The organism is Nonomuraea sp. NPDC005692, assembly GCF_040631115.1.
GTDB lineage: Bacteria > Actinomycetota > Actinomycetes > Streptosporangiales > Streptosporangiaceae > Nonomuraea.
Genome location: NZ_JBEXYU010000055.1, coordinates 3,022 through 48,882 on the forward strand (window position 1 = coordinate 3,022; position 45,861 = coordinate 48,882).

The window sequence follows — 45,861 nt, forward strand, 5'->3', positions numbered from 1 at the left end:
CGGACGACGGCACAGGGGACGACGGCACAGGGGACGACGGCACAGGGGACGACGGCACAGGGGACGACGGCACAGGGGACGACGGCACAGGGGACGACGGCACAGGGGACGACGGAGGCGGGAGTGTGCGGGAGGTGGGTGGGGCGGTTCGCTGAGGGGGTCGGTGCGGGAGTGACGGCGACGCGGGCCGCCTCGCCTTTGCGGCGGGGCTCGTGTCCGGGGGCTCGTGTCCGCGGGCGAACGCTTGGCCCAGGGGCATGATCAGGGGATGTACGGGTGGTTGAGGGCCGCGCTGCCCCAAGGCGGTGGTGTGGGGAGCGGACTGAGGGGCGGATGCTTGGCCCAGGGGCCGTGGCCAGGGGTGTGCGCGGGTGGTTGAGGGCCGTACTCCGCCAAGGCGGTGGCGTGAGGTGCGGCACTGAGGGACGGTGCTTGGCCCAGGGGTGTGTACGGGGGGTTGAGGGCCGTACTCCCCCAAGGCGGTGGTGTGGGGCTGAGAGTGGTGCGGCTGGTGGGGGCCGTTTGGGGGCTGGCTGTTTGTGGTCGGGGGTTATGTGGGGAGTAGACGGTAGTGGAGGCAGACGATTGTGGAGGTGTCGCTCACCTCGTGGCCCAAGGATGACCAGTAGCGCTGGTGGACTTCCCGCCAGTGCTGGATCGAGGTGAATCCTTCGCCTTCCGCCTCGGCGAACTCCCACGGCACCTCGGCGAACGGCACCAGCGCCACTGAGGTGATCTCGATGGTGGCGGCCTTCTCGCCGGCGTCGTCCACGAGGATCAGGTGTTCGCCGACGTGTTCGACCTCTTCGCCTTCCGCCTCGTAGTCGAGGGGCAGGAGTCCGGCGGTGGCGGTCTTCGCGCCCGAGAGGGTGAGGTCGGTCAGCAGGGTGCGCACCTTGCCGGGCGTGCCGAGGGCGAGGACTCTGCGTCCGTCGATGCGGGGCCACATACGCGCATCCTAGAAGACGGGGATGATCTCCTCCGGGTCGATGACGTTCACCTCGACGCCCTCCAGGTCCAGTTCCGGAATGGCGGGGAAGGCGATGCCCCAGCGTTCGACGATCGCGCGGACCTTCGCCATGGCCACGCGCCAGTTCTCCTTCTGTTCCTCGTACGAGAGCACGCCCAGGCCCGCTTCCCTGGCGTGGTCCATCAGGACGCGGTGGTTGTCGAGGAAGTACGGCGGGAGTTCCCAGAAACCTTCCGGAGGCTCCCAGAGAATCATGGAGAGGAACACGAAACCGGCTCGCAGCTGGCGGGTGATGAGGCTGCGGGTCTCGTCGGTGAGGCCCGGCCACTCGTTTTCCAGAATGGTCATGCAGATTTGCAGATGGCGGGACTCGTCGAGGCCGATGCGCTGGAACATCTCGCCGAAGACCGGATGCCGGGTGCCCGTGGCCATGCCCCTGAACAGCGTGGACGCGGCCATCTCGCCCATCATGAAACTCGTGAACAGGACCGGCAGCGAGTATCTACCGACGGCGCTGGTGTAGCCGTTCCAGTAGCGGCCGCCGTTGTGGTAGAGCCAGCCGATGTTGTTGTGGGCGGCCTTTTCGAGATCGTCTTCGGGGGTCCAGCTCAGGGGGCCGCCGGGCCAGAGCCGGGCGATGGTGCGCTGGCAGCACTCCTCATGGTTCATCTCGTCGCGGGTGATGGAGAAGAAGCACTTCCTGACCGGGTCTTCCTCGTGTTTCTCGAAAGCCTGGATGGTTGCGCGGGCGAACACGGCCGGTCCCGAGGCGTCGAAATTGGCGAGCACGGCGAACCAGTACATGATGCCCAGGCGCTGTTCGCGGGTGAAGTCGTCCGGGTTCAGGCCGTCCCATGGGAGGTCGGCCGGGTTCCAGAGTTTGCGCTTGGACTTCTCGTAGATGGCCGCGAGTTTCTCGGTCTCCACGCGCCATTCCATCGGATAGATGTTGGGCTGCGGGATCTCCGGCGCGGGCCAGAAGCCGCCTTCCGGGATCGTGAGGTCCGCCATGATCGTGACACCTCCCCTGCCATCCTGCGTGGCAGAGTCACGCCATGCAAGCTTCGCCGCGGCCCGGTGCGTACGTCGTCGTGCCAGGTCTCTTCCCTACGCGCGGGTGCGCTGCGTGACGGCGACGCAGGCCAGGACGGCGAGCGCGGCGGCCACGGTGGCCGGGCCGAAGCGTTCGCCCATCAGGACCCAGGCCCAGATGAGGGTCAGCAGCGGCTGCGCCAGCTGGGTCTGGCCGGCTCTGGCGATGCCGCCCCTGGCCAGGCCGGCGTACCAGGGGATGAAGCCGAGGAACATCGAGATCAGCGCCACGTAGGCGAAGCCGGCCAGGGCGGGGGCGGTAAGCGTGATGGGGGTGGTGAGGGTCAGGACCGCGGTGATCACGGCGGTCAGCGGGAGGGAGAGGACGAGGGTGTGGCTGATCACCTGCCAGCCGGGGGTCGTCCTGGTCAGGCGGCCGCCTTCGGTGTAGCCGAGCGCGGCTGACAGGAGGGCGCCGACCAGGAGCAGGTCCGGCCAGGCGGCGCCGGCCTGGCCTCGGGTGAGGGTGAAGGCGGTGATCGCGGCGGCGCCGGCGGCGCAGGCGGCCCAGAACAGGGGTCGGGGGCGTTCGCCCGCCCGTACGACGGCACAGGCGGCGGTGGCGGCGGGGAGCAGGGCGATGACCACGGCGGCGTGGGAGGTGCTGGCGCCCAGGTTGAGGGCGAGGCTGCTGAACACCGGGAAGCCGAAGACCACGCCCAGGGAGATCACGGCGTACGCGGGCCAGTGGCGGCGCGGCGGGAGGAGGGGCAGGCGGGCGGCTTTGAGGCAGACCAGGGCGATGACGCCGGCGACGGCGGCGCGGCCGATGGCGACGAGCCAGGGGTCGAAGCCGCGCATCGCGTAGACGGTGCCGGGGAAGCTGCCGGAGAAGGCCAGGACGCCCAGGAAGGCCAGCATCGTCCCTTGCCGGGCGCGGGCGGCGGCTCCGCCGGTCCCTTTGAGGGCGTCGCGAAGGGTGGCGGCGCCGTTCGAGGGGGCGACGTCGTTCGAAGTGGCGGGCCCGTTCGAAGTGGCGGGCCCATTCGAAGTGCCAGGTCCGTTCGAGGTGGCGGCGCCGTTCGAAATGGCACCGGTCGAGGTGGTGACGCCGGTCGAGGGGGGCGAAGAGAAGGCGGGAGAGGTGGCGGGCTCGATGACAGGGGCTGGTGAGGTGCTGGTCCTGGTGAAGGGGCTGGAAGAGGTGGCCGGGTTCTGAGGGGCGGCCGGCTTGTTGGGGGTGGCGGGAGAGCCAGCGGCGGACGAACCGGTGGCAGGAGGCGGGGTGGGGGCCGTCGCGGGGTGGGGGGTGGGAGGGGGTGCTACTGCGTTTTGGGCGGTAGCGCTATCCTTGTCCTTCATGACCAACGATAGCAGTATCGCCCAGATTGCTGCGATACTGCGCGAAGAGGCCACCCGTCTCGGGCCCGGCGCGCGGCTTCCGTCCAGCAGAGAGATCATGCGGCGGCACAACGTCAGCCCCGTGACGGTCTCGCGCGCCATCGGCCAGCTCGCCGCCGAGGGGCGGGTGGTGTCGCGTCCGGGGAGCGGCGCGTTCGTGGCGCCGCGGCCGGTCGTGCGCGGCCAGGACCCCCTGGACCTGTCCTGGCAGACGGTCGCCCTCGGCGACCGGGTCGTGGACGACGGGCCGGTGGCGGCGCTGCTCGCGCAGCCGCCCGAGGAGGTGGTGCCGCTGACCGGCGGCTACCTGAACCCGGGGCTGAGGCCGGACAGGCAGCTCGCGGCGGCCGCCGCGCGGGCGGTGCGCCGTCCGGACGTCTGGGCGACGCCGCCGTTGACCGGCCTGCACGAGCTGCGCGGCTGGTTCGCCCGCCAGGCCGGGGGCGATGTGACGGCGGCGGACGCGCTGATCGTCAGCGGCGGCCAGGCGGCGCTGACGCACGCGTTCAGGGCGCTGGCGGCCCCCGGTACGCCGGTGCTGGTCGAGACGCCCACCTATCCCGGAGCGCTGGCGGCGGCCAAGGCGGCCGGGTTGCGGGCGACGGCCGTGCCGATGGACCGTGACGGCGTACGGCCGGACCTGCTCGCCGAGGCGTTCGCCGTCACCGGCGCGCGGGTGTTCTTCTGCCAGCCCACCCTGCACAACCCCACCGGCGCGACGTTGCCCCTGGAGCGGCGCGCGCAGGTGCTGGAGGTGGCCAGGGCGGCAGGGGCGTTCGTGATCGAGGACGACTACGCCCGTTACCTGTCCCCCGCCGCTCCCCCGTCGCTGGCCTCCATGGACGCGCACGGCACGGTCGTCAACGTGGGCTCACTGACCAAGATCCTGTCGCCCAGCCTGCGGGTGGCCGCGGTCGTGGCCCGTGGGCCGGCTGCGCACCGGCTGCGGGCCAGCCAGCTCGTCGAGTCGTTCTTCGTGGCGCGGCCCTTGCAGGAGACGGCGCTGGAGTTCGTGGGCTCGGCGGCGTGGGGCAGGCATCTGAACACGGTGCACGCCGAGATCGCGACCAGGCGGGACGCGCTCGCGGCGGCGCTGGCTGCCCATGCCCCCGGCGCGGAGGTGCATCTGCTGCCGATCGGCGGTCTGCACCTGTGGCTGCGGCTGCCCGCGGAGGTGGACGAGAACGCCCTGGTCGAGACGGCCCGGCGGTACGGGACGCAGGTGAGCCCCGGGCGGATGTACTACCCGTCGGAGCCGCCGGGCCCGCGAATCAGGGTGACGCACATGGCCGCCGCCAACCTGACGGTCCTGACCGAGGGGGTGCGGCGGCTCGGACGGGCGCTGGACGCACAGGTCCGGTGATCAGATGCCCGGCCGCGATCGCTGCCGCAGGTCACCGTCATCTCGGGCGGCGGCCGTGGATCGACACGCGCGGATGGGTGGGCGGCGGGCGGAGGCCGGTGGGGGGAACGTGTCGGCGGGTGTTCATCGACGCGTCCGGGAATCGTTCGCGCTCATGGTGTTCGATGCGGGTATGCGGTGACAACACCAAGACACGCGCTTACCGGGCGGGGAAGCGGGGTTCGCGTCGTCTCCAAGGCTCAAACACCGATACGGTGTAACTCGTGCCTTGTGGCACGAACGGCAGGCGAAGGAGCGGGCCGAGATGGCAGACGTAGGCGTCCGGGCGGCCCGGCGCGAGGATGTTCTCCAGGTAGCGAATACTCAGATCCGCGCCTGGCGCTACGGATATCGGGAGTTCCTCCCGGAAGGCCCACTCGAGCAGATGACGGGGCCGGCGGCCGAGAAGATGTGGCTGCGTCAGTGGGACGAGGCGATCGTCGCCCCGCCCGGCCCCTCGCACCGGGTGCTGGTCGCGGTGGAGACCATCCTCGACACCGAGGGTTTCCCCGCGCTGGGCGCGGGCGGCAGCGCGGCGCTGACGACCCCGCGCGGCGGCGAGCGGGTGGTGGGGCTGGCCTCGCACGCCCCCGCCGAGGATCCCGACCTGGATCCCAGCAGGGTCGCCGAGATGCTGACGCTGCTGGTCGATCCCGACTTCGTGCGCCGCGGCCACGGCAGCCGCCTGCTCAACGCCACCGTCGACTACCTGCGTGAGGACGGCTTCCGCCAGATCGTCACCTGGGTGTTCGCCGACAACTACGCGGTGCTCGGTTTCCTGGAGTCGGCCGGCTGGGGCGAGGACATGGCCGAACGTGTCCTCGACATGGGCCGTCCGATCCGCATGGTCAGGCTCACCACGGATATCAGCTAGAGGTTTCGACAGCATGGCAACCCCCGGTCAGTGGATCGCGGGCGCGCGCCCGCGCACGCTTCCCAACGCCGTAGTCCCCGTCATGGTCGGCACGGGCGTGGCGATCGGCGACGGCGGATTCGTCTGGTGGCGCGCGGTCCTGGCGCTGCTCGTGGCGCTGTCCCTGCAGATCGGCGTCAACTACGCCAACGACTACAGCGACGGCATCCGCGGCACCGACGACCAGCGCGTCGGCCCGATGCGGCTCGTGGGCTCGCGGGCGGCCACGCCCCGGCAGGTCCTGACGGCGGCGCTGGGCTGTTTCGCGGTCGCGGCGGTGCTCGGGCTGGTGCTGGTGGTCGTGACGCGGGCGTGGTGGATCCTGCTGGTGGGGGTCGCGTGCATCGCGGCGGCCTGGTTCTACACCGGCGGCAAGCGGCCCTACGGCTACCGCGGGATGGGCGAGCTGGCGGTCTTCGTGTTCTTCGGCGTGGTCCCGGTGATGGGCACCGCGTACGTGCAGACCGAGCAGCTGAGCTGGACGGCGTTCCTGGCCTCGATCCCGGTGGGGTTGTTGTCGTGCTCGATGCTGGTGGTCAACAACCTGCGCGACGTCCAGACGGACGGCACGTCGGGCAAGCGCACGCTGGCGGTGGTGCTCGGCGCCGAGCGCACCCGGGCGTTGTACGTGTTGTGCCAGGTGGTGCCGTTCGTGGTGGCGCTGGCGATGATCGCGGTTACGCCGTGGGCGGCGCTCGCGGCGCTGGCCGCGCCGCTCGCGGTCACGCCGATCAGGACCGTGCTGGGCAAGGCCGTCGGGCCGGCGCTGATCGCGGTCCTGCAGCAGACGGGCAAGCTGCAGATGGCGTACGGCCTGCTGTTCGCGGTCGGCTTGGCGATCACCTTGTAACCAGGTACGGCGGTCGGCTTGGCGATCACCTTGTAGCCGGGTACGGCAGTCCTTGGCGATCACTTTGTAGCCGGGGCACAACTGGCCCCCAGCACGCTCGTATGTCCGAATAAATCACCAGGTCACCCCCCTACGGTTCACTGTGTGCGCACACACCCAGCGACCCTCAGGAGGGGCCATGGAACAACGCGGGATCGAGCTGGTCTCGGCCGGCGAAAGGTACGGCCGCCCGCGTGACCTGCTTTTCCTCTGGTCCGGGACGACGATGGGCATCTTCACCCTCGTCTACGGCATCACGATCGTGGCGGCGTTCCAGCTCAGCTTCACGCAGGCGGTCATCGCGATCGTCATCGGCAACCTGCTGTCGTTCCCGCTGGTCGGCCTGACCAGCCTGCAGGGCCCGGCCACCGGCACCTCCACCATGGCGGTCTCCAGGGCCGCCTACGGGCCCAAGGGCGCCCGCGTGCTCAGCTTCTTCGGCTGGCTCAACATGGTGGGCTTCGAGGCCGGCGGCATGGTGCTCATCGCGTTCGCGGCGCTGTCGCTGCTGGAGCAGGCGGGGGTGAGCGACCAGGGGCTCGGGCTCAAGGTCGTGGTCATCCTGGTGGCCGCGGCCATCCAGCTCGTGCTGCCGCTGATCGGGCACGCCGCGGTGATGAAGGCGCAGAAGTACTTCACCTGGGTGTTCGTCGTGCTGTTCGGCCTGATGGCGATCCTGATCGCGCCCAAGGTGGAGCTCGGGGGCGGCGGCGGGTCGGCGGACTTCGCCACGTTCACGATGGCGATCGCGATGATCATGTCGGCGGGCGGGCTGTCGTGGGGGCCACTCGGCGGCGACTACTCCCGCTACCTGCCGGCGAACTCCTCCAGGAAGGCGGTCTTCGGGTACGCGGCCCTGGGCGGGTTCGTCCCGTACGTGCTGCTGATGGTGCTCGGGGCGGCCGTGGCGACCGTGGTCAAGGACAACACCGACCCGATCTCGGGGCTGCCGGGCGCGCTGCCGCAGTGGTTCGTGGTGCCATACCTGCTGCTGGCGATCGTGTCGCTGTTCGCGGTCAACACCACCGACCTGTACTCCTCGGGGCTGAACCTGCAGGCGGCCGGGATCAAGGTCAAGCGCTGGGTGGCGGTCGTCGGCGACCTCGTGCTCTGCGTGATCATCACGTTCGTGGCGGTCACCTCGAACAGCTTCAACACCATGCTCAACAACTTCCTCGCGCTGCTGATCATCTGGCTGGCGCCCTGGGCCGGGGTCTACATCACCGACTGGCTGCGCAGGCGGGGACGCTACGACGCCGAGGCGCTGTTCGACGAGCAGGCGCCCGGCCAGGTCCGGTGGCCGGCGATCATCGCGCAGGTCCTGGGCATGGTGGCGGCGGCCCTGTGGATCAACTCGGCCGTCTTCGTCGGGCCGCTGTCGGAGGCGACGGGCGGCAGCGACTTCAGCATCTTCGCGGGCTTCCTGGTGGCGGGCGCGGCCTACGCGCTGCTCGTCCCGCGGCCCGCCGTACGGACTGTGGAGGCATGATGGACCGCGACCTGCTGGACGTGGCGTACGGGCGACGGCCCGCGGACACGATCATCGCGGGCGGCACGCTCGTCAACGTGCTGACCGGCGAGCTGTACCCGGCCGAGATCGGCATCGTGGGCGGCCGGATCGCCGCCGTCGAGCCGGTGCTGGAGCGCGGCCCGGACACCGAGGTCATCGACGCCCGCGGCGGTTACCTGGTGCCCGGCCTGATCGACGGGCACCTGCACATCGAGTGCAGCAAGTTGTCGGTCACCAGCTTCGCCGACCTGGTGGTGCCGTTCGGCACGACGAGCGTGGTGTCGGGGCTGGACCAGATCCTCGTGGCCGAGGGTCTGCCGGGCGTACGGCGTTTCCTGGACGAGTCGGCGGCGACCGGCATGCGAATCTGGTGGGGTGCACCCGCCAAGGCGCCCTACACCGTGCCGGAGTCGACCGTCGGGCATCCGTTCGGTCCGGCTGAGCACAGGATCGCCCACGAGTGGCCGGAATGCGTGGGGATCTGGGAGACCGTCCAGGAGATGGTGGAACACTCCGATCCTGCCGTCATGGAGGCCCTCGACCTGGCTCGGGAACGGCGGCTGCCGGTGTTCGGCTGCGCGCCGCTGTCCGACCCGCGCCGGATCAGCGGGCTGGCGGCGGCCGGGGTGCGGCTCGACCACGAGTCGTACTCGCACGAGGAGATGCTGGAGAAGCTGCGCCGCGGCATGTACGGCATCATCCGCGAGTCGTCCGTCGCCCACTTCCTCGACGAGAACATCAAGGCCGTGGCCCTGGCCGGCTCCCGCAGGCTGGCGTTCTGCACCGACGACGTGCACGCCGCCGACGTGCTGGCGGGCGGCCACATGGACAAGCTCGTCCGGATGGCGGTCGCGGCGGGGGTCGACCCGGTGACGGCGATCCAGATGGCCACGGTGAACTGCGCGGAGATGTATCGCATCGACCACCTGGTGGGCAGCCTGTCCCCCGGCCGGTTCGCGGACGTGCTGATCGTCGACTCGCTGACGGACTTCCGGGTCCGCGAGGTGATCGCGAACGGCGTGCCCGCCGCCCGCGACGGCCGGATGGTCACGCCGACGCCCGCCCCCGAGCGCGGTCCGGTCCGGCCGTTCCCGATCGCCCCGGTCACCGCGGCCGACCTCGTGCTGCGCGCCGACGGCGACCAGGCGACCGTGCTGACCCTCGGGTTCACCGAGCAGGTCTTCGTGCGCAGGAGGCGCGACGTGACCCTGCCGGTGACCGACGGCGTCGTGGAGCCGTCCGTGGAGCAGGACGCGCTGCTCGTCACGGTCGTCGAGCGCTACGGCAAGACCGGCAACAAGCCGGTCGCCATGGTCAGCGGCATGGGCCTGCGGGCCGGCGCGATCGCCACCAGCGCGGCGCCCGACGACAACAACATCATCTGCGTGGGCGCCTCCCGCGAGGACATGGCGCTGGCCGTCAACACCGTCGCCGAGCAGGGCGGCGGCCAGGCCGTGGTGGTGGACGGCGAGGTGCGGGCGCTGCTGCCGCTGCCGGTCGGCGGCATCGTCTCCGACCTGCCCGCCGCCGAGATGGCGGTGCTGGAGGAGCGGCTCGACGACCTGGCCCGCGAGCTGGGCTGCACGCTGCCGGCGCCGCTGATGTACCTGTTCTTCCTGTCGATCACCGCGATCCCCGACTACGCCGTCACCGACCTCGGGCTGGTCGACTGCGTACGGCTCGAGGTCGTCGACCCCATCCTCACGGAGGTTTGATCATGAAGGACTTCATCGCCGGTCTCCCCAAGTGCGAGCTGCACCTGCACATCGAGGGCACGCTGGAGCCGGAGCTCAAGTTCGACCTGGCCCGGCGCAACGGCATCGCACTGCCCTACACGTCGGTCGAGGAGATGCGGGCCGCCTACTCCTTCGACGACCTCCCCTCCTTCCTCACGGTCTACTACGAGGGCATGCAGGTGCTGCGCACCGAGCCCGACTTCTACGACCTGGCCATGGCCTACCTGCGCAAGGCCGCCGAGCAGAACGTGCGCTACGCCGAGATCTTCTTCGACCCGCAGGCGCACACCTCGCGCGGGGTGCCGTTCGACGTGGTGATCCGCGGGCTGCGGCGGGCGCTGATCGACGCCGACCGGCAGCTCGGCGTGCGGGCCCAGCTCATCATGTGCTTCCTGCGCGACTTCCAGGCCGAGTACGCGATGGCGACGCTGCTGGAGTCGCTGCCGTACAAGGAGTGGATCGTCGGCATCGGCCTGGACTCCGACGAGAAGGGCAACCCGCCGGCCAAGTTCGCCGCCGTGTACGAGCGGGCCCGCCAGGAGGGCTACCTGCTGACCATGCACTGCGACGTCGACCAGGACAACTCGATCGAGCACATCCGGCAGGCGATCGAGGAGATCGGCGTCGACCGGATCGACCACGGCGTCAACATCCTGGAGGACCAGCGGCTGGTGGACCTGGTGCTGGCCCGCGGCATCGGCCTCACCTGCTGCCCGATCTCCAACGGGTACGTCACCGACTCCATGAAGGCCGAGGGCATCCGCAAGCTCATGGAGCTCGGCGTGCGGGTGACGATCAACTCCGACGACCCGGCGTACTTCAACGGGTACGTGGGCGAGAACCTGGTGGCGCTGCAGGAGGAGCTGCAGCTCACCCGCGAGGAGCTGGCCCGGCTGGAGCGCAACGCGTTCGAGATCACCTGGCTGCCGCGGCACCTGAAGGACGCCTACCTGGCCGAGGTCGACGCCTACCTCGCCTGAGGAATCCCGGGAATCCTCCGGCGGGGCCCGCTTAGAACCCCGCTGGAGGGGCAGGCTGTCTGGTCGCAGGCGTGAGCCGCAGCCGAGCGCGAGGGATTTGTTGAACAGGACCGCTGTTCCGGCCGGAATCGACGAGTTCGAACGGGCACTGGTGCGGAGTGTCGTCGTCGCCGCCCGCGCGATGCCCGACTCTCCGCTGGTCAGCGTGACGTTATGCACCGAACGCGGCATCCGTTCGGCGGCGTGCGCGCACGCCCGTGCCGGGATGCTCGACGGCCTGCAGTCGGCGGCCGGGCGGGGGCCGAGCTTCGACGCGATCGAGGCCGGGCGGGCGGTCACGGCGGCCGGTCTGGCGGCCTCCGACGCCCGCTGGGGTTCCTTCCGCCCGCAGCCGCACGGCATCCGCAGCCTGCACGCCGAGCCGCTGACCTCCCAGGGTCGGCTGCTGGGCACGCTCAACCTCTACTCGGCGGGCGCGGCCGGCTTCGCCGCGCCGACGCATGTCGCGGCGCAGGTGAGCGCCGCGACGATCGGCGTGCTGTTCGACGTGGCGATCGGCGTGGCCCGTACGCGGGAGGTGTCGGCGCAGCTGAAGGAGGCGCTCGGCACCCGTCCGGTCATCGACCAGGCGATCGGGATCGTCATGGCCCAGCGCCGCTGCACCGCGCACCAGGCGTTCGAGATCCTGCGCAACGTCTCCCAGGACCGCAACGTCAAGGTGCACCACGTCGCGGCGACGATCGTCCGGTCGGTGAGCGGCAGCCCGCCGCAGCGGCCGCGGTTCGAGGATCCGCCGCCCGACGACCACGGGCACCCGGCATAATCGCCCCATGCCCTCCTTTCTCGCCCACGACGGGACCGAGCTGGCCTATCACGTATCCGGGACGGGCGAGCCGCTGGTGTGCGTGCCCGGCGGCCCGGGCCGCGCCTCCCACTACCTGGGCGACCTCGGCGGCCTGCCCCGGCGGCTGATCCGGCTGGACGGCCGGGGCACCGGCGACTCGGCGATGCCGGCCGACCCCGGGACGTACCGGTGGGACCGGCTGGCCGAGGACGTCGAGGCGCTGCGGGAGCACCTCGGGCTGGACCGCATGGACCTGCTGGCGCACTCGGCGGGCGCGAACGTGGCCGTCCGGTACGCCGGGCTGCATCCGGCCCGCCTCAGATCGTTGTGCCTGGTCGCGCCCTCGCCGGTCGCCGTGGGGTGCACGCCGACCGAGGAGGACTGGCAGGCCGGTCTGGAGCTGCGCGCGCACGAGCCGTGGTACGCCGCCGCCCTGGCGGAGTTCCTGGCGGACGAGGGCGTGGAGCGCCACCGGTTCTTCTACGGCCCCTGGACCGAACGCGCCGCGGCCCATTCCGCCGGGGCCGAGGAGGAGTGCGGCGAGGCCGCGGCGGACGGCTTCTACGCGCCGTCCCCCGTGACGCCCGAGGAGGTCAGGGCCGGGCTGGCCGCCCTCGACGCGCCGGCGCTGCTGCTGACCGGCGACGTGGACGTCCACCCCTGCCGCCTTTACGCGCGGCCCTTCGCCGCCCTGTTCCGCGACGCCACGCTGGTGACACTGCCCGACGCCGGCCACTTCCCGTGGGTGGACGACCCGGCCGCGTTCGTCTCCGCGGTGACAGGCTTCCTGGACAAGGTGGCCTGACGCGCAGGGCATGATGGGGGTGGACGCCGGGACAGGAAGGACTCACCACGTGCGGCAGGAACTCGCGGTCACCAACGGGCAGGCCGCCGGGGTGCGCGGCGCGCTGGCGGGCAACCTGCGGCGCACGCGGCTGGCCCGGGGGTTCAGCGTCCGCGAGCTGGCCGAGCTGACCGGGGTGAGCAAGGCGCTGATCTCGCAGATCGAGCGCGGCGTGGCCAATCCGACGATCGAGGTGCTGACCCGGCTGGCGGGCGCGCTGGAGCTCACCTTCGCCGAGCTGACCCGTACCCGGCTCGCCGAGCCCGAGGTGCTGCGCAGGAGCGAGGGGCTGCCGGTGGCCGTGGGCGACACGACCGTGCGCGGCCTGTTCGCGGCGGCCGACCGGCGGCGGTTCGAGCTGGCCGAGGGCGAGCTGCCGCCGCTGACGCGCAGTGCCAGGAGCGCCCACGGGCACGGGTCCGTGGAGCACGCCTACGTGGTGTCCGGCGAGGTGACGGTCGAGAGCGACACGTGGTCGGTGCGGCTGGGCGAGGGCGACGCGGTGCGGTTCGGGGCCGAGGTCGACCACGTCTACTCGACCGGCGAGCGCGGCTGCCGGATGCTCACGCTGATCTCCTACGACTAGCCGGGCCAGCGGCTGCTTCCGTCGGGCACGCTGGCCAGCAGCTCGCGGGTGTAGGGGTGGGCGGGGGCGTCCAGCACCTGGTCCACGTCGCCGGTCTCGACGCATTCGCCGGCCCGCAGCACGTACAGGCGGTCGGCGAGCTGGCGGACGACGGCCAGGTCGTGGGTGATGAACAGCAGGCCCATGCCCAGGCGTTCCTTGAGCCCGGCGAGCAGGGTGAGCACCTGCGCCTGCACCGAGACGTCGAGGGCGGAGACGGGCTCGTCGCAGACCAGCAGGCGGGGCTCGCCGGCCACGGCCCGCGCGATGGCCACGCGCTGCCGCTCGCCGCCCGACAGGCCGGCCGGGCGCTTGCGGGCGAGTGCGGGGTCGAGGCCCACCAGGCGCAGCAGCGCGCCGACGTCCGTGGGGCGTCCCTCGGCGGCGAGCGCCTCCTTGAGCGTCGCCCCGACGGTACGCGCCGGGTTGAGCGTCGAGTACGGGTCCTGGAAGATCATCTGGGCCGTCCGGCGGGCCTGGCGCACCGCCTGGCGGGACATGCGGGTGTGGTCGGAGCAGTCGAGCCCGTCGAGGGTGACGACGCCCGCGTCGGGGCGTTCCAGGCCGGTGACGCAGCGGGCCAGCGTGGTCTTGCCCGACCCCGACTCGCCGACGACGGCCACGACCTCGCCCGGCGCCACGGTCAGGTCCACGCCGGCCAGGGCCGGCCGCGACGCGCCCGCGTACGTCTTCCGCAGGCCCGTCACCGCCAGCAGGGGCGCGGCGGCGGTACGCGGCGGCGACGGCACGCCCTGCGGGGGCGGCGGCGCCTCGGGCAGCGCGGCGGCCCGTACGCAGGCCGACAGGCGAACCTCCGCGCCCGGCACGGGCACCAGGGCGGGGACGCCCGCGCGGCACTCCTCCCCCGCGTGCGCGCACCGGTCGGCGAACCCGCAGCGCCCGGCCACCGCGTCGTGGGCCGGCACCGAGCCCGGCACGGACGGGATGACCGGCAGCCGCCGGTCGGCGGGCGGCTCGGCGGCCAGCAGCGCCCGCGTGTACGGATGCCGCTGCTCCTCACGCAGCTCGGCGGCGCGCCCGACCTCCATGACCCGGCCCGCGTACATGACCACGACCCGGTCGCACATCGAGAACGCCAGCCGCAGGTCGTGGGTGATGAGCAGGAACGTCATGTCCCGTTCGCGCTGGATACGGCGGATGAGGGCGAGGACCTCGCGCTGCGTGGTGGCGTCGAGGGCGGTGGTCGGCTCGTCGGCCAGCAGGATCCGCGGCGCGGCGGCCAGCGCGCAGGCCAGGCCCACCCGCTGCCGCATGCCGCCGGAGAGCTGGAAGGGGTAGCGGCCCGCCACCTCGCCCGGCAGGCCCACCTCGGCCAGCAGCCGCGGCACCTCGGTCCTGGGGTCGGCGCCCTCCGGCAGGCCGTCGGCGATCTGCTTGCCGGCCCTGCGCAGGGGGTTGAGCAGCGTGAACGGGTCCTGCATGAGCAGCGAGACCGTGCCGCCGCGCTGCCGCCGCCTGGCTCTGGGGTCGTCGTCGACCCGCCGCCCGTCGATCTCGACCCGGCCGGTGGACTCCAGCCCGGCGGGCAGCAGCCCGAGCAGCGCGCGGACGGTCAGCGACTTGCCCGAGCCGGACTCGCCCACGATGGCCACCGACTCGCCGGCGGCGACCTCGAAGGACACCTGCGACAGCAGCGTACGGCCGGTGTCCGGCTGCCGTACGGTCAGGTCGGCCACCCGCAGCATGGTCACCGGGCCCTCCGCTCGAAACGTTCGTGCAGCCAGTCGCCCACCAGGTTGAGCGCCGCGGCGGTGACGATCACGGCCAGACCGGGCGCGATGACCGCCCACGGGTTGGCCAGCAGCTGGGTGCGGTTGTCGGCCAGCGTGCGCCCCCAGTCGGGCGAGCCGGCCGGCACGCCCAGGCCGAGGAACGACAACGACGACAGGGAGACCAGGGCGAAGGCGAAGTTCAGGAAGGCCGAGGCCAGGCTGACGGGGACGATGTTCGGCCAGATGTGCCGGGTCATGATCCGCCAGGACGACAGGTTCTTGAGCAGGGCCGCCTCGACGTAGGGCCGGTGCCGCTGCTCCAGGACCGCGCCGCGCACCACGCGCGTGTCGGTGGGCGCGAACAGCACGACCAGCACGGCCACGGCCAGGCCGTAGCCGCCGCCGAGCACGCCCGCCACGACGATCGCGACCAGCAGCGCGGGCAGCGAGAACATCAGGTCGGCCCAGCGCATGACCAGGGTGTCCGTCCAGCCGCCGAAGTACCCGGCGGCCAGGCCGAGCAGGTTGCCGATCAGCATGGAGCCGGCGGCCACGGCGAACGCCCCCGGCACGGCGGTGCGGGCCCCCGCGACGAGCAGGCTCAGCACGTCGCGGCCCAGGTCGTCGGTGCCGAGCGGATGGCCGGGGCCGGGCATGGAGATGCCGGTCATCAGGTCCTGGGCGGTGGCGCCGGGGACCAGCCAGGGCGCGAACGCGGCGGCGGCCACGACGGCCACGAGCACGGCCAGGGCCAGCGGCACCGCGATCGGGAACCGGCGGATGAGGGCACGCCCGCGCGTACGGCCCGCGGTCACGACGCGCCCCCGCCGAGCCGCACGCGCGGGTCGGCCACCGAATAGGCGACGTCCACCAGCAGGTTGACGGCGGCGATCAGGAGGGTGAGCAGCAGCGCGAGCGCCTGCACCACGGGCACGTCCTTGAAGGTGACCGAGTCGACCAGCAGCGACCCGAGCCCCGGCAGCGCGAACGTGACCTCCACCAGCACGGTCCCGGCGAGCATGCCGGTGACGACGAGCCCGGCCGCGGTCAGGACGGGCACCAGCGAATTGCGCACGGCGTAGCCGAGCACGACGGGCGCGCTCAGGCCGCGGGCGCGGGCGAAGACCACGTAGTCCTGGTCGAGCTCGCGGACGAGCGCGGCCCTGCTGAAACGCAGCAGCATCCCGGCCGCCCCGGCCGCCAGCGCGACGGCGGGCAGCGTCAGGTGCCACAGCTCGCTCGCGAACCCCTCCCCCGTGCCGTAGACGGGGAACCAGCCGAGCCCCAGCGCGAACACCACGAGCAGCAGCAGGCCGACCGCGAACGGCGGCGCGCTCAGCCCCACCACCCCGGCGGTCACCACCAGGCGGTCGCTCGCCCGGCCCTTGCGCAGCGCGCCCAGCACGCCGAGCGGCAGCCCCGCCAGCGCGGCCAGGAGCGTGCCGTAACCGGTCAGGACGAGCGTGCGCGGCAGGCGTTCGCCGAGCATCGCGGCGACCGGCTGGCCGGTCCTGATCGAGGTGCCGAGGTCGCCGCCGAGCACGCCGCCGAGCCAGCGCAGGTACTGGACGGCGACGGGGTCGTCGAGGTGGTAGCGGGCCCGCAGGGCGGCGATCGTGTCGGCGGTGGCCGGACGGGTGCCGAGCAGAGTCTGCTGGATGTCACCCGGGGCCAGGTAGAGCAGGCCGAACACCCCCCCCGACAGCAGCAGCACGACGGCCGCGGTGCCCGCGGACCTGCGCAGCAGGAACCCGGCCCAGCCCATCACAACACCCCGCCCCCGGTCAGCCAGCCGATCACGCGCTCCGCCGCGTCCCTGCGGTGGGCGGGCTCGACCAGCTCGTGACCCTCCCGAGGGTAGAGGACCAGCTGAGTGCTCACGCCCGCCGCCGACCAGGCACGATAGAGCTGTTCCGCCTGGCCGGGAGGGGTGGTCCGGTCGCGCTCGCCGTGCAGGATCAGGGTCGGGGTGGCGGCCTTCGCGGCGTGGTGCACGGGTGAGCGGGCGGCCAGGCGTTCGCGTCCCTCGCTGGTGGCCGGGTCGGCGCCGGCGTGGTAGAGCGGGTCGAAGCCGCCCGCGAGGTTGCTGGCGGTGGAGAAGCTCAGCCAGTCACTCACGCCGGACATGACGACGGCGGCGCGGAAGCGGCTCGTGCGGGTGACGGCCCACGCGGTCAGGTAGCCGCCGTAGCTCAGGCCCATGACCGCGGTCCGGTCCGGGTCGGCGACGCCGGCGGCGACCAGGTGGTCCACGCCGGCCAGCACGTCGTCCAGGTCCGCCGCGCCGACCTGGCCGATGACCGCGCGGGCGTAGTCCTGGCCGCGGCCGCTGCTGCCCCTGGGGTTCGGCAGCAGGACGGCGGCGCCGGCGTGCGCGAGCGGCACGGCGAGCTGGTTGGACTCGGCGGGCGCGAACGAGCTGGACCACAACCAGGTGGGCCCGCCGTGCACCATGACGACCAGCGGCCTGGGGCCCTCTCCGGCGCCGGGGGTGGTGAGCAGCAGGCCGCTGACCGGCAGGCCGTCGCGGCCCGTCCAGGTGATCTCCTCCTGGTGCGCCGCCAGCCCGGCCAGCCCGGCGTTGAGCGCGGTGACCGGGCGCCAGTCGCCCTCCCGGAGGACGGCCACGGCGACCTCGGGCGGCAGCTCGGGGCTCTCCCAGCAGGCCGCGGCCACCGTGCCGGTGCGGTCCACGGACAGCGAGGGCTGGCCGTCGCGGCCGCCCAGCGTTCCCCGGGCCGTCCAGCGGCTCAGCACGCGGCCGTCGGCGGCGCTGAGCACCCCGCCGTGCACGCCGGTGCCCGACCAGCCGGTGAACCACAGGGTGTCGTCGTCCAGCCAGCCGAGGTCGGTGACGTCGTCCAGGTCGCCCAGGTACGCGACCTCCCCCGTGACCAGGTCGGCCCGCAGGACGCGGCCCGAGACGATCGACAGCCCCTCGACCACCACGGCGGCCCGCCCGCCCGGGGCCAGCCGGGGCCGGGCGAGCTGCCAGGACGTGCGGTGCAACGTGCGCACCTCGCCGTCCTCGACCAGGTCGAGCCGGGGCCGGTAGTACCCGGCGGGCGTCTCGTCCGGCGAGGTCACGGCCAGGGCCCGGCGCCCGCGCCAGTCGGCGTCCCACACGGTCAGGCCGGGCAGCGCGAGCTCGCGCGGGCGGTCGTCGCCGATCTCGAACCAGGCCAGGCGGCGCAGCCGCCCGCCCGGCGTCAGGACGAAGGGGTCGGACGGGTCGTGCACGCGCAGGCCCAGATGGCTGCCGTCGCGCTCGCTGCCGGGGTCGGCCAGCCGGACCAGGACGGTGCCGTCGTCGCCGGGGACCAGGTCCTCGATCTCGCCGTCCACGCGGGCCCGCCAGCCGTCGACGGCCAGCTCGGACGGCGACGGCGTGCGCAGCAGCCGCCCGTCGGGCAGCCAGCGGACCGGGCCGTGGCAGTCGCCCGCGGCCTCCATGGCGCCGTCGAGCGCGCCGTCGAGCGCGCCGTCGAGCGCGACGACGTACGCGACGCCGTCGATCACGCAGGCGACGCGGTCGCCGTCGGGGTGCAGCGACACCGACTCGGGATAGCGCATCCCGGCCAGCGCCTGGTGCACGTCGATGGGGTCGGTCGTCCCGGCCGCCCGGTGCCCGTGGGTGGCGTCGGTCATCAGCGTGCGGCCACCTTCGTCGCCCACGGGCCGACGAAGAAGTAGGGCCCGAAGCCCTCGGCGGCGACCGCCTTGCCGAACGCGGTGGCCGCCTCGCCCCACCACAGCGGCTGGTACGGCACGTCCGCGGCCGCCCTGACCAGCGCCTGGCCGAGCAGCTTGCCCCGGGCGGCGTCGTCGGTGCCCGCCTTGGCCTTGTCCAGCAGGCCGGTCACCTCGGCGTTGTCGTACTCGGCGATGTTGGTGCCGTTCTCGCCGGTGGCGCCGCCGTGCAGGAGCTGCTGGACGTACTCGGCGGGGTCGCCGGTGGTGGCGAAGTACCAGCCGAGGTAGACGCCGGAGCCGTGCTTGCCGAGGTCGGCGATCCACTGTTCGAGCGGCACCTCCTTGACCTCAAGCGTGATGCCGATGGTCTTGAGGTTCTCGGCCAGGGTGAGCGCCGCCCGGCCGAGCTGCGGGCCGCTGCTCGGGTACGTGAGCGTGTCGGCGAACCCCTGCGGCGTGGCCGACTTCGCCAGCTCGGCCTTGGCCTGGGCCAGGTCGAAGCCGTACTGGGGGATGGACGCGTACAGGGCGGCGACCCCGGCCTCGTCCAGCACGCCGCCCCACTGGGCCGGGTCCGGGATGGCGGTGGCGACCTTGCCGTGGCCGCGCAGCACGCTCCTGACGATGCCCTCCCGGTCCACGGCGTGCGCGACGGCCCGGCGCACGTGCACGTCGTCCCAGGGCTTCTCGGCCGTGTTGAAGGCCAGCGTGACCAGCGAACGGTCGGCGGCGGTCAGCACCTGCGCGCCCTGCACCGCCTTCCACTGGTCGATCTGCTCGGCGGGCACGTTGAGCGCGACGTCCACGTTGTCGCCGCGCATGGCCAGCAGCCGCGTGGACTCCTCGGCGATGAAGTCGATCCTGATCTGCCTGAAGGCCGGCTTGCCGCCCCGGTAGGCGTCGTTGCGCTCCAGCGTGACGTGCGAGTCGGGGGCGAACTCGGCCACCTTGTACGGCCCCGTCCCCAGCAGCTTGCCCTCCGGCGTGCCGATGCGCTCACCGGTGGCCTGGATGAACTTCGCGCTGGTCACCAGCAGCGTGCCGGGCGTGGGCACCCACGCGAACGCCGCGTCGGGGCTCTTGAGCTTGATCGTCACCTCGGCGTCGCCGGTGGCCTCGATCGTGTCCACGTTGGCGTAGGCGTAGGCGAAGGCGGTGGTCGAGCCCTTCTTGGCGTGCAGGTTCAGGCTGGCGACCACGTCGGCGGCGGTGAGCGGGCTGCCGTCGGAGAACGTCACGCCGCTGCGCAGCTTGTAGACGTAGGTGGTGGCGTCCTTCCTGGTCCAGGACTCGGCCAGGGACGGCTGGAGGCTGCCGTCCGGGCCGACGCCGACCAGGGACTCCTGCACGAGGAGGGCGACGACGTAGTTCATGATGCCCGCCTCCTTGGCCGCGTCCAGCGACCCGATGGAGGAGGGCAGCGCGACGCGCAGGACGTCGAGGCTCTTCTTGGCGCCCGTCCCGGCGGGCTCGGCCGGCCCGCATGCCGACAGCAGGCCGGGCAGCACGGCGAGTGCCCCCGCGAAGGCGGCGGACCGCAGGACGGAACGCCGGGAAACAGGCAGATCGGCCACCGGGGGACCCTACTTTCACACGACCGGTCAACCCGCCTAGCTGCAGTGTCTACCGGTAAACTCCAGTTGGCACACGAGAGTATTCGGCGCCTGCGCCACCAGTCAAACCCACCTAACGAATCGGAAATACATGATCACCGTGTACAGCGCTCCCTGGTGCGGTCACTGCCACCGGCTGAAGGCGCAGCTGTCCCGCGCCGGCATCCCGTACACCGAGATCGACGTGGACGAGACCCCCGGCGCCGTCGACCACATCGCCGAGCTCAACGGCGGCTCCTGGCTCATCCCCACGGTCGTCTTCCCGGACGGCTCCGCCCTGGTCAACCCCGGCGTGGAGGAGGTGCGGGCGCGCCTCGGCGCATCCTGAGGGCCGGCATCCTCAGCGCATCCTGAGGGCCAGCATGAAGTCGACCCGCTCGTCCCAGGAGTTGAGCGACCTGCCGGTCAGCTCCTCGATCCGGCGCAGCCGGTAGCGCAGCGTGTTGACGTGCACGTGCAGGCGCTCGGCCGTGGCCGCCCACGAGCCCGACTCCTCCAGGTACGCCTGCAACGTCTCCAGCAGATCCGTCTGGTTGGCCGCGTCGTACGACTCCAGCCGCCCCAGCAGCCGCGACCGGAACGCCCGGCGCAGCTCCCCCGGGATGGCGGCCAGCAGCGTGCGGTGGGAGCTGACGTCGTCGCCGGTGATCACGCTGACCCGGTCGCCGCTCAGGCCGGCCAGCGTGAGCGCGTGCCTGGCCTCCTCGATCAGGCTGCTCAGCGCCGCCGGGCCGGTCGTCACGCTGCTCATCCCGAGCGTGATGCGGCCCTGACCGAGCCCCGCCTCCAGGGTGCGCGCGCCCCTGAGCACGTGGGCCGTCAGCTCGTCGGCCGTGTTGCCCGCCAGCGGGACGAGCGCGACCGCCTCGGCGGGGCCGGTGGCCGTGACGATGCCGGGCGCCAGCGGCCGCAGCAGCTCGTCCAGCACGGGCACGGCGACCTCGTCGCCGCCGCCGTCGAGCCGCGCCGACAGGGCGACCGCCAGCAGGCCGTGCTCGGTCTCCACGTGCAGCGTGTGCAGCCGCGAGACCACGCCGGGCAGCGCCGCGTCGCCGGACTCCAGCAGCGTCAGCAGCTGGTCGAGCACCCGCCGCTCGATGCGCTGCGCCGCCTCCAGCCGCGAGCGCTCCAGCGCCACCAGCGCGGCCAGCTCGACGACCAGGTCCTCGTTCTCCCCCTGCACCTGCTCGCCCGCGTACGCCAGGAACCAGTTGGCGATGCGGTGCGGCGCCCCCTTGCTGACCGGGAACACCGACAGCGCCGTGCCGTCCTCCTGCGTCACCATCCCCGGCAGGAAACGCGCGGTCAGGAACGTGTGCGCCAGCCGCAGCCGGGCCGCGGCGGGAAGCGGCTGGGAGCCGACGACCACCCGGCCCGTGGGCGAGAGCACCCAGCAGGGCACGTCCAGCTCGCCCGCCACCGCCGTGACGAGCTTGGTGAGGCTGCCGCCGTCGACCAGGGTGCTGGCCAGCCGCCTGCGGGCGGCGTACGCGGGCCGCGGCGGCGTGCCCAGCTCGGCGATCAGGGCCCGCAGCACGTGCTCGGTGACCTGGCTGAACGGCACGTCCACCGGCAGGGTCAGCAGCGGCAGGCCGGCCTCGGCGCAGGCGTCGATCAGGTCGGCCGGCGGCACCTTGAGCGCGGTGCCGGCGACCAGCGCCGCCACGTCCCCGAGGTTCGCGACGAAGTCACGCGAGGAGGCCGGGCCGGTGTGCCAGGTCAGCTCGGTGAGCACCAGCTCGCCCGCCTTGACGAACATGGCCGGGTCGGGCAGGTCGGTCGTGGCGACACCGCGTACGCGCCGGTCGAGCAGGTCGTGCCCGGTCAGCACCTTCAGGGCGAGCTGGCCGGCCTGGAGGAGGTCCCTCAGCCGCATGGCCAGCCTTCCCGGCGCCAGGCCGCGTCCCAGAACATCCACTCGTAGCGGGCCGTGGTGAGCGCGCGGTCGAGCAGCCGCATCCGCTCCTCGCCGCCCGGCGCCAGCCCGTCGAGCAGGTCGAGCACCCCCGCCACGGTCTCCTGGTAGCCCTCGCCGCCGTAGGTGTCGATCCACCAGGCGTAGAGCGGGTCGGGAGAGGAACGGCCGAGCAGGGTCTCGCCGACCCGGGCGTAGATCCAGTAACAGGGCACGATCGCGCCCAGCGCCTCCGGGAACGTGCCCAGCGAGCACGTGCGCACCAGGTACGACGTGTAACCGACCGTCGTGGGCCCGGCGGGCGTCTTGCGCGCGTCGGCCTCGTCCAGCCCGAACGCCGCCAGCAGCTCGACCACGAGGCTGTGCTCGACCTCGACGGTCATGGCGGCGTCGCGGGCGAAACGCTGCACGCCGGACGGCTCCGGCGAACGCGCCGCACAGGCCGCCAGCGCCCTGGCGTAGTCGGGCAGGAAGTGCGCCTCCTGCACCACGTAGTGGCGGAACGCCTCGCGCGGCAGGGATCCGTCGGTCAGCCCCGACAGGAACGGGTGGGCCAGGATCTGGTCGTACACACCGCCGACGACCTGCCACAACTCATCACGAAACCGGCTCACCCGCCCAGGCTATCGGCGCATCACGACCCGCGGCGCCACCTCGATGCCCAGCTCGCGCTCGTGTTCCACCAGCGCGCGCAGCTCCGGACCCCACTCGGCCTCGGGCAGCACCGCGAAGCCGTGCCGCTCGTACCAGGGGGCGTTCCAGGGCACGTCGCGGAACGTCGTCAGCGTGACCGCCGGCGCCCCGACCGCCCGCGCGTGGTCGGCCACCGCCTCCACCAGCCGCCCGCCGATGCCCTGCCGCATGTGGTCGGGGTGCACCGCGAGCTGGTCGAGATGCAGGTTGCCGTCGACCCAGCCGATCATCGCGAACCCGGCCGGCGGGTCGCCCTCGACCAGCACCGAGGCCGCGTCCGTCACGTCCTCGACCATGGTCGTGCCCGCCGGGAAGACTATGCCGGCCTGCTCGAACAGCTTGTCGGCGGCCAGTTCCACGGAGATCAGCCCGGCAAGCTCGCCCGGGTCCGCCCATCGCACCATGACGACACGGTCTCATGTTTCGGGTGGACCACGCCGCTGGTATTAGTGTTGATGATCGTAGGCCCGGCTGTGCGGAGCCGGGACCCTCTCCTCACGACGTGCCCATGACCCCGGTCCGCTGCGGTCATGGGCACGTCGTGCAGCGGTCACAGGTCGAGCAGGGGCTCCAGGCCCACGGTGAGGCCGGGCAGCTCGCGCACCCGGCGCACGCCCAGCAGCACGCCCGGCGTGAACGCCGACCTGCTCATCGTGTCGTGCCGGATGGTGAGGATCTCGCCGTCGCCGCCGAGCAGCACCTCCTGGTGGGCGATCAGCCCGGACAGGCGCACCGCGTGCACGTGCACCCCGCCGACGTCGGCGCCGCGGGCGCCGTCGAGTGCGGTGCTGGTGGCGTCGGGCATCCCGCCGAGCCCGGCCTTGCCGCGCGCCTCGGCCACCAGCTCAGCGGTACGCCGGGCGGTGCCCGAAGGGGCGTCGGCCTTGTTCGGGTGGTGCAGCTCGATGATCTCGACGGACTCGAAGTGGCGGGCCGCCTGCTGCGCGAAGTGCATCATGAGCACGGCCGCGATGCCGAAGTTGGGGGCGATCAGGCAGTTGACGCCCGGCGACCGCTCCAGCCACCCGCGCACGGTCTCCAGCCGGCCGGCGTCGAAGCCCGTGGTGCCCACCACCGGGTGCACACCGTGGGCGATGGCCCATTCCAGGTTGCCCATGACCACGTCGGGATGGGTGAAGTCGACCACCACCTCGGCGCCTTCGAGCCCCTCGACGGGATCGTCCTTGTCGAGCGCGGCCACCAACTCCAGGTCGTCCGCAGCCTCGACCGCCTTGCACACCTCGACGCCCACGCGACCACGCGCGCCCAGCACACCAACCCTGATCACGCCCCCAACCCTATTACGCCCGCCACCCCCTCCCAAGCACCCCCCGAACCGAGAGGGGGAGAGCGGAACCCCGCTCTCCCCCTCGAAAAGAACCCCAGCCGGGGCGGACCGCTCAGGCGATGGCGTCCGAGAAGTCCTTGTCCCCGTACGGCCCGATGACGGCCAGCGTGAGCGGCCGGCTCAGGACGTCACGGGCGACCTCGCCGATCTCGTCGGGGGTGACCGCCTCGATCCGCGCCAGCACCTCGTCCACCGACATCAGCTCGTCGTAGACCAGCTCGTTCTTCCCGATCCGCGACATGCGCGACCCGGTGTCCTCCAGCCCGAGCACGAGCCCGCCGCGCATCTGCCCCTTGCCGCGCATGATCTCGTCGGCGGTGATGCCTTCGGCCACCACCCGGGACACCTCGTCGCGGCAGATCTTGAGCACGTCGTCGATCTTCGAGGGCAGGCAGCCCACGTAGATCCCGAACTGCCCGGTGTCGGCGTAGGCCGAGGTGTAGCTGTAGGCCGAGTAGGCCAGCCCGCGCTTCTCCCTGATCTCCTGGAAGAGCCGGGAGGACATGCCGCCGCCCAGCGCGGCGTTGAGCACGCCGAGCGCGAACCTGCGGTCGTCGGTGCGGGACATGCCGGTCGTGCCGAGCACCAGGTTGGCCTGCTCGGTCGGCCGGTCCAGCACCCTGACCCCGGAACGGGTCTCGGCGCCCGGCCCGCTGGTGCGCGGCGGGGCGAACTCGTAGGGGCCCTCCAGCGCGCCCGCCCGCTCGTACGCGCGGGCGACCAGCTCGACGACCTCCTCGTGCCGCACGTTCCCCGCCACCGACACCACCGTGGTACGCGGCCGGTAGTACCGGTGGTAGTACTCGGCGATGCGCTCGCGGCCCAGGGCGTTGATCGAGTCGACCGTGCCCAGGATGGGCCGGCCGATCGGCGAGTCACCGTAGAGCGCGGCGGCGAACTGCTCGTGCACCACGTCGGACGGGTCGTCGTCGTGCATGGCGATCTCTTCCAGGATCACCCCGCGCTCGGACTCGACGTCCTCCTCGGTGACCAGCGAGCTGGTCACCACGTCGGCGAGCACGTCGACCGCCACGGGCAGGTCCTCGTCGAGGACCCGCGCGTAGTAGCAGGTGTACTCCTTGGCGGTGAAGGCGTTGATCTCGCCGCCGATGCCCTCGATGGAGGCCGAGATCTCCATCGCGTCCCGCGTGGGCGTGCCCTTGAACAGCAGGTGTTCGAGGAAGTGGGTGGCCCCCATGTGCTCGGGGGCCTCGTCACGCGAGCCGATGCCGACCCACATGCCGACCGCGACGCTACGCACGGTCGGCATGGTCTCGGTCACCACACGGAGCCCGCCCGGCAGGACGGTGCGCCTGACGACCCCGGCTCCGTCCTTTCCGGGGTGCAGCGTGGTGGTCATCACGAGGCCTCCTGCTTCGGGGGTGCCGAGAACTGTGGTTGCCCGGTCACGAGTTGCGGTCGTCGCCCTCGTTGGGGCGGCTGGTGCGCACGCGGGTCCGGGTGCGGCGCGGCCGCTCCGGCTTGTCCTCGGCGGCGGCGGAGTCGGCCTCGGGCGCGGGAGCCTCGCCGTCCTCGTCGCCGGTCGCGGCCTTGGCCTCCTTCTCGGCGGCCTCCTTCTCGATGACCTCGACGGGCACGAGGGAGAGCTTGCCCCGGCCGTCGATCTCGGCGATCTCGACCTGGATCTTCTCGCCGACGCCCATGACGTCCTCGACGTTCTCGATGCGCTTGCCGCCGTGCAGCTTGCGGATCTGGGAGACGTGCAGCAGGCCGTCCTTGCCGGGCATGAGCGAGACGAACGCGCCGAAGGCCGCGATCTTGACGACCGTGCCCAGGTAACGCTCGCCGACCTCGGGCATGTGCGGGTTCGCGATGCTGTTGATCGCCGACCGGGCCGCCTCGGCGGAGGGCCCGTCGGTGGCGCCGATGTAGATCGTGCCGTCGTCCTCGATGGTGATCTCGGCGCCCGTGTCGTCCTGGATCTGGTTGATCATCTTGCCCTTCGGGCCGATGACCTCGCCGATCTTGTCGACCGGAACCTTGATCGTGATGATGCGCGGCGCGGTCGGGTTCATCTCCGCCGGGGAGTCGATCGCCTCCTGCATCACGTCGAGGATCGCCAGACGGGCGCCCTTGGCCTGCTTCAGCGCGGCGGCCAGCACGGAGGCGGGGATGCCGTCGAGCTTGGTGTCGAGCTGCAGGGCGGTGATGACGTCCTTGGTGCCGGCGACCTTGAAGTCCATGTCGCCCATGGCGTCCTCGGCGCCGAGGATGTCGGTCAGCGTGACGTAGCTGCCGCCCTCGCTGATCAGGCCCATCGCGATGCCGGCGACCATCTCCCTGAGCGGCACACCGGCGTCCAGCAGCGCCATCGTGGAGGCGCAGACCGAGCCCATCGAGGTCGAGCCGTTGGAGCCCAGGGCCTCGGAGACCTGGCGGATGGCGTACGGGAACTCCTCGCGCGAGGGCAGCACCGGGATGAGCGCCCGCTCGGCCAGCGCGCCGTGACCGATCTCACGGCGCTTGGGCGAGCCCACGCGGCCCGTCTCACCGGTGGAGTACGGCGGGAAGTTGTAGTTGTGCATGTAGCGCTTGGTCCGCTCGGGGTTGAGCGTGTCGATGTTCTGCTCCATGCGCAGCATGTTCAGCGTGGTGATGCCCAGGATCTGGGTCTCGCCGCGCTCGAACAGGGACGAGCCGTGCACCCGGGGCACCACGTGGACCTCGGCCGACAGGGCGCGGATGTCCTTGGTGCCACGGCCGTCGATGCGGACGCCGTCCTTGACGACCCGCTCGCGCATGAGCTTCTTCATCACCGAGCGGAACGCGGCGGAGATCTCCTTCTCGCGCCCCTCGAACTCGGGCAGCAGCCGCTCGCCGGCCAGCGCCTTGACCTTGTCGAGCTCGCTCTCGCGCTCCTGCTTGCCGGCGATGGTCAGCGCGGCGGCCAGCTCGGTCTTGATCGCGGCCTCGACCGCGTTGTAGACGTCGTCCTGGTAGTCGAGGAAGACCGGGTACTCGGTGGTCTCCTTGGCGGCGACCTGCGCGATGCGGGACTGCGCCTCGCACAGCACCTTGATGAACGGCTTGGCGGCCTCAAGGCCCTGCGCGACGGTCTCCTCGGTCGGCGCGACCGCGCCCTCGGCGACCAGCTTGAGCGTGTCCTTGGTGGACTCGGCCTCGACCATCATGATCGCGACGTCGCCGTCGTCGAGCACGCGGCCCGCCACGACCATGTCGAACGTGGCCCGCTCCAGCTCGGGGTGCGTCGGGAAGGCCACCCACTGGCCCTCGATCAGCGCGACCCGCACGCCGCCGATCGGGCCGGAGAACGGCAGCCCGGCGAGCTGCGTGGACAGCGAGGCGGCGTTGATGGCGACCACGTCGTAGAGGTGGTCGGGGTTGAGCGCCATGACCGTGGCGACGACCTGGATCTCGTTGCGCAGACCCTTGACGAACGACGGGCGCAGCGGCCGGTCGATCAGGCGGCAGGTCAGGATCGCGTCCTCGGACGGACGGCCCTCACGGCGGAAGAACGAGCCGGGGATGCGGCCCGCGGCGTACATGCGCTCCTCGACGTCGACCGTGAGCGGGAAGAAGTCGAAGTTCTCCTTGGGAGCCTTGGACGCGGTGGTGGCCGAGAGCACCATCGTGTCGTTGTCGAGATAGGCGACGGCGGAACCCGCCGCCTGGCGCGCGAGACGGCCGGTCTCGAACCGGACCGTGCGCGTGCCGAAAGAGCCGTTGTCAATGACGGCTTCAGCGGTGTGGACACCCTCCACGGGGGACCTCCTTGTGGTCGGTCACCCGCGCCCTCTTTTCTCACCGGCACCCTCGTGCCTATGAAAGGACCCGCTCGTCAGATTGCCGCCCATCCGTCGTGCCCGGCGGCACGGTGGCGGCGATCCATCAGCGCGTCTCCCCATAGAAGGTGCAGCGCCGGTCTTCGATCGAAGCGCCCGGTCGTTCTTACCGGAAGCCACTACCGAGGACCGGCCCGCAGGCGTCGCGGGTCGCATGGTGCTGAATCGGACGCGGGGGCTGTGTGTCTCGGATATTCAGTTGTACGCCGACGGCGCGGCGGCTCGCCGCCACGACGCGCCGGTCGTGTGTGCCCCTACCCACATGGGCGGAGCCATATGAGAAGGGAGCGGCGTCCTACGCCGCTCCCTTTCATGTTATCGGCGCAGACCGAGTCGCTCGATGAGCGAACGGTAACGCTGGATGTCGACCTTCTGCAGGTACTTCAGCAGACGACGCCGGCGACCGACGAGCAGAAGCAGGCCACGACGGCTGTGGTGGTCGTGCTTGTGCGTCTTCAGGTGCTCGGTGAGCTCGCTGATGCGCTTGCTGAGCAGCGCGATCTGCACCTCGGGCGAACCGGTGTCGCCTTCGGTCGTCGCGTACTCGCCGATGATGGTCTTCTTGGCAGCGGTGTCGAGGGACACGGCTCTCCTTCGATCTACGGACACGCGCGAATGAGATGAGAGTGCGAACGACCGTGCGTGCCTACAGTCGCCGCGTGAAGGCCGTCATGAGCAGCGCAGAGCGCCACCGTTACAGAGCCGACATGCAAGGTTACCATCGGAGTCAAGCGTTTCACGCCCGCGACTGCTGACGTCGCCGCCCGGTGTCACGACGTGATGTGGCGGGCGGCGTCGACGTCGGCGTGGATCTGGTCGATCAGCGCCTCGATCGACTCGAAACGGGTGTTGCCCCTCAGCCGGGCGGCGAACTCCACCGCCACGTGCACCCCGTAGAGCTCCAGGTCGTCGCGGTCGAGCGCGTACGCCTCCACTGTACGCGGCACGCCCTCGAACGTCGGGTTCGTCCCCACCGAGATCGCCGCCGGCCATCGCTCGCCCTCGTACGGCGCGGGCAGGTTGGCCACCGGGACGCACTCCAGCCACCCCGCGTAGACCCCGTCGGCCGGGATGGCCGTCTGCTGCGGCGTCTCGACGTTGGCCGTCGGGAAGCCGAGCTGCCGCCCCCGCTGGTAGCCGCGCACCACCACGCCCTCCACCCGATGCGGACGGCCCAGCTCGGCGGCGGCCCCCTCGACGTCACCGGCGACGATCAGCTCGCGGGCGGAGGTCGAGGAGACGCCGTCGAGCAGGGGCACCACCTCGACCTCGAAGTCGTACTTGTCGCCCAGCGTGCGCAGCGTCTCGACGTCGCCGACGGCGTGGTGCCCGAACGTGAAGTCCGCCCCGACCACGACCACCGCCGCTCCGAGGCGCTCGCTCAGCATGCCCTGGGCGAAGTCGTCGGGGCTCGTCCGGGACAGGTCGAGGGTGAACTCCACCACCTCGACGTCGTCGATGCCCAGCTCGGCCAGCAGCTCGGCGCGCCGCTTGAGCGTGGTCAGCCGCGCCCGCCGGGTGCCCGGCAGCACCACCTCGTCGGGATGCGGCTCGAACGTGACCGCCACGCTGCGCGCCCCCCGCTCGCGGGCCAGCTCGACCGTCCGCTCGATCACTTTGCGATGCCCGCGATGGACCCCGTCGTACACGCCGATGGTCACCACAGACCTTCTCGAACCCCGCACGCTAGGCCCCATTCGTTCGTGGCAGATCAATCCGAGACAAGCCTGCCATGCACCTCCCGCTCACCTCCAATCGAGGGGCGGAGCGCGGTATTCCCGCAAGTAGGATGAGCCATCATGCCTCGATACGCGCTCCTGATCCTGCCCGCCTTCAACCGGGTCTACGGTGAGAGCTCCCCACGCCTGACCAGGGGCGAGCTGGCCGTCTTCAGCGACCACGCCATCGAGAACACCGTGCTGAGCAGCGCGGAGACCACCATCGGCGGCGTCCCGTACATCACGTTCGAGACCGCCGAGCCGCTCTCCGAGCCCGACGTCGCGCTGCTGTCCAACCTCTCCTCCGTCTACGCGGTCTTCGGCGTCGAGGGCGACCTGCTGCGCCCGCTGGCCATGCGCCCCCTCGACCGGCTGAGCAGCGACCTGCTGACCATCCAGAAATACGCCGGCAAGACCAACGAACACTTCACCAAGCTGCTGCTCAACGTCACCGTGCTCGCCTCCGACCGGCCCATGTCCGGCAGGTTGTCGGTGTTCGACCCGATGTGCGGCCGCGGCACCACCCTCAACCAGGCCCTCATGTACGGCTACGACGCCTACGGCCTCGACGTCGACGTCAAGGACTTCGAGGCGTACACGACGTTCATCAAGACCTGGCTGCGCAACAAGCGGCTCAAGCACACCGCCGAGACCGTGCCGGTGCGGCGGGCGCGGGCGCTGGTGGGGCGGCGGCTCAACGTCACGTTCGGGCTGTCGAAGGAGGCCGTCAAGGCGGGCGACGTGCAGCAGCTCGCCGTGGTCAACGCCGACACGCTCAAGAGCCGCGAGTTCTTCAAGCCCCGCACGTTCGACGTCGTCGTGACCGACGCCCCCTACGGCGTCCAGCACGGCAGCAAGGGCGGCGGCGGCCTGTCCCGCAGCCCGCTCGAGCTGCTGAGGCAGGCCGTGCCGGTCTGGGCCGAGCTGTTGCGCCCCGGCGGCGCGATGGGCATCTCCTGGAACACCTACGGCGGCAAGAGCGCCGAGCTGGCCGCGATCCTCACCGGCGCCGGCCTGGAGGTCATGGACTACCCCGACTTCGAGCACTGGGTCGACCAGGCGATCGTCCGCGACATCCTGGTCGCCCGCAAACCCGCCTGACGACGGGCCCGCGGGCCGGCCGCGAACACGGCGGGCCCTGGCCGCGAACACGGCCGGCCCGGCGGCGGCGCTCAGCCCGCGAACACGGCCAGCGGCTTGGCGATCCGGCCCTGCTCCTCCACCAGCGCCAGCAGCTCGCCCTCCGGCCCGAACACGCCGATCGGCCCGGCTCCGAGCCCGACCGCGGGCAGCCGGCCGCCGTGGCCGATCACGCGCGCCTCCTCGGCGGTCACGTCCCGGCGCGGGAACGCCGCCGAGACCGCCTCGCCGATGGGCAGCACCACGCACTCCTCGGCGAGCTGGTCGATGCTCCGGGCCAGCGACAGGTCGTAGGGGCCGACCCGGGTCCGGCGCAGGCTCGTCAGGTGGCCGCCGACGCCGAGCGCGGCCCCCAGGTCGCGGGCCAGGGCCCGGATGTAGGTGCCGCTGGAGCAGGTGACGACCGCGTCGACGTCCATGACGTCGCCGGCGGCCCTGATGTCGAGCACGTCGAAGCCGTACACGGTCACGGGCCGGGCCGCGAGCGCGACCTCCTCGCCCGCGCGGGCCATCTTGTACGCCCGCTGCCCGTTGACCTTGATGGCGCTGACCTGCGGCGGCACCTGCATGATGGCGCCGGTGAGCGCCTCGACGCCCTTGTGCACCTCGGCCGCGCCCACCTCCGCCGCCGACGCCGTGGCCACGGTCTCGCCCTCGGCGTCGTCGGTGTTGGTGGACACGCCCAGCCGGATCGTGGCCTCGTAGACCTTCTCGGTCAGCGCCAGGTGCCCGAGCAGCCGGGTCGCCTTCTCCACCCCGATCACCAGCACGCCCGTGGCCATCGGGTCGAGCGTGCCGGCGTGCCCGACGCGGCGGGTGCCCGCGATGCGCCGCATCTTGGCCACCACGTCGTGCGAGGTCCACTCGCCCGGCTTGTCGACGATGATCAGACCGCTCTCGGCCATCCAGCCTTCCCCAGCTCTCGTCTGAACTTGGCCATGGTCTCCTCCACGCTGTCGTAGGAGGTGAACCCGGCCGCGTTGTGATGCCCGCCGCCGCCCAGCGCGGCGCACACGGCCGCCACGTCGACCCCGCCCTTGGACCTGGTCGACACCTGCCAGTCGCCGTGGTCGTCCTCCTTGAGCACGACCGCGACCTCGGCCTCGTCGGTGCGCCGGACGATGTCGATCATGCCCTCGATCTCCGAGTACGGCAGCCCGTACGCGGCCCGGTCGACCCGCGGCACGTACGTCCAGACCATCGAGCCCTCCAGCTGCACCCGGTCGAGCGCCCTGGCCAGCACCTTGAGGTAGCCGAACGGCGAACGGTCCCACAGCTCGCGGGCGATCTCGTCGGTGTGCAGGCCCGTGGCCACCAGCCGGGACGCCATCCGGTGCACGGCCGGCGTGGTCGAGGCGTAGCGGAAGGAGCCCGTGTCGGTCACCAGGCCGGTGTACAGGCAGGTGGCGATGTCCCGGTCGAGGCTGCCGCCGAGCCGGTAGATGAGCTGCTCGGCCAGCATGGCCGTGGCCGCCGCCTGCGGGTCGATGAGGCTGTGCGTGCCGAACCCGGCGTTGGACGGGTGGTGGTCGATCACGATGACCTCCTCCGCCCTGGCCGCGTTGGGGCTGAGCAGGCCCAGCCGCTCGAACGTGGAGGAGTCGAAGGTGATCATCAACGCCGGCGCCTCGGGGTAGTCGGCCGGCGGGCACAACATCTCCTGCCCCGGCAGGAACCGCAGGATCCGCGGGACCGCGAAGTACTGGTCACCGAAGGAGGCCACGACCCGCTTGCCGATCGAGCGCAGCACGTAACCGACGGCCAGCATCGAGCCGAGCGCGTCGCCGTCGGGCGACACGTGACAGGCCAGGGCGACCTCGTCGACCTGGCCGATGAGCTGGACCGCGCGCTCCCAGGAGGCCTCGGGGATCCCCGTGGCCTCCTGGGAGGGCTGCTCGGCTCGGGCGCGCACGTGCGACGTCACGCCTGGTCGTCCTCACCCTCATCGGGCTTCTTGTAGGGGTCGGCCTCGCCGGCGTAGGCCGCGCCCTCGGCCCGGCGCGCCACCTCGGCGTCCCGCGCTCTGGCGGCGTTGATCAGGTCGTCGAGCTGGCGGGCGCTGTCGGGCAGCGGGTCGTGCCGGAACGTCAGCGTCGGGGTGAAGCGCACGCCGGTCTGGCGGCCCACCTCGGCGCGGATGATGCCCTTGGCGCTCTCGAGGGCGGCCGCGCTGTCGGACCGCTCGGCGTCGGAGCCGAACACCGTGTAGAACACCGTCGCCTCACGCAGGTCAGCCGTGATCCGCGTGTCGGTCACGGTGACGAAGCCCAGGCGCGGGTCCTTGATCCGGCGCTCCAGCATCTCGGCGACGATCTGCTGGATGCGGTCGGCGAGCTTGCGCGCTCGTGCGGCATCCACCATGTTCGCTCCCCCTCACGCACGACCTGGCCGTGCTGTCGTTCAATCTTCGTCGTTGTAGAGGCGCTGTCTGGCTGACAGCAACTCGATTTCAGGGCGGAAGGCCACCATCCGCTCGCAGGCGTCCATCACCTCTTTGCAGTTACCCGCAGAGGCGGAGATCACCGCGACGCCCACCTCGCACCTGCGATGCAGGTCAAGGTGACCGGTCTCGGCCACCGCGATGGACGGGTAACGTCGCTGCAGCTCGGCGATCAGAGGCCGGACGACAGAGCGCTTCTGCTTCAGCGAACGCACGTCGCCGAGCAGGATGTCCAGGGTCAGAGCACCCACATACATCGTGTGAAACCACCGCTTGGCCTGGTGGGGTGGAAGCACGACCGGTCCACTGCGGTGGGAAGGGGGCCCGGACGTGCGAGAGGCGCCCGGCGGAGGTTCCGCCGGGCGCCCGGCCGCTGGTCAGGCCCGCGGCTTCTCCCGCATCTCGAACGTCTCGATCGTGTCGTCGATCCGGATGTCGTTGTAACCGACACCGATGCCGCACTCGAAGCCCTCACGGACCTCGGTCGCGTCATCCTTGAAGCGACGCAGGGACGAGACGGTCAGGTTGTCGGCGATGACGACGCCATCGCGGATCACCCTGGCCTTGCTGTTGCGGACGATCGTGCCGGAGCGGACCAGCGAACCGGCGACGTTGCCGATCTTCGGCACCTTGAAGACCTCGCGGACTTCGGCGGTGCCCATCTGGACCTCTTCGAACTCGGGCTTGAGCATGCCCTTGAGCGCCGCTTCGATCTCCTCGATCGCCTGGTAGATGACCGAGTAGTAGCGGATGTCGACGCCCTCGCGCTCGGCCAGGTCGCGCGCCCGAGGCTCCGGGCGGACGTTGAAGCCGATGATGACCGCGTTGTCGTCGGCGACGGCCAGGTTGACGTCGTACTCGGTGATGGCGCCGACCGCGCGGTGCAGGACACGGAGCCTGACCTCGTCGCCGACGTCGATCTTGAGCAGGGCGTCTTCCAGGGCCTCCACCGAACCGGACACGTCACCCTTGATGATGAGCTTGAGCTCGTCGACGCGACCCTTCTCGAGGTTGCTGAACAGCTCCTCGAGGGTGAGGCGGCGGCTCGACTTCGCCATGTCGGCGCTGCGCTTGCGCGCCGCGCGCTGCTGGGCGATCTGGCGGGCCATGCGGTCGTCGGTGACGACGATGAAGTTGTCACCGGCGCCGGGAACGGCCGTCAGACCCATCACCAGGACCGGACGCGACGGCGTGGCCTCTTCGACCGCGTCGCCGTTGTCGTCGAGCATCGCGCGGACGCGGCCGAAGGCCTCGCCACACACGATCGAGTCGCCCACGCGCAGCGTGCCGCGCTGGACCAGGACGGTCGCGACGGGGCCGCGGCCCTTGTCGAGGTGGGCCTCGATCGCGATGCCCTGGGCGTCCATCGTCGGGTTGGCCCGCAGGTCGAGCTCGGCGTCGGCGGTGAGCAGGATCGCCTCGAGGAGGTTGTCGATGCCCGTGCCGTTCTTCGCCGAGATGTCGACGAACAGGGTCGAGCCGCCGTACTCCTCGGCGACCAGGCCGTACTCGGTGAGCTGGGCGCGGACCTTGTTGGGGTCGGCACCCTCCTTGTCGACCTTGTTCACCGCGACCACGACCGGCACGTCGGCCGCCTGGGCGTGGTTGAGCGCCTCGATCGTCTGCGGCTTCACACCGTCGTCGGCCGCGACCACCAGCACCGCGATGTCGGTGGACTTGGCGCCTCGGGCACGCATGGCGGTGAACGCCTCGTGACCCGGGGTGTCGATGAAGGTGATCTTCCGGTCTTCGCCCTCGTGCACCGCGGGGACCTGGTAGGCACCGATGTGCTGGGTGATGCCACCGGCCTCGCGCGCCACCACGTTGGTCTTGCGGATGGCGTCGAGCAGCTTGGTCTTACCGTGGTCGACGTGACCCATGACGGTCACGACCGGCGGACGCGCGGCCAGGTCGGCCTCGTCGCCCTCGTCCTCGCCGAACTCGATGTCGAAGGCCTCGAGAAGCTCGCGGTCCTCCTCCTCCGGGCTGACGACCTGGATGTTGTAGTCGAGCTCGGCGCCGAGGAGCTGCAACGTCTCCTCGTTGACCGACTGGGTCGCGGTCACCATCTCGCCGAGGTGCAGCATGATCTGCACGAGCGAGGCGGGGTTCGCGCCGATGCGGTCGGCGAAGTCGGACAGCGACGCGCCGCGCGGCAGGCGGATCGTCGCGCCGTTGCCGCGAGCGACCTGCACACCGCCGATCGCCGGCGCCGACATGTTGTCGAACTCCTGGCGCCTCTGACGCTTGCTCTTACGACCACGCGCGGGACGGCCACCGGGACGCCCGAACGCGCCCGCCGTGCCACCGCCGCGACCGCGGCCGCCGCCACCCGGGCGACCGCCGAAGCCACCGCCGCCGCCACCGGGACCACCGGTGCCGGTACGGGGACCGGCGCCGCCGCCACCGGGACGACCGGCGAAGCCGCCGCCACCACCGGGACGACCGCCGCCACCGCCGGGACGGCCACCGCCGCCACCGCCGCCGGGACGACCGCCACCGCCGCCACCACCGGGACGCGGGCCACCGCCCGGACCGGCAGGACGACCCTGCGGCATCATCATCGGGTTGGGACGCGGCCCACCGGGACGCGGACCACCGGCGCCGGGACCCGGACGCGGACCGGCCGCACCGGGCGGACCGGGACGCGGACCCGCGGGACGCGGACCGGCCTCGCCGCCGCCACCGGGACGCGGCGGACGGGGGCCCGCGCCGTCACGCGGCGGACCCTCACGACGCTCGCGCTGACCGGGGCCACCACCGTCGCGGTTGCCGCCGGGACGCGGCGGACGCGACTGGCCCATGCCACTGGCGTTGGACGAGAACGGGTTGTTACCCGGACGCGGGCCACGCGGACCCGGCTTGGGACCGGGACCAGGACGCGGGCCGCCGCCTGCGGGCGCACCCGGACGCGGAGCCTGCTGCTGACCGCCACCGCCGCCACCGGAAGGCTGCCCGGGACGCGGCGCCGGACCGGGCTTGGGACCCGGACGGGCGGCGGGACCCGGACGCGGCCCCGGAGTCGGACGCGCGGGCGCGCCGGAACCGGCCGCGCTCTCGAAGCGGGCCTGCGGAGCCCCGGAGGCCTCGCCGCGCGCAGCCTCGGGCTGCTGCTGCGGCTGGTGGGGCATCGGCACCGGCGGACGCGGCTGCGCGCCGCCCGCGGGAGCCGCGGGGCCGGGACGCGGGCCGGGCCTCGGAGCCGGGCCAGGACGCGGAGGGGTAGGGGTCGGCGCCTCCGCGGCGCCGTTGCCGGCCTGGTGTTCTGCCGGACGGGGCGCAGCCTTGGGCGGCTGCGGCCTGTTGGACGACGAACCGCCGCCCCTGGAGGGCCCACCCTTCGATGCGCCCAGAGCTTCGGTGAGCCTGCGGACCACCGGCGCCTCGATGGTCGAGGACGCCGAACGGACGAACTCTCCCATCTCTTGGAGCTTGGCCATGACGACCTTGCTCTCTACGCCGAACTCCTTAGCGAGCTCGTATACCCGGACCTTCGCCACTGCACTCCCTTACTCGGCCCGGGAGGCTGGCTGTGCCGTCCGGACCGTCGTTAACTTGACGTCTTCATCGCCGCGTGCTCATCAGGCGCTCATAGCAATCTGACTCCGCCCATCAACTCGGCGTCCTACATGACATTTCGTGATTCCTCCTCCAGGTGTGCCCGCACACGCGAGACGTCAAGCGGCCCCGGCACGCGGAACGCGCGCGGGAACGCTCGGCGACGCTCGGCGAGCTCCAGACAGCTCAAGGACGGATGCAGCGATGCACCGCGGCCAGAAAGCCGTCCTCGCAGATCAGGGACCAGATGGTCCTCGATCCGCACCAGGCGGAGCAGCTCGGACTTAGCCGTGCGAACCCTGCAGCCCACACAGGTGCGCTGTGGGGCCGCGTGGCCACCATATTCCAGCTTACCGTGTTGACGCATCTACGGAACCGGCGGCATCCTCGGCTTGTGTGTCAGGCCGGATGTCAATGCGCCATCCGGTGAGCCTGGCGGCAAGCCGGGCATTCTGCCCTTCCTTGCCGATGGCCAGCGAAAGCTGGTAGTCGGGGACCGTCACCCGTGCGACCCGTCCTTCGAGATCGAGAACCTCGACATGGGAAACACGGGACGGGGACAGCGCATTCCCGACGAACTGACCGGGATCCTCGGACCAGTCGATGATGTCGATCTTCTCGCCGTGCAGCTCGGTCATCACGCTGCGGACGCGCGAGCCCATCGGGCCGATGCAGGCGCCCTTGGCGTTGACGCCCGGCTTGCGCGACCGGACCGCGATCTTCGTGCGGTGGCCGGCCTCGCGGGCCACCGCGGTGATCTCCACGGTGCCGTCGGCGATCTCGGGCACCTCCAGCGCGAAGAGCTTCTTGACCAGGCCGGGGTGGGTGCGCGACAGCGTCACCGACGGCCCCTTGTGGCCCTTCTTCACCTGCACCACGTAGGCGCGGATGCGCTCGCCGTGCACGTAGTCCTCGCCCGGGACCTGCTCGGCGTGCGGCAGCACGGCCTCGATCTTGCCGAGGTCGACCAGCACCACGCGCGGGTCCTTGCCCTGCTGGATCACGCCCGAGACCAGCTCGCCCTCGCGGCTGGCGAACTCGCCGAAGTTGATCTCGTCCTCGGCGTCGCGGAGCTGCTGCAGGATGACCTGCTTGGCAGTGGTCGCGGCGATCCGGCTGAAGTTGCCCGGAGTGTCGTCGAACTCCCTGACGACGTCGCCCTCGTCGTCGAGCTCGGCCGCCCAGATCGTGACGTGGCCGCTGCCGCGGTCGAGCTCGGCGCGCGCCTTGGGCGCCGCGCCCTCGGTGCGGAAGTAGGCGATCAGCAGCGCGTCCTCGATCGCCTTGACGACCAGGTCGAAGGAGATGTCCTTCTCCCGCTCCAGGCTGCGCAGGACGCTCATGTCGATGTCCACGAGGCTTCCCCCTTAGCCTTCGTCGCCGTCGACGTCGTCGATGTCGTCGATCCGGCGGAACTCCACCTGTACCCGGCCTCGGGTCAGGTCCTGGTAATCGAGCCGGCGGGCGGAGCCGGCGACGTCGAGGTCGACGCCGCTCTCGTCCGCCGCCAGGATGCGGCCCTCCACCACGGTGCCGTCTCTCATCTCGGCCTTCACCAGCCGCTTGGCGGCACGCCGCCAGTGGCGCGGCTCGGTGAGCGGGCGGTCGACGCCCGGAGAGGAGACCTCAAGGGTGTAGGCGGCCTGCCCCATCACGTCGTCCTCGTCGAGTGCGGTGGAGACGGCCTGGCTCACGTCTGCGATGTCGTCGAGGCTCACGCCGCCGTCGCGATCGACGATCACGCGCAGCAACCGCCTCTTGCCCGCCTGGGTGACCGTGACGTCCTCCAGGTCGAGGCCCTCCGCGCCGACCACAGGCTCCAGGAGCTTCATCAGGTGGTCGCGGGATGATGCGCTGCCCATATCGACCTCCCCTATTGTCATGTCTCAGCCGGGCGGACCTCGCCACTGGCTCTCCGCCGTCTGGCTGCGCAGCCAGCGACGACAGTTGACACCCTATCTGTACGGAGGCACGGAGAGAGCGCCACTCGTCGTGGTCGAGTGGCGGAGCGTCGCCTGACGGCGTTCCCGGGCACCAGCCCGTACGATGCTATCTGCGTCCGCAGTCACCTGGAGCCGTCGCCGGCGGCGCCCCGGTCACTGGGGTCCCTCGTCACCGGGTCCGTAGTCACCGGAGGTCCAAGCCCGTGCGCCCGCGTCACCTCTCCAGGCGAGCCGTGCTGGCGGGCGGAGCGGCCGCCCTGACGGCCTGCAGCGCCTCGGGTCCGGCCGGGCCCGCGGCCCCGGCGCCCGACTCGCCCGAGACCGTCCTGCTGCGGCAGGTGGTCGCCGACAAGGAGCGCACGGTCGCCCTCTACTCGGCGCTGATCGCGGCTGGCGCCGAGTCCCTGGAGCCCTTCCGCGCCCGGCACCAGGCGCACCTGGCCGAGCTGCGCAAATACCTGCCCGCGGGCACGCCGCCCGCCTCTCCGCCCGCCTCTCCGCCGGTCTCGCCGCTTGTCTCCTCGCCGGCCTCGCCCGGCGCGTCGCCCGGCGCCACGCCGTCGAAGTCCCCCAAGCCCACGCTGTCACGGCTGCGGGACGTCGAACGCCGCGCCGCGGCGCAGCGGCCCCGTCAGCTCGCCGGCCTGTCCCCCGGCGTGGCCCAGCTCCTCGCCAGCATCGGGGCGTGCGAGGCGGTCCACGCCGTGTCGCTGCCCAAGTCGTCGTGAACGGGAACGTGATGAACGGGGTCGTGGTGAACAGCGCCGTGAGGGACAGCGTCGTGGTGGACAGCGTCGTGGTGGACGGGGACGACGTCGGGAGGCTGCGCAAGGCTCTGGCCGCCGAGCATGCCGCCGTGTTCGCCTACGGGCTCCTGGGGGCGCGTACGACCGGTTCCCTGCGGGACCTGACCGGCGCCGCGTACGAGGCCCACCGGGCCCGCCGCGACCAGCTCCGCAACCTGATCACCGGCCGCGGGGAAAAGCCGAACGAGTCGGAGCCCTCCTACGCGCTGCCGTACGTGCCCACGGGCGCCGTGCAGGCCGCCCGGCTGGCCGTGCAGCTGGAGAACGGCATCACGGCCGCCTATCTGGAGCTGGCCGCCGCCGGCGACCCCGCGCTGCGCAAGTACGCCGCCCTGGCCATGCAGGAGTCGGCGACCCGCGCCTACGCCTTCCACCCGGCACCACCCGCGGCCTTCCCGGGCATGCCGGGCAGCAGCCCGCCCCCGACGCCGCCCCCGACACCGGCGCCCTCCGGCTCCGGCGGCTGACGACACCAACGGAAGGCGGGCACGACGGCCCGTTCCCCTCACAAAGCCGGGACAGCAGACCGTCCCCGTCGCGAAGCCGAGACAGCAGACCGTCCCCCTCGCGGAGACGAACAGTGGCCCCGCCCCGTCGCCGGAGCCGGGACAACGGCCCGGCTCCGAAGGGGTGCGGGCAGCGGGCAGCGGGCGGGCAGTCGCCCGGCCCGCGGCGGTGTGGGGTCAGCGGCAGGCGGCCAGGATGCGGGTGGCGGCCTCGGCGAGGGGGATCTCCTCCTTGACGCCGGTCACCCGGTCGCGCAGCTCGATGACGCCCTGCGACAGCCCGCGCCCGATCACCACGATCGTGGGCAGCCCCAGCAGCTCGGCGTCCTTGAACTTGACGCCCGGCGAGACCTGGGCGCGGTCGTCGACGAGCACCCGCAGCCCCTGCGCCTCCAGCTCGCCGGCCAGCTCAAGGGCGGCCTCGACCTGGTTCTCCTTGCCGGTGCCGACGATGTGCACGTCGGCGGGCGCGACCTCGCGCGGCCACACCAGGCCGAGCTGGTCGTGGGCCTGCTCGGCGATGACGGCCACGGCCCGCGAGACGCCGATGCCGTAGGAGCCCATGGTGATGCGGACGGGCTTGCCGTCGGGGCCGAGCGCGTCGAGGCCCGCGGCGTCGGCGTACTTGCGGCCGAGCTGGAAGATGTGGCCGATCTCGATGCCCCGGTCGATGGACAGCGGGGAGCCGCAGCGGGGGCAGGGGTCGCCGGCGCGCACCTCGGCGGCCTCGATCGTGCCGTCGGGGACGAAGTCGCGCCCGGCGACCACGTCGGCGGCGTGCTTGCCCGGCTCGTTGGCGCCGGTGACCCAGGAGGTGCCGGTGACGACGCGGGGGTCGACGAGGTAGCGGATGCCGAGCTCGCGCAGGATCTGCGGGCCGATGTAGCCGCGGACGAGACCGGGGTGGGCGGCGAAGTCGGCGGCCTCGAAGATGGCGGGCTCGCCGGGCGCGAGCGCGGCCTCCAGGCGCTTGAAGTCGACCTCGCGGTCGCCGGGCACGCCGATGATCAGCGTCTCGACCTTGTCGGAGCCGGGGGTCGTGACCTTGACGACGACGTTCTTCAGCGTGTCGGCGGCGGTGACGGACAGGCCGTGGCGCTCGTTGACGTAGGACACCAGGGACTCGATGGTCGGGGTGTCGGGCGTGTCGAGGACCCGCATCGGCGCGGCGCCGTCGAGGTCGCGGGCGGGCGGCGCGGTGGTGGTGACGGCCTCGGCGTTGGCCGCGTAGCCGCAGGAGTGGCAGGCGACGAACGTGTCCTCGCCGGTGGGGGTCGGCGCCAGGAACTCCTCGGAGGCCGAGCCGCCCATCGCGCCCGAGGTGGCGAACACGATCTTGTACTCGATGCCGAGCCGCTCGAACGTGCGGATGTAGGTCTCGCGGTGCTGCTCGTAGGAGCGCTTGAGGCCGTCGTCGTCGAGATCGAAGGAGTAGGAGTCCTTCATGAGGAACTCGCGGCCGCGCAGGATGCCGGCCCTGGGCCTGGCCTCGTCGCGGTATTTGGTCTGGATCTGGTAGAGCGTGACCGGGTAGTCCTTGTACGAGGAGTATTCGCCCTTGACCATGTCGGTGAAGAGCTCCTCGTGCGTGGGGCCGAGGAGGTAGTCGGCGCCCTTGCGGTCCTGGAGCCGGAACAGGGTGTCACCGTATTCGGTCCAGCGGCCGGTGGCCTCGTAGTACTCGCGGGGCAGCAGGGCGGGGAAGAGCACCTCCTGGCCGCCCATCCGGTTCATCTCCTCGCGGACGATCCTGGTGACGTTCTCCAGCACCAGCTTGCCGAGGGGCAGCCACGAGTAGATGCCGGGGGCCACGCGGCGGACGTAGCCGGCGCGGACGAGGAGCTTGTGGCTCGGCACTTCCGCGTCTGCCGGGTCGTCCCGCAGGGTGCGAAGAAACAACGACGACATGCGCAGCAACACGGCTACTCCTTGCTCGGGCCTGGATCTGAAGGATTACAGGCTATCGACTCGGGGGGCCGCGCCGCGCGGCGTTAACCGGGCGCGTACGAGCGAAGGCCCGGATCACCGGGCTCACGGCGATCGGCGGCCGGTACGCCCGCTCAGGCCGAGAGGGGCAGCCAGCCGCCCACGAAGACGCCCAGGCAGACCGTGAACAGACCGGCGAAGACGGCCGAGACCGCCAGGGCGCGCACGCGGGCCCGCCGGTTCCTGCGCAGCACCACGACCAGGGCCACGGCCAGCAGCGCGACCACCGTGGCGGGGCCGGGCCAGAACGACTGCTCGCTGTCGATGAAGCCGGGGGTCGCGCGGTCGACGACGTCGGCGATCAGCAGGGCGCCGATCGCGCCCGCGGCCAGGTCGCCCCAGCGGTCCCGCCTGCGGGTGACGTAGGCGAGCAGGCCGAGGCCGACGAGCAGGCCGACCGTCCAGTTCAGCCCGGCGACGCCGCCGCCGATGACGTCGAAGCCGTCCACACCGCGCAGCGCGCCCGCGCCCATGGCCGCGACCACGGTGGACACGGCCGCCAGGAACGTCGTCAGCAGCGCCCAGCCGAACCCCGACGCGGTGGCGCCCACGACCAGCGAGAGGGTCAGGTAGGCGTACGGGTCGTAGAGCTGGCCGAACCATTCCGGGCCCTTGCCGGCGGTGAACATGCCGATCAGGCCCACGGCCAGTCCTGCCAGGAAGGCCGCCAGCACGTGGTGTTCCATGCGGCGCAGACGCCGGTCGCATTCGGCGAAGTCGGCGTACTCGATCGCGGTGTGGTTCATCTTCATTCCCTGGTCAATCCCTCCCCCGGAAATGTCTAGGGATGACCGCATCCAGATTATGTATCCATCCAAAAAAGGCAAATTTCGGTCATCCGTACCTAAGGCAAGCAATCGCTTGGTTTACCATGCTCGGGTGACCCTCTCCGATGAGCTCGGCGCCGTCGTCCGCGCCTACCTCGCCGACCGGCCGGACGCGACGTGGCAGGCGTTCGCGCGGGAGGTGGGCGTGGCGGGGCTGCTCGTCCCCGATCGGTACGGCGGCGCGGGCTGCGGCCCGGCCGAGGCGGCGGCCGTGGCCGAGGAGCTGGGACGCGCGCTGTCACCCCACCCGTTCCTGCAGTCGGCCGTGCTGGCCGTCGGGGCGCTCATGGCCGACGGGGACGAGGAGGCGCGCGCCCGGCTGCTGCCCGAGCTGGCCTCGGGGGCGGCGACGGCGACCGTCGTGCTGCCGGGCGACGGGGAGCTGACGCTGGCGGACGACCGGCTCTCGGGCGCGGTGCCGTACGCGCTGGACGGCGAGATCGTGCTCGCCTACGCCGGCGGGCACCTGGTGGAGGCCGTGCCGACGCGGCGGGCGGCGTACCCGACCATGGACGAGACCCGGCCGCTGACCTCCCTCGCCTTCGACCGCGCACCCGTACGGCGGCTGGGCCCGGGGACGTCGTGGGCCCGCGTACGCGACCTCGGGATCGCGACCCTGGCGGCCGAGCAGACCGGCGGCGCGGCACGCTGCCTGGAGATGGCCACCGAGTACGCATGCTCGCGGCGGCAGTTCGGCCGGCCGATCGGCTCCTTCCAGGCGATCAAGCACAAGCTGGCCGACGTGCTGCTGCTCGTGGAGTCCGCCCGCTCGGCGGCACGGGCCGCGGCGGCGGAGGCGGGAGCGGGGCCGGAGGGAAGGGCGGACGTCTTCGCCGCCGTCGCGGGGTCGTACTGCACGGAGGCCTACCTGACGGCGGCGGGCGAGAACATCCAGGTGCACGGCGGCATCGGGGTGACGTGGGAGCATCCGGCGCACCGGTATCTCAAACGGGCCACGTCCGACGCCCAGCTCCTGTGCCCGCCGCGGACGCACCGCGCCCGCCTGGCCCCGCACGTCTTCGGCGAGGCGTGAGACGGCTCAGCCGCCGAGCAGCTCCTCCCACGGATGGCGGGTGTTGGTGCGGCGGGTGGTGTCGAGGGCCTCGGCCAGGCGCCACAACCCCGGCCGCGCGCGCACCCGGGCCCGGCCCATGGGGTCGATCGCGCGCAGTACGAAGCGCACCCCCATCACCTCCAGCACCGCCGAGCCCGCGCCCGCGGGGCCGGCGGCCGTGAGCGGCGCGCCGCCGGCGTCGCCCACCTGGCCGGCGAGCAGCGCGGCCACCTCCGAGGCGTACGGCCCGTCGCGCCACTCGATGTGCCAGCTCCGGTCGGCGCCGCGCCACCACGTCAGGTCGCGACACGACTCGATGACGTCGGCCTCGGTCGCGAGGGCGGCCATGACCCGGCCGAAAGCCTCGTAACCGCGCGCGTCGGGGAGCGAGGGACCGTCGTCCCCGTGGTCGTGGAACGTGCCGTCCTTCGACCGCCGCAGCGCGTGCTTTCGCCTCACGAGCAACCACTCTGATCGGCGGCGCGCCCTTCCCGCAAGTCTTCGGCCCTGATACTCTCTACCAAGCGAGCGCTTGGTTCACTACTTTCGCCGGAGGCGCGATGACGTCCCTACGGATCAGCCTGGGGTACGAACTGGAGGTCCGCGGCCGCACCCGCGAGGTCGAGCGACAGGCGTTCGAGAACGTGATCGAGCAGGTCGTCCTCGGCGATCGGCTGGGGTTCGACACGGCCTGGTTCGTCGAGCACCACTTCACCAGGGGTTTCTCCCACTCCTCCGCCCCCGATCTGGTCCTCGCGGCCATCTCCCAGCGCACCGAGCGCATCCATCTCGGGCTCGGCGTGGTGCTGCTGCCGTTCCAGTCGCCCATCCGCACCGCCGAGCGCGTCGCCACCCTCGACGTGCTGAGCGGCGGCCGGGTCGAGTTCGGCACCGGACGCGGCGCCTCCCCCCTGGAGTACCAGGCCTTCCAGCGGCCGTTCGAGAAGTCGCGGCAGATCTGGGAGGACTCGCTGGAGGCCACCCTCGCCATCTGGCGCGCCGACGGCGAGCCGATCAGCAGGTCGAACGAGTTCTTCGAGATCCCCGACGTGGCCGTCTACCCCCGTCCGGTCCAGGAGCCGCACCCGCCCGTGTGGGTCGCCTCCACCTCGCTGGAGGGCTACCTGGCCGCCGCCCGGCACGGCTACAACCTGCTGGGCATGACGATGCTCAAGGGCATCGACGACGTCGCCGCCGACATCGCGAGATATCGGGAGTGCCTGGCCGAGAGCGGTTTCGACCCCGCCTCCCGGCGCGTGGCGCTGATGATCCCCTGGTTCGCCGCCCCCACCCGGGACGAGGCCACCGCCACCGCCGCCGACGCCGTCCTGTGGTACATCCGCCGCCAGGTCAACCTGGTCACCCCGCCCGACTACTACGACGCCCGGCACGCCACCCACCGTGTGCTGGGCCAGCTCGCCGCCGGGATGCCGCCGGAGGAGGCGATGGCCACCCTGCGCGAGCACCTCATGGTCGTGGTGGACGACGTCGAGGGCTCGCGCAAGGCCCTGGCCAGGATCGCCGAGGCCGGCGCCACGGACCTGATCATCCAGGCGCAGGTCGGCGGGCTGGCCCACGAGAGGGTGTGCGAGTCGATGACGCTGTTCATGAACGAGGTGGCCCGTTGACCGCCGCCCGCTGGCTGACCCGCGACGACCTCGCCTCGGCCGCACGCTCCGCCGAAGGGCTGCTGCTCGTGGCGCCCGACCTGTCCAGCGTGTTCCCGCTCGGCCCCGAGGACGCCACCGCCGCGACCGGCCTCACCGCGGCGGCGCTGCGCGCGGCCGGGGTCGGCGGGCGCGACCGGGTCGTGGTGGCGCTCGCCGACCCGTCCGTGATGTCGCAGCCGATGACCTCGCGGATGCGGTCGAGCCGGTAGTAGAGCGTGCTGCGGTGGATGCGCAGCCGCCGTGCCGCG

Annotated in this window: 45 protein-coding genes; 17 read left to right on the forward strand and 28 right to left on the reverse strand. The window is 72.0% G+C overall.

The window, feature by feature from the left end; all coding sequences use genetic code 11:
* Nucleotides 1-550: 550 nt before the first annotated feature.
* From ABZ459_RS50545 to ABZ459_RS50555, 3 genes are all read right to left on the reverse strand, one after another.
* On the reverse strand, nucleotides 551-949 hold the full coding sequence (locus ABZ459_RS50545) for an ASCH domain-containing protein (RefSeq protein WP_357988016.1): 399 nt from the start codon (nucleotides 947-949) through the stop codon (nucleotides 551-553).
* A 9-nt stretch (nucleotides 950-958) separates the two neighbouring features.
* Nucleotides 959-1,981, reverse strand: a complete 1,023-nt coding sequence (locus ABZ459_RS50550; protein WP_357988019.1) for a hypothetical protein — start codon at nucleotides 1,979-1,981, stop codon at nucleotides 959-961.
* 96 nt (nucleotides 1,982-2,077) lie between these two features.
* A complete protein-coding gene (locus ABZ459_RS50555; protein WP_357988022.1) occupies nucleotides 2,078-2,923 on the reverse strand; it encodes a DMT family transporter in 846 nt (281 codons plus the stop codon).
* Nucleotides 2,924-2,981: 58 nt separating this feature from the next.
* Between ABZ459_RS50555 and ABZ459_RS50560 the strand changes: the two genes are divergently transcribed.
* The 11 genes from ABZ459_RS50560 to ABZ459_RS50610 all read left to right on the forward strand — a co-directional run bounded on the left by ABZ459_RS50560 (nucleotide 2,982) and on the right by ABZ459_RS50610 (nucleotide 13,107).
* Complete coding sequence (locus ABZ459_RS50560; protein WP_357988025.1) at nucleotides 2,982-3,221, forward strand: hypothetical protein; 240 nt, start codon at nucleotides 2,982-2,984, stop codon at nucleotides 3,219-3,221.
* 141 nt (nucleotides 3,222-3,362) lie between these two features.
* A complete protein-coding gene (locus tag ABZ459_RS50565) occupies nucleotides 3,363-4,766 on the forward strand; it encodes a PLP-dependent aminotransferase family protein (RefSeq protein ID WP_357988028.1) in 1,404 nt (467 codons plus the stop codon).
* 119 nt (nucleotides 4,767-4,885) lie between these two features.
* Entirely contained in the window at nucleotides 4,886-5,026 is a 141-nt protein-coding gene (locus ABZ459_RS50570) for a CGNR zinc finger domain-containing protein (RefSeq protein ID WP_357988031.1), read from the forward strand.
* A 44-nt stretch (nucleotides 5,027-5,070) separates the two neighbouring features.
* The gene (locus ABZ459_RS50575; protein WP_357988034.1) at nucleotides 5,071-5,679 is read left to right on the forward strand and encodes a GNAT family N-acetyltransferase; all 609 of its coding nucleotides are present in this window, start codon (nucleotides 5,071-5,073) and stop codon (nucleotides 5,677-5,679) included.
* Nucleotides 5,680-5,692: 13 nt separating this feature from the next.
* Nucleotides 5,693-6,568, forward strand: a complete 876-nt coding sequence (locus tag ABZ459_RS50580; RefSeq protein ID WP_357988036.1) for a 1,4-dihydroxy-2-naphthoate polyprenyltransferase — start codon at nucleotides 5,693-5,695, stop codon at nucleotides 6,566-6,568.
* Nucleotides 6,569-6,746: 178 nt separating this feature from the next.
* Entirely contained in the window at nucleotides 6,747-8,096 is a 1,350-nt protein-coding gene (locus ABZ459_RS50585; RefSeq protein WP_357988039.1) for a cytosine permease, read from the forward strand.
* Entirely contained in the window at nucleotides 8,093-9,832 is a 1,740-nt protein-coding gene (locus ABZ459_RS50590) for an adenine deaminase C-terminal domain-containing protein (RefSeq protein ID WP_357988042.1), read from the forward strand. The genes ABZ459_RS50585 and ABZ459_RS50590 overlap by 4 nt, the downstream gene beginning before the upstream one ends.
* Before the next feature lie 2 nt (nucleotides 9,833-9,834).
* Nucleotides 9,835-10,833, forward strand: a complete 999-nt coding sequence (locus ABZ459_RS50595) for an adenosine deaminase (RefSeq protein WP_352365297.1) — start codon at nucleotides 9,835-9,837, stop codon at nucleotides 10,831-10,833.
* A 100-nt stretch (nucleotides 10,834-10,933) separates the two neighbouring features.
* Nucleotides 10,934-11,656: a GAF and ANTAR domain-containing protein gene (locus ABZ459_RS50600; protein ID WP_357988045.1), complete on the forward strand. Its 723-nt coding sequence runs from the start codon at nucleotides 10,934-10,936 to the stop codon at nucleotides 11,654-11,656.
* A gap of 7 nt (nucleotides 11,657-11,663) precedes the next feature.
* On the forward strand, nucleotides 11,664-12,482 hold the full coding sequence (locus tag ABZ459_RS50605; protein ID WP_357988048.1) for an alpha/beta hydrolase: 819 nt from the start codon (nucleotides 11,664-11,666) through the stop codon (nucleotides 12,480-12,482).
* 49 nt (nucleotides 12,483-12,531) lie between these two features.
* The gene (locus ABZ459_RS50610; protein WP_357988051.1) at nucleotides 12,532-13,107 is read left to right on the forward strand and encodes an XRE family transcriptional regulator; all 576 of its coding nucleotides are present in this window, start codon (nucleotides 12,532-12,534) and stop codon (nucleotides 13,105-13,107) included.
* On the opposite strand, the gene ABZ459_RS50615 is transcribed toward ABZ459_RS50610, so the two are convergent.
* From ABZ459_RS50615 to ABZ459_RS50635, 5 genes are read right to left on the reverse strand one after another with little or no spacing between them, the layout of a single operon-like run.
* Complete coding sequence (locus tag ABZ459_RS50615) at nucleotides 13,104-14,852, reverse strand: ABC transporter ATP-binding protein (protein WP_357988130.1); 1,749 nt, start codon at nucleotides 14,850-14,852, stop codon at nucleotides 13,104-13,106. The two genes, ABZ459_RS50610 and ABZ459_RS50615, sit on opposite strands and share 4 nt — an antisense overlap.
* Nucleotides 14,853-14,854: 2 nt before the next feature.
* Nucleotides 14,855-15,694: an ABC transporter permease gene (locus ABZ459_RS50620; protein WP_357988053.1), complete on the reverse strand. Its 840-nt coding sequence runs from the start codon at nucleotides 15,692-15,694 to the stop codon at nucleotides 14,855-14,857.
* Nucleotides 15,691-16,644 carry an ABC transporter permease gene (locus ABZ459_RS50625; protein ID WP_357988056.1) on the reverse strand — a complete coding sequence of 318 codons (954 nt, stop codon included), beginning with the start codon at nucleotides 16,642-16,644 and terminating at the stop codon, nucleotides 15,691-15,693. The genes ABZ459_RS50620 and ABZ459_RS50625 overlap by 4 nt, the downstream gene beginning before the upstream one ends.
* On the reverse strand, nucleotides 16,644-18,554 hold the full coding sequence (locus ABZ459_RS50630) for a S9 family peptidase (protein ID WP_357988059.1): 1,911 nt from the start codon (nucleotides 18,552-18,554) through the stop codon (nucleotides 16,644-16,646). Before ABZ459_RS50630 ends, ABZ459_RS50625 begins: the two co-directional genes overlap by 1 nt.
* Nucleotides 18,527-20,146, reverse strand: coding sequence for an ABC transporter substrate-binding protein (locus ABZ459_RS50635; protein WP_357988062.1), 1,620 nt, complete (start codon nucleotides 20,144-20,146; stop codon nucleotides 18,527-18,529). The genes ABZ459_RS50630 and ABZ459_RS50635 overlap by 28 nt, the downstream gene beginning before the upstream one ends.
* 130 nt (nucleotides 20,147-20,276) lie before the next feature.
* Here ABZ459_RS50635 and ABZ459_RS50640 point away from each other — a divergent pair, with 130 nt between their 5' ends.
* A complete protein-coding gene (locus ABZ459_RS50640) occupies nucleotides 20,277-20,513 on the forward strand; it encodes a glutaredoxin domain-containing protein (protein ID WP_357988065.1) in 237 nt (78 codons plus the stop codon).
* Nucleotides 20,514-20,525: 12 nt separating this feature from the next.
* Here the strand turns inward: ABZ459_RS50640 and ABZ459_RS50645 are convergent, their stop codons facing one another.
* The 8 genes from ABZ459_RS50645 to ABZ459_RS50680 form a co-directional block, all read right to left on the reverse strand.
* Entirely contained in the window at nucleotides 20,526-22,061 is a 1,536-nt protein-coding gene (locus ABZ459_RS50645; RefSeq protein WP_357988068.1) for a helix-turn-helix domain-containing protein, read from the reverse strand.
* Nucleotides 22,052-22,714: a TenA family protein gene (locus ABZ459_RS50650; protein WP_357988071.1), complete on the reverse strand. Its 663-nt coding sequence runs from the start codon at nucleotides 22,712-22,714 to the stop codon at nucleotides 22,052-22,054. The genes ABZ459_RS50645 and ABZ459_RS50650 overlap by 10 nt, the downstream gene beginning before the upstream one ends.
* 9 nt (nucleotides 22,715-22,723) lie before the next feature.
* Nucleotides 22,724-23,197: a GNAT family N-acetyltransferase gene (locus tag ABZ459_RS50655; RefSeq protein ID WP_357988074.1), complete on the reverse strand. Its 474-nt coding sequence runs from the start codon at nucleotides 23,195-23,197 to the stop codon at nucleotides 22,724-22,726.
* Nucleotides 23,198-23,343: 146 nt separating this feature from the next.
* A complete protein-coding gene (gene dapB / locus ABZ459_RS50660) occupies nucleotides 23,344-24,081 on the reverse strand; it encodes a 4-hydroxy-tetrahydrodipicolinate reductase (RefSeq protein ID WP_357988077.1) in 738 nt (245 codons plus the stop codon).
* Nucleotides 24,082-24,193: 112 nt separating this feature from the next.
* Entirely contained in the window at nucleotides 24,194-25,501 is a 1,308-nt protein-coding gene (locus tag ABZ459_RS50665) for a pitrilysin family protein (RefSeq protein ID WP_357988081.1), read from the reverse strand.
* 46 nt (nucleotides 25,502-25,547) lie between these two features.
* On the reverse strand, nucleotides 25,548-27,884 hold the full coding sequence (locus tag ABZ459_RS50670; RefSeq protein WP_357988084.1) for a polyribonucleotide nucleotidyltransferase: 2,337 nt from the start codon (nucleotides 27,882-27,884) through the stop codon (nucleotides 25,548-25,550).
* A gap of 396 nt (nucleotides 27,885-28,280) precedes the next feature.
* Nucleotides 28,281-28,550, reverse strand: a complete 270-nt coding sequence (rpsO, locus tag ABZ459_RS50675) for a 30S ribosomal protein S15 (RefSeq protein WP_195896693.1) — start codon at nucleotides 28,548-28,550, stop codon at nucleotides 28,281-28,283.
* A 185-nt stretch (nucleotides 28,551-28,735) separates the two neighbouring features.
* A complete protein-coding gene (locus ABZ459_RS50680) occupies nucleotides 28,736-29,662 on the reverse strand; it encodes a bifunctional riboflavin kinase/FAD synthetase (protein ID WP_357988087.1) in 927 nt (308 codons plus the stop codon).
* Between the two features lie 102 nt (nucleotides 29,663-29,764).
* Between ABZ459_RS50680 and ABZ459_RS50685 the strand changes: the two genes are divergently transcribed.
* Nucleotides 29,765-30,784: an SAM-dependent methyltransferase gene (locus tag ABZ459_RS50685; RefSeq protein WP_357988090.1), complete on the forward strand. Its 1,020-nt coding sequence runs from the start codon at nucleotides 29,765-29,767 to the stop codon at nucleotides 30,782-30,784.
* 71 nt (nucleotides 30,785-30,855) lie between these two features.
* Here the strand turns inward: ABZ459_RS50685 and truB are convergent, their stop codons facing one another.
* The 8 genes from truB to rimP all read right to left on the reverse strand — a co-directional run bounded on the left by truB (nucleotide 30,856) and on the right by rimP (nucleotide 38,683).
* Nucleotides 30,856-31,728 (reverse strand): tRNA pseudouridine(55) synthase TruB, encoded by an 873-nt coding sequence (truB, locus tag ABZ459_RS50690; protein WP_357988093.1) that lies wholly within the window; start codon nucleotides 31,726-31,728, stop codon nucleotides 30,856-30,858.
* Nucleotides 31,710-32,747, reverse strand: a complete 1,038-nt coding sequence (locus tag ABZ459_RS50695) for a bifunctional oligoribonuclease/PAP phosphatase NrnA (protein WP_357988096.1) — start codon at nucleotides 32,745-32,747, stop codon at nucleotides 31,710-31,712. The genes truB and ABZ459_RS50695 overlap by 19 nt, the downstream gene beginning before the upstream one ends.
* On the reverse strand, nucleotides 32,744-33,184 hold the full coding sequence (gene rbfA / locus ABZ459_RS50700; protein WP_352320726.1) for a 30S ribosome-binding factor RbfA: 441 nt from the start codon (nucleotides 33,182-33,184) through the stop codon (nucleotides 32,744-32,746). The genes ABZ459_RS50695 and rbfA overlap by 4 nt, the downstream gene beginning before the upstream one ends.
* A 39-nt stretch (nucleotides 33,185-33,223) precedes the next feature.
* Nucleotides 33,224-33,520 carry a DUF503 domain-containing protein gene (locus tag ABZ459_RS50705; protein WP_352320823.1) on the reverse strand — a complete coding sequence of 99 codons (297 nt, stop codon included), beginning with the start codon at nucleotides 33,518-33,520 and terminating at the stop codon, nucleotides 33,224-33,226.
* 120 nt (nucleotides 33,521-33,640) lie between these two features.
* Nucleotides 33,641-36,763 carry a translation initiation factor IF-2 gene (infB, locus tag ABZ459_RS50710; protein WP_357988100.1) on the reverse strand — a complete coding sequence of 1,041 codons (3,123 nt, stop codon included), beginning with the start codon at nucleotides 36,761-36,763 and terminating at the stop codon, nucleotides 33,641-33,643.
* Nucleotides 36,764-36,888: 125 nt separating this feature from the next.
* Nucleotides 36,889-37,188: a YlxR family protein gene (locus ABZ459_RS50715; RefSeq protein WP_352365338.1), complete on the reverse strand. Its 300-nt coding sequence runs from the start codon at nucleotides 37,186-37,188 to the stop codon at nucleotides 36,889-36,891.
* A complete protein-coding gene (nusA, locus tag ABZ459_RS50720; RefSeq protein ID WP_357988104.1) occupies nucleotides 37,172-38,176 on the reverse strand; it encodes a transcription termination factor NusA in 1,005 nt (334 codons plus the stop codon). The genes ABZ459_RS50715 and nusA overlap by 17 nt, the downstream gene beginning before the upstream one ends.
* 12 nt (nucleotides 38,177-38,188) lie before the next feature.
* Complete coding sequence (gene rimP, locus ABZ459_RS50725; RefSeq protein WP_357988107.1) at nucleotides 38,189-38,683, reverse strand: ribosome maturation factor RimP; 495 nt, start codon at nucleotides 38,681-38,683, stop codon at nucleotides 38,189-38,191.
* 284 nt (nucleotides 38,684-38,967) lie between these two features.
* On the opposite strand from rimP, the gene ABZ459_RS50730 reads away from it, so the two are divergent.
* Together ABZ459_RS50730 and ABZ459_RS50735 are read left to right on the forward strand one after the other, a co-directional pair.
* Entirely contained in the window at nucleotides 38,968-39,492 is a 525-nt protein-coding gene (locus ABZ459_RS50730) for a hypothetical protein (RefSeq protein WP_357988110.1), read from the forward strand.
* Between the two features lie 26 nt (nucleotides 39,493-39,518).
* Nucleotides 39,519-40,037, forward strand: coding sequence for a ferritin-like domain-containing protein (locus ABZ459_RS50735; protein ID WP_357988113.1), 519 nt, complete (start codon nucleotides 39,519-39,521; stop codon nucleotides 40,035-40,037).
* 216 nt (nucleotides 40,038-40,253) lie between these two features.
* Here the strand turns inward: ABZ459_RS50735 and ABZ459_RS50740 are convergent, their stop codons facing one another.
* Nucleotides 40,254-41,996 carry a proline--tRNA ligase gene (locus ABZ459_RS50740; RefSeq protein ID WP_357988116.1) on the reverse strand — a complete coding sequence of 581 codons (1,743 nt, stop codon included), beginning with the start codon at nucleotides 41,994-41,996 and terminating at the stop codon, nucleotides 40,254-40,256.
* A gap of 140 nt (nucleotides 41,997-42,136) precedes the next feature.
* The gene (locus ABZ459_RS50745; protein ID WP_357988119.1) at nucleotides 42,137-42,808 is read right to left on the reverse strand and encodes a hypothetical protein; all 672 of its coding nucleotides are present in this window, start codon (nucleotides 42,806-42,808) and stop codon (nucleotides 42,137-42,139) included.
* Between the two features lie 133 nt (nucleotides 42,809-42,941).
* Here ABZ459_RS50745 and ABZ459_RS50750 point away from each other — a divergent pair, with 133 nt between their 5' ends.
* Nucleotides 42,942-43,922: an acyl-CoA dehydrogenase family protein gene (locus tag ABZ459_RS50750; protein ID WP_357988122.1), complete on the forward strand. Its 981-nt coding sequence runs from the start codon at nucleotides 42,942-42,944 to the stop codon at nucleotides 43,920-43,922.
* A 6-nt stretch (nucleotides 43,923-43,928) separates the two neighbouring features.
* Here ABZ459_RS50750 and ABZ459_RS50755 read toward each other — a convergent pair whose 3' ends face one another.
* On the reverse strand, nucleotides 43,929-44,402 hold the full coding sequence (locus tag ABZ459_RS50755) for a hypothetical protein (RefSeq protein ID WP_357988124.1): 474 nt from the start codon (nucleotides 44,400-44,402) through the stop codon (nucleotides 43,929-43,931).
* A 101-nt stretch (nucleotides 44,403-44,503) separates the two neighbouring features.
* Between ABZ459_RS50755 and ABZ459_RS50760 the strand changes: the two genes are divergently transcribed.
* A complete protein-coding gene (locus ABZ459_RS50760) occupies nucleotides 44,504-45,571 on the forward strand; it encodes an LLM class flavin-dependent oxidoreductase (protein ID WP_357988127.1) in 1,068 nt (355 codons plus the stop codon).
* Here the strand turns inward: ABZ459_RS50760 and ABZ459_RS50765 are convergent.
* The gene (locus tag ABZ459_RS50765; protein ID WP_357988134.1) at nucleotides 45,549-45,848 is read right to left on the reverse strand and encodes a helix-turn-helix domain-containing protein; all 300 of its coding nucleotides are present in this window, start codon (nucleotides 45,846-45,848) and stop codon (nucleotides 45,549-45,551) included. The genes ABZ459_RS50760 and ABZ459_RS50765 overlap by 23 nt on opposite strands.
* Between the last annotated feature and the right edge of the window lie 13 nt (nucleotides 45,849-45,861).

Bases quoted from the DNA above. Each gene is read 5' to 3' on its own strand.
- ABZ459_RS50545 (WP_357988016.1), bottom strand. From the start codon at position 949: ATGTGGCCCCGCATCGACGGACGCAGAGTCCTCGCCCTCGGCACGCCC.
- ABZ459_RS50550 (WP_357988019.1), bottom strand. From the start codon at position 1,981: ATGGCGGACCTCACGATCCCGGAAGGCGGCTTCTGGCCCGCGCCGGAG.
- ABZ459_RS50555 (WP_357988022.1), bottom strand. From the start codon at position 2,923: ATGCTGGCCTTCCTGGGCGTCCTGGCCTTCTCCGGCAGCTTCCCCGGC.
- ABZ459_RS50565 (WP_357988028.1), top strand. From the start codon at position 3,363: ATGACCAACGATAGCAGTATCGCCCAGATTGCTGCGATACTGCGCGAA.
- ABZ459_RS50575 (WP_357988034.1), top strand. From the start codon at position 5,071: ATGGCAGACGTAGGCGTCCGGGCGGCCCGGCGCGAGGATGTTCTCCAG.
- ABZ459_RS50580 (WP_357988036.1), top strand. From the start codon at position 5,693: ATGGCAACCCCCGGTCAGTGGATCGCGGGCGCGCGCCCGCGCACGCTT.
- ABZ459_RS50585 (WP_357988039.1), top strand. From the start codon at position 6,747: ATGGAACAACGCGGGATCGAGCTGGTCTCGGCCGGCGAAAGGTACGGC.
- ABZ459_RS50590 (WP_357988042.1), top strand. From the start codon at position 8,093: ATGATGGACCGCGACCTGCTGGACGTGGCGTACGGGCGACGGCCCGCG.
- ABZ459_RS50595 (WP_352365297.1), top strand. From the start codon at position 9,835: ATGAAGGACTTCATCGCCGGTCTCCCCAAGTGCGAGCTGCACCTGCAC.
- ABZ459_RS50605 (WP_357988048.1), top strand. From the start codon at position 11,664: ATGCCCTCCTTTCTCGCCCACGACGGGACCGAGCTGGCCTATCACGTA.
- ABZ459_RS50615 (WP_357988130.1), bottom strand. From the start codon at position 14,852: ATGCTGCGGGTGGCCGACCTGACCGTACGGCAGCCGGACACCGGCCGT.
- ABZ459_RS50625 (WP_357988056.1), bottom strand. From the start codon at position 16,644: ATGGGCTGGGCCGGGTTCCTGCTGCGCAGGTCCGCGGGCACCGCGGCC.
- ABZ459_RS50640 (WP_357988065.1), top strand. From the start codon at position 20,277: ATGATCACCGTGTACAGCGCTCCCTGGTGCGGTCACTGCCACCGGCTG.
- ABZ459_RS50645 (WP_357988068.1), bottom strand. From the start codon at position 22,061: ATGCGGCTGAGGGACCTCCTCCAGGCCGGCCAGCTCGCCCTGAAGGTG.
- ABZ459_RS50655 (WP_357988074.1), bottom strand. From the start codon at position 23,197: ATGGTGCGATGGGCGGACCCGGGCGAGCTTGCCGGGCTGATCTCCGTG.
- ABZ459_RS50665 (WP_357988081.1), bottom strand. From the start codon at position 25,501: ATGACCACCACGCTGCACCCCGGAAAGGACGGAGCCGGGGTCGTCAGG.
- ABZ459_RS50680 (WP_357988087.1), bottom strand. From the start codon at position 29,662: ATGGGGCCTAGCGTGCGGGGTTCGAGAAGGTCTGTGGTGACCATCGGC.
- ABZ459_RS50685 (WP_357988090.1), top strand. From the start codon at position 29,765: ATGCCTCGATACGCGCTCCTGATCCTGCCCGCCTTCAACCGGGTCTAC.
- truB (WP_357988093.1), bottom strand. From the start codon at position 31,728: ATGGCCGAGAGCGGTCTGATCATCGTCGACAAGCCGGGCGAGTGGACC.
- rbfA (WP_352320726.1), bottom strand. From the start codon at position 33,184: ATGGTGGATGCCGCACGAGCGCGCAAGCTCGCCGACCGCATCCAGCAG.
- ABZ459_RS50705 (WP_352320823.1), bottom strand. From the start codon at position 33,520: ATGTATGTGGGTGCTCTGACCCTGGACATCCTGCTCGGCGACGTGCGT.
- ABZ459_RS50715 (WP_352365338.1), bottom strand. From the start codon at position 37,188: ATGCGTCAACACGGTAAGCTGGAATATGGTGGCCACGCGGCCCCACAG.
- rimP (WP_357988107.1), bottom strand. From the start codon at position 38,683: ATGGGCAGCGCATCATCCCGCGACCACCTGATGAAGCTCCTGGAGCCT.
- ABZ459_RS50745 (WP_357988119.1), bottom strand. From the start codon at position 42,808: ATGAACCACACCGCGATCGAGTACGCCGACTTCGCCGAATGCGACCGG.
- ABZ459_RS50760 (WP_357988127.1), top strand. From the start codon at position 44,504: ATGACGTCCCTACGGATCAGCCTGGGGTACGAACTGGAGGTCCGCGGC.